Origin of the sequence: Ruminococcus flavefaciens 007c (assembly GCF_000571935.1) — a bacterium.
GTDB classification, from domain to species: Bacteria; Bacillota; Clostridia; order Oscillospirales; family Ruminococcaceae; genus Ruminococcus; species Ruminococcus flavefaciens_F.
In genome coordinates, this window is sequence record NZ_ATAX01000025.1 from 115,344 (window position 1) to 173,014 (window position 57,671).

Here is a 57,671-nt window from a genome sequence, read left to right on the forward strand (position 1 = left end):
AATTGAATGTATCATTCTGACGCCTGAAAAGCCTTGCGGCATATATGAAATTCATCATAACAGCCGCCCTGACGGCCGAAACAGGACAATCCGCCATAACTATTAGAAAAATGATCATTCCTTCCATAGCTATGAACGATATGTACCTGTTTACACGGCACAGCCCTAAAATAAGCATGAGAACAGCGACCGCCGCCGAAACATGAAGTCCCGATACAGCCAGCATATGTCCTATTCCACAGCGATATACTGCGGTCCTGACATTTTTGTCAATTCCTCGCTTTTCACCGAATACCATTCCCGATAAAAGGCTGCCACTGTCACCGCCGAGAACTATTCCGAAATCTCTCATAATACGTTCTCTGTACTCTGTTATCTTTCTTCTGAACCTGTGCTGATCGGAACGCTCAACGGAAATGTCTTTACAGCTTCCAAGTGAAAGAAATATGCCGTCAGATCTGTAATAGCTTTCACTGTCAAAGAGATAATCCTTTGACGGGATACTGAAATTACAGCTTTTTATATCGATAATATCACCGTACTCAGCGTCAAGAGACTTCACGAAAAAGCTTACCTTTGCAGGTATCTCCCCGTTTATCCTTCCCTTTAGGATATAAGTATTATTATCTCCTGTATAACGCGAAACATCTGCGACTTCGCCGCGGAAGCTTCCGCTTTTACCGTCCATATCGGCAGCAGGTCTGTATCTTACAGCTGTAAATATGCTGAAAACGGCCACCGCTGCCATGAAAAAGACAGCAATAACTGCATAATCTGCCGGCTTAAAACCGTATTTCATCGTAACTATCAATGCAGCGGCTATAACTGCGGTAGTAATTATAAGCGGCAGGATGCTTGAAAAAAACGAAGCGAAAAACAATCCCGCCATATACGCTGCCGCAGCTCCAATCATTTTTCGCTTCATAATTCTATTCCTTATTTAAAGAAAAGCGGTAACTTCTCAAGAAAAGCTATATCCTTTCTGTCTGCCGCATCACCTTCGGCAAGAACAGCCGATCTTCCCGAGATCTCACCCTCAGCAGCTGCTGTAAGCTTCTCAAGAGCAGCAAGCGACTCTCCCGTACTTATAACATCGTCCACGAGAAGCACCTTTTTGCCCTTCAGCATTGCTGCCTTTTCCTGTGAAAGGTATAGAGTCTGCTCTGCAGCTGTTGTTATTGATTTTACAGTTACAGAGATCGGATCTGTCATATAGAGCTTTACCGATTTTCTTGCAACCACATAGGGCTTACCACTCTGTCTTGCCATTTCATACGCAAGCGGTATTCCCTTTGATTCAGCTGTAAGTATTACGTCAAAATACGGTGATTTTGCAAGAAGCTGTTCAGCCGCAGCCACAGTCAGCTCCACATCTGAAAACATTACAAATGCAGCTATATCAATCTTATCGTTGAGAGGACAGAGAGGAAGCTCCCTCTCAAGTCCTGCTATCGTCATTTTATATGAACCTGCCATTGTTCCTGCTCCTTATTCAGTCTTGCCGAGAGACTCAGGTCCCCAGCCCATTTTTACACCGCCGAGAAGGTGAAAATGAAGATGCTTTACAGTCTGACCTGCATCGTCACCGCAGTTATTTATGATACGGTAGCTGTCATAGCCTTGCTCCTTGGCAATTTTTCCAGCAGCCTCAAAGATCTTTGCAACTACGGATGAATTCTCACCTGTTATGTCGTTTGCACTTGTGATATGAACCTTAGGAACAATAAGTATATGCATAGGTGCGATAGGAGCAATGTCGTTAAAAGCAAAGACATATTCGTCCTCGTATACCTTTGTGCTTGGTATTTCTCCATCGATTATCTTACAGAATAAACAATCCATAGTGATTCTCCTTTACCTGAAAATAGTTATACAGCTTATATTACTTTACAGCATCAGCAACTACATCTTCAAACTTGGCAAAAGCCGCGTCTATCTTGGCAATATCGCCTGCGCCTGCCATAGCTCCGTCAGGCTTTCCACCGCCCTTGCCGCCTGTTATTGCAGCTATCTCGCGGACTATCTTGCCTGCGTTAGCACCCTTTGCAACCGCTTCCTTGGTACATACACAGTAGAATGTACCTTTCTCGCCGAGAGTACCCGCAAAGAGAGCAATAATAGCTTCTTCCTTATCCTTAACGCTGTCTCCCAGCTTTCTGAGAGCGTCGGGAGCAGTGCCGTCCATTCTTGCAGAAACTATCTTTATACCGCCGATTTCCTTTGCATTGTCAAAGAGGGCAGCTGTCTTGGAGTTAGCGATCTGTTGTGTGAGACTCTCGATCTTCTTGTCCTTCTCCTTGGACTCAGCAGCAACAGCAGCACACTTTTCGGAGAGTTCGGTTATGTTTGCAAGCTTCAGAGCCTTTGCAGACTTGATAATAGTGTTCTTGAAATCATTGAGAAGTCCAATGACATTCAGACCTGTAACTGCTTCTATACGTCTAACACCTGCTGCAACAGAGCTTTCCGAAACTATTTTGAACAGACCTATCTGTGATGTATTTGAAATATGAGTACCGCCGCAGAACTCGATAGAATTATGTGCGGTAACTACACGAACAGTATTGCCGTACTTCTCACCGAAGAGAGCCATAGCACCAAGCTTTCTTGCTTCTTCAATTGGCATTTCCTCCATAGTTACAGGGAAAGCTGCCATTATCTCGGCGTTGACTATCTCCTCCACCTTTGCTATCTCCTCATCAGTCATAGCGCTGAAGTGGTTAAAGTCGAAACGGCAAGCCTTGTCATTTACAAGCTGTCCCGCCTGATGAACGTGGTCGCCCAGAACCTGTCTCAATGCGTGCTGAAGAAGATGAGCGGTAGTATGATTGCGCATAACAGCCATTCTGCGTTCTTTTTCTATCTGAGCGATCACCTTGTCGCCCTTGGAGAGGCTTCCCTGCTCGATCGTAGCGATATGGAGGAAATGTCCCTCGGATTTGATGGTATCGTCAACAGAAGCAATATTAGCACCGTTGAGTATCATACCGGTATCGCCTACCTGTCCGCCGCTCTCGGCATAGAAAGGAGTAACGTCAAGAACAATAACTACATTATCGCCTTCAACAGCTGTTTCCACCTCGCTGCCGTCCTTATATATAGCCTGTATCTCAGCGTCCTCAGCTTCAAAATCGGTATATCCGGTGAAAATTGTTGCCGGAGCATCGACCTTGATACTGTTGTCAGCCCATGATGAGCCTGCCTTAGCTGCATGGTCTGCCTTGGCTCTTGCTCTCTGCTCCTTTGCAAGCTCGGTAAAGCGATCACGGTCTACTGTGTAGCCCTTTTCCTCACATATTTCCTCTGTAAGATCAATCGGGAAACCGTAAGTATCTGAGAGCTTGAATGCATCGTCACCTGAAAGAACCTTACCGCCCTCAGCAGCAAGCTTCTCTGTGAACTGGTTGAGAAGCTCTGTGCCCTTGTCGATAGTCTTTGCAAAAGCTTCCTCCTCAACGCCGATTATCTTCTTGATATAATCACGCTTCTCGGCAAGCTCGGGATAAGCATTAGCATTCTCGTTGATAACTGTATCGCAAACCTCCGTAAGGAATGGTCTCTTTACACCTAAGAGTCTTCCGTGACGCGCAGCTCTTCTGAGCAGACGACGGAGGACATATCCGCGGCCTTCATTTGAAGGAAGTATTCCGTCGCCGACCATGAATGTAGTACTTCTGATATGATCGGTGATAACACGGAGAGAAACGTCCTTCTTGGCATCTTTCTTGTACTCAATACCTGCAATGGAAGAAATATGCTTCATTATGTTCTGAACGGTATCAACCTCAAAGATATTATCAACGCCCTGCATAACACAGGCAAGTCTCTCAAGCCCCATACCTGTATCGATGTTCTTGTTCTTCATCTCGGCGTAGTGACCCTCACCGTCACTGTCGAACTGGCTGAATACGAGATTCCATATCTCAATAACTCTGTCGCAGTCGCTTGCCTGCTCGAAGCTCTCGAAAGGACCGTAAGCCTCGCCTCGGTCAAAGTGAATCTCAGAACAAGGACCGCATGGACCTGAACCATGCTCCCAGAAGTTGTCCTTCTTACCGAGACGGATTATTCTGTCATGAGGGATACCGATATGGTTCTCCCATATCTGTTCAGCCTCATCGTCACTCTCGAAGATAGTTATCCAGAGCTTTTCAGCAGGGATCCCAAGTGTCTTTGTAAGGAACTCCCATGCCCACTCGATAGCCTCTGTCTTGAAGTAATCACCGAAAGAGAAATTACCGAGCATCTCAAAATATGTACCGTGACGTGCTGTCTTACCAACACTTTCGATATCAGGAGTTCTGATACATTTCTGGCAGGTAGTCACTCTCTTGTTGGGAGGAGTAGCCTGTCCGAGGAAAAACTTCTTGAGAGGAGCCATTCCAGAATTGATAAGAAGCAGGCTCTTGTCGCCCTGAGGTACAAGAGAAGCACTTGCCATTCTTGTATGGTTTTTGCTCTCGAAGAACGAAAGATACTTTTCACGAAGATCATTAAGACCTGTCCACTGCATAAATATATCTCCTTTAATAAAAATATAAAACTTAGCAATACAAAAAAAGCCCCGCCGCCAAATGGGACGAAGGCTCTCGTGGTACCACCCAAATTTGAGAAAACAGCTGTTTTCTCCTCATACTCCTTTAACGCAGAAATACGCCTTTGTTTCCAAAGGAAGCTCAAGGTAAGCACCTGTCATACGGATAAAGGCTCACACCATACGCCTTCTCTCTGAACTCCGCTTTAAGACAGTCAATCCCGTCAACGCTATACATTTATTATTATAGCGCCATTTTCATCAAAAGTCAATGTTTTTTTGAATATTTCTGAAAAAACTGAGCTTTTTGCATACATTGGAAAGAATTCCAAACAGCTCCGGGCAGCTCAGTGCTCTTTATCGCCGAGCTCCTTTATTCTGTCTGCTATATTGCGGAACACAGGTGCCGCTGCATCGTTTCCGTAGCCTCCGTTCTCGATAAGAACCGTAACTGCGTACTTCGGCTGTCTTGCTGGAAAAAAGCCTGTTATCCACGCATGGCACAGTTCCTCGCCCTTGGCGTTATAATGACCTGTCTGTGCTGTGGATGTCTTTGCACCTACACTCATCTTTTTTCCCTTTGCCTTGGAGTTTTCGTTCTCACGAACTGCTTTTATCATCATTTTTCTCAGTGACTCAGCGTCATCCTCTGTCATTACAGTATACAGCCGTGATCGTCTTTCTCCGCTTACTGCGCTGCCATCTGCGGTAAGTCCCTTTACAAGACTCAGCTCAGGCATTTTTCCTCTATTGGCTATACCGCAGGTAACCTGAGTTATCTGTAAAGGCGTAGCTGTAAGTCTTCCCTGACCGAAGGCAAAATTAGCCAGCTCCGCAGGTACGGAAAGCTCCTTTTCGGTAGGAAGTACGCCGCCCGAACCTGTTATGCCCGCACATAGGTAATTTTCCTTTCCGAAACCGAGATTCGACGCTTTTCGCCTGAATTTCTCCATATCAAGACTTCTTGCCAGCTCTATAAAAAACGTATTGCACGAATTCGTCATAGCTTCGGAGATCACCTGTATCCCATGTCCGTCAAGCTTATGGCAATTGAAGCTTTTTCCCTCTACCTCTGTTGTGCCTGTACAGATGTATTGAAAGCCTCCCATCCCCTGCTCCAGAGCTGCTGCAGCGGTAACGAGCTTGAAAACGGAACCTACACTGTAAGAATAAAGAGCACGGTCAATAAGGGGACATCTGCTGTCCTCAATAGCATCGGTGAGTTTATCGGGATCATATGAAGGGAAGCTTGCCATACCCAGTATTTCACCGCTTTTTATATCCGCGATAACTATAGCCCCCGTATTTATTCCTTTTCCACAGTCCTCGCATATCTTCTGTATATCCTTGTCAATAGTCAGCACAACACCGCTTTTATATGCGGTACTCCTGAAGACCTTCTTTCCGTCACCTATAAGGATATGTCCGAAGCCATCGGTATTATAGGATACACTGTTCTGCGGAATATCTCCTCTCAGTAGCTGATCGTATGCGTATTCTATACCGTCTGCACCTTTATTGTCGGAAAGATAGCCTATTACATGGCGAGCAGGCTGTCTTTCGGAATAACGTACAGGAGTTTCAAAAATTGTCAGTCCGTCAGATTCAAGCGCTTTATCCGTACATTCAAATACAAAAGGCAGTCCTTTATCGAACTCTGTCAGGAATTTCTCCTTATCAATTGCATATTCCGCTGTACTTTCCCTGTCAAGAGCCAACGGCACCGCAGCAGCAATAAGCTTCGTATCAGAATTTATAAGCGGCCGAATATTTCTGTCATATACAGTACCCTGACATTCGCCGACCTGCAGGGTGAATGTGCCTTCTGTTGCCGCAGCAGCAACATTTTTCTGCTCAACTGCTATCCTGAAGAGGTTTGATGTAAGTATTGTAAATGCAATAAAAAACACTGCTGTAAGAATAATCACACCGTGTTCTCCGCGTTTTCTTGTCATAATATCACCTCATATAAAAGTTTTGCCGCAACGACCTCATTTTATACGGAATATTGACTTTATACAGATGCAATGTTATAATTCTCTTATAGGGGGGGATATTATGAAAAACACAAGACAGCTCATTATGATATCAATAAGCGTGATATGGTTCATAGCTACAGGTTCTGTATTCTCTTATATGGTCTATACAACATCCGAACTTTACATATCCGGGATGATAATAAGCTATGAGACAGTATTTCTGTGCGCAGGAACTGTTTTCTTTATACTTCTGCTTTTTACAGGGAAAAAAGCCGCTTCATCCGTAAGGCATCTTATTGCCGGTATTATTCTTGCCATATGGCTTATTCTTGCTATTTCAAACTTCAGCGGAAGTCTGAAAATGGACATAGAAAACAATTCTCATTCATACACCACGTCCCTTACTCCGTATAAGGAAAAGGAGATCGTATTATCGGAAAGAGATCGAATGTTTGATTTCAGTGAGGTTCGTATCTACAAAAAGAAATATGTTTTTATACATGAACTTGGATCATTCTCTGATACTTACTTCAATGAACATAAACTCATCAGAAACGGTAAATATTCATGCAGCTACGACGATTTCTATCAGGAAATCGTACTCACACTGGACTACGGCGGCTGGAATGAAGACACTCTGCCTGAGCCTGCTGAAAACCCCGAAAAGCTGGAAAAAAGATACAAACTTAAATAAACATAAAAGATCCGGGATTTTTTCCCGGATCTTTTTTATTCAAGTATAACAGTAAACGGACCGTCATTAAGCAATTCAACCTTCATATCAGCACCGAACGAACCTGTTTCAACGTGTTTGCCTTTACTGCGGAGATACTCCACAAAATACTCATAAAGGGCATTGGCCTTGTCAGGCTTGGCCGCCTGTATAAAGTTTGGACGGTTTCCCTTGCGGCAGTCTGCATAAAGAGTAAACTGCGGAACTACAAGGAGCTCTCCTCCTACATTGTCAAGGTCGAGGTTGATCTTGTCGTTTTCATCCGAAAAAATACGAAGTCCCGAGATCTTGTCCGCTAGCCTTCTGCAATCCTCCTCTGTGTCCTCATGTCCGACACCGAAGAGCAGAAGAAATCCCGTTCCGATCTTTCCGATGATCTCTCCGTCTACTCTGACACTCGCAGAAGTCACCCTCTGTAAAACTATTCTCATTTATCTCTACTTCCTTACTATTTCCATACCAAAGGGAGCAAGCCTCAGCATGTTTTTTTCCTTGTCTTCGATTATACTGTACATTGATTTCGGAAGGTTTATATCTGTTTCCCTTTCGGAATTATTGAAAAAGAATATATAATCATCCAGACCGTTTGTACGTGTGGTAACTTCCACGCCCTGAGGCAGATCGTTCAGTCTCGGTATACCTGTCTGCTTCATGATATTGCCTGCGAACTTCTTATAGAAGTCCATGTGGCAAATAGTTCCCACATAATATGCAACACCGCTGCAGTAGCGGTTCATCGTAACAGCAGGCTTTCCGCCGTAGAAACAGTCTTTATACTCCGCATAGGCACGAGCTGTTCCCAGTTCAAGAATATCACACCACTGTCTGCATTTATACTCATTTCCAGCAAAATCAACGATAGTCTGCTCATCTTTGCCAATGGGATCATATTCCGATATTTCAGCACCTATCATCTCTCTGTAAACAGTAGGAAGAGGTTCCATAATACAATTATTGTTGGGATCCTTGACTCCGCTCCTTGCAGTAAGTACAACAGTTCCGCCCTTGATAACATAACGGTATATATTTTCCGCAGAATTCTTGGAGTACACATACATGGAAGGCGCTATAACAGCCTTATACTTCGTAAGATCGGCATCAGGCGAGATTATATCCACATTCACGCCGTATTTTGAGAAGGCTGCATGGAAGCACTTTAGCTGCTCCCAGTAATCAAAGCCTTCAGTCTGAGGCTGTATCCTGAATGCCCTGTCATTATCGGGAGAATAAAGTATAGCGACCTCTGATACGAGTTCGGTAGTCTCTATAACATCAAACTTCGGAGCGATCTTGCACAGCTCGGCAAATTCAGCAAAACGCCTTCCCGGTATATTGCTGTGGTCAATAAGACCGTGCCAGTGCATTTCTGCTCCCTTATTCGCGGTTCTCCAGCGGAAATGGATAACCGTATCGGCACCATGAGCCATTGCCTGCAAAGCGTAGCCTTTTATCTGCCCCGGTCTCGGAGTAGGCCCCATGGGCATCCAGCTTCCAGTTGCACCGCTGAGCTGCTCCATTACCCAGAAGTTTTTCTGATTTGAACCTCTCATCATGTCCAGATTAAATGAATGGGAATAGAACTCCTCTTCATTCTCAGGTATACGCACCGGAGGATAATTATCATATGAAGTAAAGTCCAGCCCGTCGCAAAGTCTGTAAATATCAGGGAGATCCTTGGTTATACAGATATTTGTAGTTATTTTGGCCTTAGGGTTTTCACGTTTTATTATCTGTGACATATCACTTATGAATCTGCAAGCCGTATCAGACGAAAAACGGCTGAATTCCAGGCAAAGGGCAGGATTCTGCCATGCTTTCGGATAAGCATTCGGAGGCTTGATCTGGGACACGTCACTGTATTCTCCGCTCCACACGATATTACCGAAGGCAGCGTTAACGTTTTCGATGGTATCATGTTTGTCGATGAGCCAGTCGCGGAACTGTTCACGGCACACCTCACAGGTACAGGGATAAGCCTCTATCTCATTGTCGATCTGCCATGCAGCGATGGACGGATTATTGGCATATCTCTTTGCAAGCTGCTCTGTGATACGCTTCGCATAGTACAAAAACATAGGTGCATTCAGGCATCGGTGTCCTCTTATGCCTGTCTGGAGCCTGTTCCCGTCCGCACCTACCTGTATAATATCAGGATAGGTCTCATACAGCCACATAGGAGGACAGCTTGTGGGAGTACAAAGCACAATACCCATCGCATAACGCGAAAAAGTCTTTATAGCTTCATCAAGCCATTCAAAATGGAATTCTCCGTCTCTCGGTTCAAGTCTCGACCAGGCAAACTCTCCCATCCTGACCAGTTTTACACCTGTCTGTGCCATTAAAACAGCATCTGCATTCCATAATTCTCTGTTCCATTGCTCGGGATAATAATCAACGCCTATTTTCATAATATTCCTCCGCCATGTCAATGTTGTATTCAATAAGCCCGCAGTTATCCATAAACCAGTTTGCGAAGCTCTCTGTTGTCATATCATTGAAATATGTCTCTATAACTCTGCAAACTCCGCCATGACTCACAATCAGGATCGTTTTATCGTGATACTTTGCAATAATTTCATCGATAGCCGAATATACCCTGTGTGAAAGCTGAAGCAGAGATTCACAGTTTTTACCCATTCTGACGCCGAAATTTATTTTGTTCACGGCAAATCCTTCGGTATAACGATACATTCCCTCATATTCGCCATAATCCCACTCGCGGAGTCTTTCATCAGTTATCACATTTAATCCGCAGCGTTCAGCTACAATATTTGCTGTTTTCTGCGCTCTCTTCATAGGTGACGCAATGATAAGGTCTATAATACTGAGATCAGCAATCCTTGCAGCCAGCGCTTCAGCCTGCCTCAGCCCTGTCTCGTCAAGCTCTATATCAGTAACACCAAGAATAATATCCCTGTTGTTGTATTCAGTCTGTCCATGCCTTGTTGAAAAGATCTTCAAACTACTTCCTCCATTAAAGCTCTGCCGCTCTGTTTATCTCTGCACGGGCATTATCGAGCATAAGCTCCGAAGGATCGTCGCCGCCCATTATACGTGCTATCTCAGCAACTCTGCCTTCCATGCCGAGCTGCATAACATGGGTCTCAGTGCGCTCTCCCACAATCTGCTTTTCGATAAGAAGATGGTTATCTGCCATAACTGCGATCTGAGAGAGATGTGTAACGCATATCACCTGTCTCACCTTGCCTATCTCACGCAGCTTTATACCTATTTTCTGAGCCGCTTTGCCGCTGACTCCGGTATCTATCTCATCAAATATCATAGTCGGGATAGAGTCCTTGTCAGCGATGACACTTTTCAGAGCAAGCATTATTCGTGAGAGCTCACCGCCTGAAGCTATCTTTGATATAGGTCGCGGCTCTTCGCCCTTATTCGCTGATATAAGGAACTCCACCGTATCCATGCCGTTAACTGTAAGCTTTCCTTTTTCATGCTTCACAGCTATTATAACTCCCGCCATATTCAGAAATTCAAGCTCAGCGGTCACACGCTCTGTAAAGCGCTTTGCAACATTTTCACGATAGTCATACAAAGCCTTGGCCTGCTCGGTGACCTTGTGAAGAAGCTCTTCTCGCTTTGCAGCAAGCTCCTTTATCTCGCTGTCTGAGCTTTCAAGCTGTATTATCTCACGGCAGGCATCAGTATAAAGCTTTATCAGACCTTCGCAGTCCGTTGCATACTTACGTTTCAGCTTGTTTATATTGTTGAGTCTAGTACCAAGATATTCAAGGCGCTGCCCGTCAAGTTCGACCTTATCGGCAAGAGCTTCCAGCTCTGATGCTATATCAGCCAGCTCTATCTCGGCTGCCGATAGTCTTTCATAGAGACCGACAAGACGCGGGCTGTTATCGGTATATGAAGCTATTTCCGTCTCAGCTGAAACAAGCATATCATTTACCGCCTCGTCTCCCGTTATAAGTCCCACCGCATTCTTTATGGCGATTATGGTCTTTTCCGAATTTCTGGCAGTCTCGTATTCCTTTTCAAGTTCGTCGTCCTCACCCTCGCGCAGCTCAAGCTCGCCTATATCATCTATGATCTCGTTAAGCGAACGGCTGCGCTCGATGCGCGACTGCTCCTGCTTTTTCAGCTCTCCCAGCCTTCTTGCCGTCTGCTGCAGCTCTCTGAAGGTAACTCTGTATTCATTCAGTAGAGTATCATCTCCGCCGAAGTCATCAAGTATTTTCAGATGTTTGTCACTGTCAAGAAGTATCTGATTATCGTGCTGACCGTGGATATTGATTAGTAAAGCGCCTATCTCTTTAAGGAGAGCTGCCGAAGCCGTTCTCTGATTTATGCGTGAAACGCTTCCGCCGTCTGCACTTATCTCACGAGTCATTGTTATCTCGCCGTCATCATGGGCTATCCCAAGCTCATCAAGCTTTCCGCACACCTCCGCGGAAAGCTCGGTGAAAAGTGCTGTTATAACGGCCTTATCGCAGCCTGTACGAACTATATCCTTTGTACAGCGCTGTCCCAGCACTGCATTGATACCGTTGATGAGAATGGATTTACCTGCACCTGTTTCTCCTGTGAAGATATTCAGCCTTTCCCCAAGCGGTATGACTGCTTCCTTGATCACAGCAAGATTTTTTATGTATATCTCTTTTAACATTCTGAGAATTTACCTCCTCGGGAAAAGCTCGCTGCGGAATTTTTTTGACAGCTTTTTCGCATCGGCTTCGCTCCGCACAAGGATAAATATGGTATCATCACCTGCTATGGTACCTACTATCCCCTGATGCTCCACAGAGTCTATCGCAGCACAGGTTCCCTGAGCCATGCCTGCACGGCATTTCAGAACAATGGTATTCATAGCATAATCAACAGATATAACAGCCTCCTCAAACAGAGACTTTTCCGCTGCAGCCGCAGCAGGCAGCGAATAACGATAGACTCCGTTCTCATCACGCTGCTTTACCAGTGAAAGCTGCTGTATATCACGCGAAAGAGTTGCCTGAGTGGTCTTTATACCACGCTCGCCAAGAAGAGTTATAAGCAGCTCCTGAGTAGCTACGGGCTGTTCCGTTATTATTTCAAGTATTGCTTCATGTCTGCGATTTTTCATAATACTGCCGCGCTCCTTATTTTATGGGCTTGCACATTTTCTTGCAAAGTGATTCATGGAAGGAATTGCCTATAAGATTAATAAAGTTTATGTTATTTTTTCCGCGGCATATCTCAATGGATTCGTTGACGCCGATACTTGCGAAATGCTCACCGTCAACACTGATGACCATGCAATCCTCGCGGGTGGTGGTATCCTTCATTCTCAGTCTTCTTCCCGGAGAAAACATCGTTGCACGCGAAAAAAGGGTATGAGGACATATAAGTGTCATTTCTATACATTCAAGATCAGGCTCGATAACAGGTCCTCCCGCCGAAAGGGCATAGGCTGTTGAGCCTGAAGGCGTACTGAAAAGAACACCGTCCGCACGATACCTTCCAATGAGGTATTCGTCTGCATACACCTCAAAATCACATATATGAAAGCTTCCGGAACGTGCTGAAACTTCATTGAGAACTGTAGCGGTTATATCACCTTTTTCGCTGTGATAGACCACATCAAGGGTCATACGCTGCGAGATCTCATACTCCTCGTTTGTAAGCAGACTGAGCTTATCAAGCTGATTGGCTTCAAGGCCTGCCATAAATCCGAGCGTTCCGGTATTTATTCCAAGTAGCTTCGTATCGCTGCCTATAAGGAGCTTTGCACAGCGCAGTATAGTTCCGTCACCGCCAATGGCCAGAACAAAATCTGCTTCTTTTGCCGATTCATTGATGTCCTCGAACTTTACCTGAGGCTTATCGGAAAAATCTTTCCTGAAAAGCTCACTTACCGATACCTCTATTCCGCATTCTGCCAGAACATCACAAGCCTCACGGGCGCAGCTGAGCGCATTTGGCTTTTGAAAATTAGGATACAATGCTGCCTTCATATACGCACTCCTTATAGTTTAGTAAAAGAGCTGTCCGTCAGCTCTTTGAAATCATGTATAATATGCTCACCTGCGGACTTCCGCAACTTTACAAGATATTCTATATTGCCGCTGCCTCCTCTTACAGGAGAAAACGTGTACCTTTCCGCCGTAAATCCCAGAGAAGACGCAAAACTGTCTATCTCGGACAGAACACGGATATGTACCTTTTTATCCTTTACTATGCCTTTTTTTCCTATATCGCTCCTGCCCGCTTCAAACTGGGGCTTTATAAGAACGGCTGCACAGCCATCCTCCGCAAGGAGCTCCCAGACCTTGGGAAGAACCTTTGTAAGGGAAATAAACGACACATCGACAGAGATAAAATCTGCCTGTCCGCCAATATCCTCGGCGGTGATATCCCTTATATCGGTTCCCTCCATATTTACTACTCTTGTGTTGGATACCAGCACATCAGCAAGCTGTCCGTGTCCCACATCTACGGCATAAACCTTTTTCGCGCCGTGTCTGAGCATAAAATCGGTAAAACCGCCTGTGGAAGCTCCTATATCAAGGCATACCTTCCCTTCAATATCAAGGCCGAATTCCTCATAGGCCTTTTCAAGCTTGAAGGCGCCTCTGCCTACATATAATTCATCCTCGGAAGACTCGATAAAATCCTCCTCTGAAACATCACCAGAAGGCTTGCGTGCAATATTTCCGTTTACGGTGATGCATCCTGAGCGTATCATTTCCTTTGCACGCTCACGGCTGCGGGCTATTCCTCTTGCCACAAGCTCACTGTCAAGCCTTGCCATCGTCTTTACACCTTTCAAGTATATACTCTGTCATTTTTTCCGAGGTAAGACCGAGCTTGTCAAGACATGATCTTACGGTAGCCTGCTTTACAAAGCCGTTTGCTGTAACTCTGCTGTAATCGCCGCAGTATCCCATCTCTGAGAGTATATCTCCCACCTTTTCGGAAATACCGCCTTCGCCCATAGCCTCTTCAAAGAAAACTATATGCCTGTATGTCTTTATTTCTTCACCAAGATCATCGTCCAGAGGATATATCCTTGTGAGTTTAAGTATATCACAGGGAAAGCCCTTTTCCGCAAGAGCCCTCTGTGCGTTATAAGCCTCGTTATAGAGTCGTCCGTATGTTATCATAAGAGTACTGCTGTTGTTTTCACGAATAAAAAGGTGCTCCGTTGTAAGATGGAAGCTGCTGAAATCAACATTTTCCGCTCCTCTTGGATAGCGGACTGCCACAAGTCCCTTTTCATCATATACAGCTTTTTTCATACACATCTTCATCTCGGAATAGCAGGACGGGGAAAATATGACTGTATTCGGTATAGAAGTAAGCATTGGTACGTCAAGGAGTCCCTGATGAGTCTCACCGTCCTCACCTACTATACCCGCACGGTCAACACCGAGCACGACGTGAAGTTTACCGATAGCAACGTCATGAACAAGCTGATCGTAAGCTCTTTGCAGGAATGAAGAGTATACGGCAAAAACAGGTATCATACCCATGGAAGCCAGACCGCCTGCAAATGTAACAGCGTGCTGCTCTGCAATACCGACATCAAAAAATCTCTCGGGATGCTTGAAATGGAAGAACTGAAGACCTGTTCCGTATTTCATAGCCGCAGTTATGGCGCAGATCTTTTCGTCCTTGTCACCGATTCTGACAAGCTCCTTGCCGAATACCGTAGAATAGCTGTCAGCGGCAGCAACCTCCGGATTACCCGTAGCTATATCAAACTTTGAGATTCCGTGATATTCTCCGGGATTCTGCTCGGCAGGCATATAGCCCTTGCCCTTTACAGTCTTTACGTGAATAAATACAGGCTGATGATAGGACTTTGCCATATGGAATACCTCTTCAAGCTCTGAAAGGCTGTGACCGTTTACAGGGCCCAGGTATATAAATCCCATATCTTCAAACATAGTACTCTGCTCAAGGATATTGGATTTGACCGAGTCCTTTACGTTCTTGATACCCTTGGCTACACTGGAGCCTACAAGGGGGATATTTTTCAGACCGCGCTCAACAGCCCTCTTGGTATGAAGATACTTCTCCGTGTTTCTAAGAGAGGTAAGGTATTTGGAAAGAGCGCCCACGCTCTTGGAAATAGACATATTATTGTCATTAAGGATAACAATGAGGTTTCTCTGGCGGTCTCTTCCGCAGTTGTTCATGGCCTCATAGAACATTCCACCCGATATTGCACCGTCACCGATAACTGCTACGGCATAGTTTTCCTTGCCCTGGAGCTTCATAGCCTCTGCTATACCGCAGGCAACAGATACCGAGGTACTGCTGTGTCCGCTGATAAAAGTATCATGCTCCGATTCCTCAGGCTTCGGAAATCCTGATATTCCGCCCTCCTGACGAAGAGTTGAAAAACGTTCAAGTCTGCCTGTCAGTATTTTATGCGTGTAGGACTGATGTCCCACATCCCATACTATCTTATCATCAGGCGAATTGAAATTGCGGTGTATAGCCATAGTAAGCTCCACAGCACCAAGATTCGATGCAAGATGCCCGCCTGTCTTTGAAACGGTAGATATAAGAAGATTTCTTATCTCCTTGCATAGTGAAGCACACTGTGCAAGGGAAAGTTTTTTAAGATCCTGAGGAAGCTCAAGTTCCTCAAGAGTTACTTTTTCATTATTTATATTTTCCTTCATTTTTGCGCAACGCGGAGAAAGCTCCGCAGCTCCTTTGCATTAATTCTTTCTTTTCAGAAGCATTTCCGTCAGTTCTGTGAGGAAAGCATCGTTTCCGAATTTTTCAAGGCAGCCGAGAGCCTCTTCTGTAACTGCATTAGCTATTTCCTGTGCTTTTTCTACGCCGTAAAGAGTAACAAATGTAGTCTTGTTCTCCTCTTCATCGCTTCCCACAGGCTTACCGAGCACCTCAGTTGTACTCGTAACGTCAAGTATATCATCAATGATCTGGAAAGCAAGTCCCAGCTTAAAGCCGTAATCGGCAGCAGCCTGTATACTTGCTTCATCAGCATCTGCACATATACATCCCATCATGCATGAAACAGCAATGAGCTGACCTGTCTTATGATGGTACATATTGCGGAGATTGGCTTCGTCAACATCGGTGCGCTCCTCATTCTCCATGTCAATGACCTGTCCGCCGCCCATTCCTTCTCTGCCTGCGCCCTTTGCAAGGCACGAAACAAGTCTTACCTTCTGCTCGGGAGAAAGCTCATTGTCATTGGCGATGACCTCAAATGGGAGCATACAAAGAGCATCACCTGCGAGAATGGCCATAGCTTCACCGAAAGCCTTATGACATGAGGGCTTTCCGCGGCGGAAATCATCGTTGTCCATAGCAGGAAGATCGTCATGTATAAGCGAAAACGTGTGTATCATCTCTATGGCAGCAGCAGGTGCAGCTGCCTTCTTATAATCACAGCCAAGAGCATTGCAGAAGGCATATACCAGCACGGGACGTATGCGCTTTCCGCCTGCTTCCAGCGAATAATTCATGGCGTCAATAAGATTTTTCTGAGCAGCCATATTTTCCGAATAAGCATTGTATTTTTTCAGATTATCCTCTGTAAAAGCTATATATTCATTTAGTTTTTCTTTAAGACCTGTCATATTCATTCCTCCGACGTAGCGTTTCCGCTGTCCTCTGTTATCTTTAGACTGGCATTGTCGAGCTGTTCTCTGCACGCCGCAGACAGCTTTACACCCTCGCCGTAAAGCTCAACAGCCTTTTCCAGCGCAATATCGCCTTTTTCAAGCTCTGAAACTATCTGTCCCAGTCTTGTTATATTATCCTCAAATGTAGCCTTTCCTTTCATTTTATCACCATTTTTCAGTTATTTCGGCTTCAGCGCCGCCGTTTCCGAAATTAACAGTTATCCTGTCGCCCTTTTTCAGCTTTTCAGAGCTGTTCAGAAGCTTATTATCTTTATATACGAGTGAATATCCTCTCGACAGTACCTTGAGCGGACTCAGGCTGTCCAGTCTTGCCGCCTTCTCGGCAAGCTGCCTTTCCAGTCTGTCCATATAACGCAGAAAAGCCGTTTCACGGCGTCTGTCAAGAGCAGTAAGCCTTTCTCCCGTAAGCTTAAGACGGTTTTCGGGAGACTGTACGGCAAGCTTCGCATTCATAGCTATGAACCTTTCCGTACATCTGTCAAGTATGGCCAGTGCAGCTTTTTCCGCTCTTTTGTCAAGTATAGAGATCTTTTCATAAAGCAAGGTAATATCGGGAGCCGAAAGCTCGGCTGCCGCTGAAGGTGTCGGCGCACGCAGATCTGCTGCAAGGTCTGCAACAGTGAAATCTGTTTCATGTCCTACCGCAGATATAACAGGAACCTTGCAGTTATATATGGCATAAGCCACCTTCTCTGTATTGAAGGCGCTCAGATCTTCACTCGAGCCGCCGCCGCGACCAACAATAATAACATCGCAGCCTGCCGCCTCGGCCTTAAGTATACCCTTGCATACGGACTCTGAAGCACCCTCGCCCTGTACCTGCGCGTTTACAGCATAAAGCTCACCGATAGGATAACGCCTTGAAAGTACATTTATTATGTCTCTGACAGCCGCTCCGCTAAGTGAGGTGACCGCACCTATCTTTTTTGGCATAGGCGGTATCGGACGTTTATGAGCAGTATCGAATATTCCTTCCTTCTGAAGCTTCTTTTTCAGCTGCTCCAGCGCAGCTCCGGCTTTTCCGGCTCCTTCGGGGATAATATCGTTTACATAGAGCTGATATGCTCCATCCCGCTCATATACTCCTATACTTCCCGAAACTATAACTGCCATGCCGTCCTCGGGCTCAAATCTGAGACGTGACGCAGTGCTTGCAAACATTACTGCTTTTACGGCACTTTCGCTATCCTTCAGCGTAAAATACACATGACCGCTTCGGAAATGCCTGACATAGTCAGAGATCTCTCCGCGGACCATTATTCCTTGTATATTTCTGTCATTTTTCAGTATGGAAGCTATATATTTATTAATCTGTGTAACTGTTATTACAGGCATTCATATTTCTCCATTGCTTTTCAGATATCCGTATATCGCCACACCTGCTGCATTATCGCAGGAAAACTGCGGCTGAGCAAAGCTTACCGACGGATAACGGGAAATTATCCTGTCACGGATAATAACATCCGACATGACTCCGCCCGCAAACACAAGAGGAAGCACTCCATACTTATTGACCACATGGTCAGTCATGGCAATTACTGTTCCGGCAATAAAATCAAGGCAAAAAGCCGCGACATTCTCGGGGCTCTCGCCATTTTTAAGCATATTTCCGCATTTGTTCTCAAGCCCCGAAAGACAGCAGCTGCCGTCTTTGAGCACAGGCTTCATCTTGTAATGCTTATCTGCACCAACTGCAAGTTTTTCAAGCTCAGCACCGCATGGGAAATGCAGTCCCAGCATAACGCCTATCCTGTCAACTGCTTGTCCCGCTTTCAGGTCGAGCGAAGTACCTATCTCTGTAATTCGCAGTATCATCTCATTGTCCGGCTCACAAAGCAGGCAGTCTGTGGTTCCTCCGCTGACATGGAAAGCGATAAAGCGTTCTCTGACAAGTGAGAGCTTATCAGCAGAATACAGTGCAGCAAGGATATGTCCGACCTGATGAGACGTCGTAAACAATTCAGCTCCGCTCACTGCGGCATATGAACGTGCAAAGCCCTCCCCGCACAGAAAGCAGGGCATATAGGAGCCCTCCGCATTGCGCGGCCTCGAAGAAGCGCTAACCGCCCTTGGCAATACACGATCTCTTCCGCTGTAAAGCTGTTCAATCATATCGGGGAGCTGCCTTGTATGATGGAATACAGCGTCACTCTGCCTGAGTCCCAACTCTCCGTCCTTTACAGGCAGAAGCTTTTTGGTATGATATATCCTCTTTTCCTCGCTGACATACACAGCTGCCGAGGTAGTATAGTTACTTGTATCTATACCGAGATATTCAGGCATCGTTGCCTGCTTTCTTCTGCTCGTCCCTTGAGAAAGCACCGAGTACGCCGTTAATAAAGGCTGTATCCTCCTGATATGTGTACATCATGGAAAGCTTTATAGCTTCACTGATAGCTGCATTCATAGGAGTCTTTTCATCATAGAGAGACTCATATATGGCAATACGAAGTATAGCCAGGTTAAGCTTTGAAATTCTACTTATACTTCTTGATTTACTGTAATTTGAAATGATACTGTCCAGCTCCTCTGCATGAGCAAGAGTTCCCTCAACGATCTTCTTCACATCGTCATTTACAGTGATCTCGTCGATCTCCTCAGCTATCTCATACAGCTCGTTTATATCATCGTCACGCAGAAGCTGTTCAAAAACCAGCTTGAATGCGCTGTCTCTTATTTCACGTCTTGTCATTTACATTCTCCTTTTATTGAACGATACATAAATATCATATCGTTGTTTCCATCAAATCCGTTCCTGCGATAAAACTTTTCACTGGGATATCCCTTTGTGGTCATAAGGGCCATTGCAACGACGCCTTCACTGCTGAGCTCCGCCCTTGCAAATTCAAGTACAGCTGTACCGATCCCCTGTCTGTGAAACTGAGGATCAACACAGAATTCATCAATAACATACTCGGGGCCATAGAGATAATCAAGCTTTCTGCCACAGAGAATAGCCTGTATTACACCGTTTTCCTCACAAATATACCCAATTGACTGAGGTGCCGACATCAGCTCTTCTATCCTTACGACTGCAAGCTCAAAAGGCCATTCCTCATTCCACGGGTCAGCTGAAAATGATGCTATGAATACGGCGGCAGCTCCATCAAGGTCTGATGTCCTGTATCTGCGGATCATTCAAATACTACTCCGCTGACTGTAACATTGACTCTTGCAACGGGAACTCCTGTCATATTCTGAACATTCTCCTTGACAACGGTCTGTACCTCCTGAGCAATATTGCAGGCTTTTTCGCCGCTCTTTACAACTATTTTCATATCAATAGCAGCAACATCGCCCATCATGCTTATTTTGATAGGACCGTTCTTTCTGAGCTTGCTCATTTTTCCCACTTCACCGCCGAGCTTTGCAACTCCCTTTACATCGAGAGCTGCAAGCTTGGAAATGGCTATAATTACGTCCTCTGATATTTTAAGTCTGCTTGCTGCCTCAGGCTTCATCTCTTCAACTTCCATAGCGGACCTCCGTTGGTACTTATTTGAGTGTAATTTTTAATCAAAACAGCGCTTACACCCTTACTATTATATTATACCAAATATTTTTGCTCAGTTCAACTATTTTACCTCAAAAATTCTGATATTTTCTGCAGGAACTTCAGTTTCACCGAGAATGATGTCTTTAATGGAGGCTGCCTGTGCCTTATCAAGCCCTTCCGTCTTGACTACTATCTTTGCATTTTTGCCGTCAAGATAGGCTACGCAGTCCTGAAAACCCTGTGCTTTTATAAGAGATTCGATAGTTCCTTCGCTTTCGATAAGCTTTGATACTTCCACAGCATCCAGAGCGTTGACTACCATTTCATCTTCGGTAACATCACCTCCGCCTATCATGGTCTGAAGAGTCTGAACTGCCTCATCTCGATCTTTCAGCTTGTCGAGCCTTGCCTGCGCAAAATAATCATCAGCCGCCAGAGGTGCCTCGGCATTTACAAATTCCGTTTCACCGTACTTAATGTCCTCTCTGAACTCGTTACCGCTGCTGTCGGGAACGATCTTAGGTGACGCTGTATAATTTATGTATACCGCCACTGCAAGCATTAATGTAAGGCAAGTCATAATAATCTGTTTTTTTCCTATTATAATAGTTGGTTTTTTCATATTTTTCTCCTTTATCTGAGTTTTGCAACAAAAATATTCGCTGTCGGAAGTCCAAGCATTGCTGAAACAGCCTTATACATCTGTTCTCGGACAACTGCACTTCCGCCGCCCTCACATAGTACAAGCGCTCCTGTAATCTCTGGAGCCTCCACTGCCTCGATCAAAGCGCTTTTATTACTGCCTCCGCCTGTCATAACATATTTTTTCTCCTCCTCCGACTTGTTGCCGGAGCGGCTCATACGCCCCTCCGTGGCATAAATATATCGCTGACTGCTGTTTACGGTAAGACATACACTCACCTCCCCTGCACCGTCTATCCTTCCGAGCTGATCCGCCAATCTTTTTTCGGTATTACGGCAAAATTCCGATGAATCATATTCGATGTGTGTGCTTTCTCTTTCAGGTAAGTCCGACCGTTTTTCAGGTATCAGTGCTGAAAGCATTATCAGCAGCATACCAGCCGCTCCACATATTACCGTAAATAAAACCCACTTTCTGCATCTCAGCAGTTCTTTAAGTTTTTCAGGCATCTTCATCGACGACCTCCGTTTCCTGTCCGAGACTTCCCCGTATAATACCTGCTGCCGAATCGTTATCCGATGTATTGATAAATACTCTATTAATAACTATGCTCCCGTTTTGAAGAATATTAACATCAGCTGCGATTTTTTCCACGTTTATCCCAGCACTTATGACCTGCGCGGTAAGGACATCTGATATATTCTTTTCCGTCTGCCTGATGATCTCTTTATCATATATCTCTTTATCATGCTCATAGGACATACTGCTGCTCCCTCCAATGTCAGGCAGACTGAATTCTCGGCCTCCTTTCATAATAACAGAACCTATTATGACCACAAGAATAAGCTTCATAACCAGTCCTGCCTGTGACTTCAGCCTTGTTCCCTCTGTCATGCTCTGTACAGCACATATACCGATACAAAGTACACATACCGTTCTGACAGCTGTTACCGTTTCTTCCATATTAGCCTCCGGAGATATTCAAAAGTATTCCTGTTGACAGTATAAACATCAATCCGTAGCAGATCAGAACGCTCTGAGCTACTGCAAGCCCGTTATCAAGGGCCTTTGCAAGCTTTGACATACTGTCCTCGGAAAAAAGCTCCGCCGCGGCAGAGACTGTCCACATTACTGCACGAAGTATGATTATATTCAGCAGAGGCGGCAGAATAATGACCGCAACCACAAAACATCCTGCCGTCCCCACTGTACTGCGTATTATCTCAAAACTGCTTCTGACTGTTGCATAAGCATCTGAAACTGCTCCGCCAACTATGGGGACACTTCCCGAAATAAGAAAACGGGCCGTTTTTGTCACTGCACCGTCCGCTTTTCCCGAGATCGTACATTTAAGCGTGAGAAATCCCGTAAAAAGAGTCATCGCAACAGTCATTCCCCATGTTATGACCTTTTTTATAAGCTGGACTATACCGCTGAAATTAATTTCTCCGGAAACACAGCCTGTTACAGAAAGCATAGTCGAAATACTGACAGATGGCATGATAAAGCTTTTTGAAAGCCATACTATCATTTCAGATGCAGCAAGTACGTATATATCATATAGTCCTGCCGAGGTCACACATCCGCAGGCAACTGTTATACCACAGAAAACAGGGATAAATACAGACACAAGCTCTCCGCAGCGTCTCACTGCTTCAAAAACGCTTTCAAAGGCGGCAACAAGAGGCTCAGAAATCAGTGTAACAGCAGAGATAGCGCAAATATAACCATAAATATCACAGTCCTTAGTGATCATCCCTCCGCCAGCATTCTTCAACACACTGGTGATAACTATTATAAGAAGTATCTTTCCAAGAAGCTTCAACGATGAAAAGGGCGTATCACCTAAACTGTCGCTAATCATACCTGCAAATCCTTTAAATGATATTCTGCTCAGTTCATCCGAGCTGTATGCTATATCATTATCAGCAAGTATATCATCAAGCTGAATACTGTATCTATCCGCCGTATCAGACATTTCTTCTGCCGAAGAATCAACAGGTATCATTATCATATAGAGAAGTGCAACAATTAACAGAATAATCAAAGATCTTTTCATAATACACCTTATAAAAGCTTTTCGATCAGTTTCAGAAAGGCATTGAATACAGGGATACTTATAGTTATTAGAGCTCCTCTTCCCCAGAGCTCGGCAGCAGATCCCATAGCACTCTCTCCGCTGTCTCTGCAAAGCTCCGCAGCAATATGCGTTATACAGCATATAGCCAGAGCCTTGAACATTACAGATATATACTCTTCGGATATTTCCGCAGCTTCCAGAATTATCCGCAGCTCTGAAACAGGTGATGCAAGCATAAGTACAAAGGCAGTAAGTACAGCAGTACATACAGCCAGCGAAACTGTCAGGGAGTGTTCCGTACAGTATTGCTTCAGTATCAGGGACAGAAGCGCACCACATACGCAGAATATCCCCACAGTTAAACAATTATCTACCATAGCCCGAAAACTGATTTGACCTTTTCAAAAAGGTCGCCTATCTCATCGATTATAACCACAAGAACAACGATTATCCCTGCAAGAGTAGTCATCATTGCCTGTTCCTCCCTTTCTGCCCTTTTCAATACAAGATTGAGCACAGCAACGATTATACCCGTCCCGGCTATTTTAAATATAAGATCAATATCCATTCCGCACCTCAGATAATAATAATACCTATCATAACACCTGCCATAACGCCCAGACTCCTGTACAGTCTGCCCTTCTGTCTATACTCAGCCATACGCTGCTCACGAAGTCCTTCCATAAGTGTGATCTGTGCCGCTATAGAGCTTATCTGCCCCTCAATGTCGGTAGTACCGAGTATATTCCCGAAGTCAATAAGAAGCTTTTTTTCTTCCGCCGGAATACCGCTTTCCGAGCTGACCGCATCTGCCCAGAGACTGCGGAAATTCACTGTTTCTGTATATATATCGGGCATTTTTCCGATGAAATGCAGCAAACCTACTCCCGTTTTTTTCAGTTCAAGCATAAGCTTGTACACATCTGCACCACTGCTTCGTATCATTATACCGCATGATCTCATTATTCTTACCGAATCATTGCATATATCTGCCCTGCTTTTCAGCCTTCCCGAGCAGCATATACCGCAGAATGAGCCGCCCAGAGCAAAGAATATTGCCGCCAGAAGCTTAAAAATCATGGTCTGCCCTCACGATCTCCCTTATTTCTCCCGGGTAAGACGCTCCGCAAAGAAAAACGATTCTGTCAATAAAACCACTTTCCAGAAGCATTGAAATAGCCTTTCTTCGACGTATTTCCTTCATATTCTCCCCGTGTGCTGTCACAATAAAACGAACTCCGCAGCCAAGTCCGCTGATAACAGCCTCAGAGTCATCGACAGAAGCTATCTCATCACATATAATAACATCAGGAGACAATGTTCGAACAGCTGAAATTATCCCGTCATGGCGACTGCGGTCAGCTATAATATCAGTCATTATACCGACGTTATGCTGCGGTTCCCCTCCGCTGACACAAGCTATCTCGTTTCTTTCATCAATAAGTGCAGTTTTATAAAAGCTCCCCGTAAGACGGCATAGATCCCTGAGAATGGTGGTTTTTCCCGAATTTACACCTCCGCATATGAGGACATTTTTATCTGATACCTGTGAAAAGAGCTTGTCTGCACAACCGAAAACGCTTCTTGATATGCGAAAATTCACGGAACAGAATTCAACCAGCACACTTGGCTCCGAGGATGAATAAACGCCGGAAATGCCAGCCCTTATACCGTTTTCAATAACAAAAAATCCAACTGACAACTGTTTCCTGCAGCTGTGAAGTGAATAATGGCACAGCCTGTCAATACAATCATTCACTTCAGAAGCTACTACTCTATATGAATCACTGTCATATACAGCCGAAAGGCCTCCATTTGCTTTCAGGAACATTATTCTATCCGCAAAAACATAGTAAACAGGTCCTTTTGACCTTAATCTTACTTCCATAAGTTCTTCCTGACATTTCTGAGTGACAGTTCTCATGAGTTGTCTCAGTTTATCGGGAACATATCTTAGTATTACCTCATAGCTTGTACTGCCTTTCATTTCATCAGCTCCTTACACTTCAATCTTATTCGTAAGAAGATGAAAATAGAACAAAAAAAGGCGCCGAAGTGCCTGAAATAAAAAACAGCACACCGAAGTGTGCTGTGATTTGTTTAATTATTCCTTAACGCCGCCGAGAGCAACACCAGCAATGATGAATCTCGAAAGGAGAACGTAAGCAATAATGATTGGAATAATAGAAAGTGCAATTGCAAGATAGATAGCACCATAATCATTGAACTTATCAGATGACTGAAGAGCAGATACCATCATAGGAAGTGTCTTCTTCTTCATATCAACGCTGATGAGGATCATGTTAGGTGTATAGAAGTTGTTCCAGCTTGCGATGAAAGCGAATATAGCCTGAACTGCTATAGCGGGTTTCATCATAGGAATTGCAATAGATAAGAAAGTCCTGAATTCGCCGCAACCATCAATTCGTGCTGCCTCAACGATATCGAGAGGGAATGACGACTTCATGTATGACCTCATGAAGTAAACAACTGCAGGAGCTGCTATTGATGGAAGTATAAGAGGCCAGTAAGTATTTGTCAGCTTAAGGTCTGACATAAAGCTTACGAAACCTGCGGATGTTACCTGCATAGGAACCATCATTACAAGGAGGATGACCGAGTAAGAAATCTCCTTGAGCTTGAAATCGTATACATGGATACCATAAGCAGTAAGTGCTGAGAAGAAAACTGTAAGGAAAGTTGAGCAGCAAGTGATGAACAAGCTGTTCTTATAACCGTGCAGTGCATTATAAGCTATTTTGTACTCAGGACTTGTAAACACCCTTTTGAAGTTCTGACCAAGATTACCGCCGGGAATAAAGCTAAGACCGTTAGCAATCTCAGTATGTGATCTTGTCGCATTTATAATGAGTATGTAAATAGGAAGCAGACATATAATTGTAAGGATCAGGAACCATATAAAGAGTATGGTAGACTTCAATTTGATCTTGAAGCTGTAATTCTCTTTAACATCTCCGTAAACGGATTTCATCTTTTTACTCATAAACTGATCCCTCCAAACTGCTTGCTTTCTCTCTTAGCCTGCTGAGCGATCTTTTTGCGCTGCTTTTTCTTAGCGATCTCATCCTTGTCACGAGTCATATAGAATGCTATAAGACCGAGTGCAAGAGTAATGAAGAAGAGCATTACAGATACAGCACCTGCATAGCCGATCTTATTCTCATTAGCCTGAGCATGGAAGTATTGGAAGATCATGACCGCCATCGTCTTAAGATGATCCTTAACGTTACCTGTCTTTGTGTACAGGAAAGGAATATCGAACATCTGAAGACCACCTATCATAGATGTGATAAGTGTATAAGCCATGATAGGAGTCAGAAGAGGAAGTGTGATCTTTCTGAATACCTGTCCGGAGCTTGCACCGTCAATACTTGCAGCTTCGAAGAGTGATGGGTTGATACCCTGAATACCTGACATGAGCATAATCATGGTATTACCGAACCACATCCATGTCTGAATGAACATAACAACTATACGCGACTGCCATACACCCTCTACAAGAGGAACAGTCGAATAGAGACCTTTACCTATAATACCACGCTTAACGATGCCGAGTTTATAGAGTATAAGGTTTACTGCGCCTGGGTTTGTTTCCGACTGACCACAGAGCTGAAGGAAAAGAACAGCAACTGAAGCAGCGGTAATGATATTAGGAAGGTACATAACAACCTTAAAGAAGCCCTTGCCCGGGATCTTTAACTGTGCTTCTGTAAACCATACAGCAAGTGAGAGTGAAAGAGCAAGCTGAGGAATGAAGTTACCAACCCAAAGAATAACTGTATTCTTCAGACATGTGAAAAAGCTCTCGTGGATAACTCTTACTTTACGTGAACCGCCAAACAGGATGTCCTTATAGTTCTGAAGTCCAACCCAATCTTCAACATTTTTACCGTTGCCGTGGAAGCTAACGATAAATGTGTTGATCAGCGGCCATAACTGGAAAAAGAAATAAACAAGAAAAAACGGCAATATAAAAATATAGCCATACTTAGCGTAGCTGATAGACTTTATACGTCTCTGCGCGCCTGATGCCATAACACACACCCTCTCGGAATAATAGTACAAATAAATATACACCTACGGAATACATAAGTATTCCGTAGGCATATTTATTACATTGTAAAGTTCAGACTTTTTTAATTAGTCATCCCACTCGAGATCGGGTACAGATTCAGCAACCTTATCCTTGAATGCTTCTACAGTCTCATCCCAAGACTTGTTGCCATCGAGGTAGTTCTCCTTAACAGCGTCAGCAAAGTTGCCCTTGATTGTTGAATCATAAGGTGTGATAAGGCCCTTGAAGTCGATGCTCTTAGCATTCTCAGCGAGCTTCTTGAAGTAGTTCTGGCCATCCTTGAAGTTGCCTGAAACAGTAGGATTGAATACTGTATCGCCAGCAATGAGGTCGTCCATAACCTGTGAGTTGTTTACATACTCAGGCTTAGCCTTAGCGTATGCAGACATCTGAGCCTCGTCAGAAGTTGCAGAGATAATGAAATCACGTGCCTCTTCACCGTTATCAGTTTCAGGGTTAACAACGATCCAAGTACCGCCCCAGTAGAAAGGAGTCGGGCCCTGGCATACTGCCCACTTACCGTACTGAGCACCATTCTCACCACCTGCAGCATCGAGGAAGAATCCGCCGAAGCCCCATGTTGATACGAAGTAGCCCATGCAGTTACCGGATACACCAGCAGCTGTCCACTCGTCTGTCCACTGGCTGTTCTTTGTAACACCGCCGCAGTCCCAGAGTTCCTTAGCTGTGTCAGCGAAGTTCTTGCAGAAGTCATCGATAACGAGCTTGTTATCTACAACCCAAGGCTGTGTACGTCCGCAAGCGAATGCCTGCCAGAGACCGCCGAGAGTATCAGCAAGAGCAACACCGCCGCTTGACTTCTCTGAAACTTCCTTAGCAGCTGCTACGAAGTTCTCCCAGTTACCGATCTTAGCGTCCATCTCGTCAGGGCTCTTAACACCAAGGTACTCCTCAGCGAGGTCAGCTCTGTAAGCGAAGCCGCCTGCTGCAGCCTGCCATGAGATACCCTTACGAACGCCGTTCTGATCCTTACCGATTTCATCTGTGTAGTTATAGATGTTAGTAAACTTGCTGTCGCCGAGACCGAGCTTGCTGAGAGCAAGTGTCTTGCTGTCATCGTTGATGTACTTAAGTGCCCAGTCAGCCTCGCAGAAGTAAACGTCGAGGTCTGAACCCTCATTGAAGAGCTGGTCATACTTTTCAGCAGCCTGGCCGCCGCCAACGTTCATGTCGATGAACTTGATGCCGTCAACCTTGTTATCAGCGAGGTCTTCAACTACTGTATCGAAGCTGAGGCCCTTCCACTGAGCGATGAGGTAAGGAACGTCATCGTGGTTCCAAGCTGCGATTGTGAATGTATCGCCGCCTGTCTTTACAGATGCATCGATTTCGTCACCGTTATCGGGCTCTGCTGTTGTTTCTTCGGGAGCAGTTGTATCCTCGGGAGTAGCAGTTGTTGTAGGCTCCTCCTTAGGAGTAGACTCCTTCTTTTCATCTCCACAGCTTGCGAATGCTGTAGCTGTCATTGCGAGTGTAGCTACTAAAGCTAAAGTTCTCTTAAGTGTGTTCATGAGATTTTTCCTCCTTAAATATCTATATTATACATCTTCGTGTATAATACTACTTAGTTTAATAATCTGCGGTAATCATAGCGGCGTATTTTCTGTCCGATGATTGTGCTCACCGCTGACTTCCTGCAGCCGTTTGTCCGCCCTTGCTTCTGTTCTCTGAAGCTATAACCAAGACGTATAGTCATCAGTTTCTTTTATGTGCTCTGCAAATGTATTTTATACTCTGCTTTATTCATCTGCCAAAGCGGCGGTGGCCAACGAATGTACTCCGCTTGTCCCGTCACAAGAGCCTTGGCAGCTCCGTAAAGTTTCATATCACATTTACTGATCTCTCAGGATACATGACCGTATGTCCTTACTCCCGATCATATCAATATTGTGCAACAATTGCTTTTGCATTTACAAATATACCGTATTTTGCGGTTAAAGTCAATATTTTGTATCGTTCCTTAATCTTTTTTGGGCGCAATGTACATTTTCAACACGTTTTTTATGTGAATAATAACATAAATCCACACCGCCGCAACAAAAAGTTACAAATCGGTAAAACAATTTTGACGTTTATTACACAAACAGCAGCATCCTCTTTTATACTATTTGCATAATAGATACAAAAAATTACACTTCTTCTGTGCACTTTTTCGGCAGATAATTCAAACATACATTCTGCTTTCACCATTAACCGGCAGCAACCGATCTTGAAGTATAAACAGCCAGTATCATTGACGCATCCACTGCATCTATCATGCCGTTTTCGTCATAGTCAGCACGCTCTGTCTCATCATTATCATACACAGTGTCTTTATTTGTGGACAGTGCTACATACATCGCGAGTACCAATGAAGCATCAACTGCATCTACCTTGCGGTCCTTGTTCACGTCGCCCTTTTCGTTTTTAAATATATAAATATTTGCTGATGCAAAGCTGCTGCCGGTTGCAGCATATCTTACAGCGTATCCGTATCCGTAGTCGATAGTATCCTTGTTTTTATATTTTGCACCATACAACGATTCGACAGCTGTATCACTGTCACCGTATCTTGATCTGAGTATTTCACGGAAAGTGCCTGGTGTGTAGCCGTAATCTTCAGCTATAGCGTCAAGCATTAAAGGTGAAATATAGTCAAACTCACCTATCTCGCACTGCTCTATCCCTTCAAACCTGTATCCCATTTCAAGATACTCAATATTCTTTATTTCCGGCGCATTTGCAGGAGCATCGGGTATCACATAGACCTCCTCCGCACTACGGAAGTGCTCACTGTCTGCTGCAAGCCTGAACTTGATATTCTCTCCGGGAATTATCGATATATAATACTGAAGGTTGTCAAGCTCCGGCAGATCTTCGCCCGAGATAACTCTTCCCGTTATCGGAGTATATTTGCCTCCGTCAACATCTCCTGTACATATCTCCATATTGGATATGAGCTTCTCCGATACAGGTCCCAGAAGCTCGTTCTTATAGTCTATGGTCATTCGGGGTATCTCAGGTCTTTCATTTATATGCAGCCTGAACTCCTCGTCGTTGGCAACAGCCGTAAGATCCTGTCCTGCATACTCCCCTATTTTTGAGCCGACCTTCAGTTCGCTGCCGTCAGGAGCAATTAGCTTGTCAACATAACTGAAGCTGATGACCTCGTTGACATAATCAAGACCTACAAGAACTCTGTTAAGATGCACGATTATCTCGTTATCTTCAAGACCCGCTCCAGTGAGCGTAAGCTTTATATCACTGTGCCCGTAATTGACATTTACGATCTCTATCGCATCAAATCCGCCGTAATACTCTCCATTGAAGTTTACTCCGTAGGTAGTTCCGGGATACAGAGTTATTTTATCTTCATACGCAGAAAGTTCTATCATATATTCTTTTTCCAATTGTTTTACTGCGTATTTCAGCTCATGCATTGAATTATCTCCGCTCGTTTTGTATCCCAGCCAGTTCAGCTCGGGAATCATCGGTCTGAAGGAACGCTCGGAAACGGCATTTAGGCTCAGATCACTTATCCGTCCTTTATACAGGTCTCCGAAATCGGTATAAGCAGCAATGGTTGTTTCCTTTTTTATCTCAATAGGAGAATCATACTCGGTATTTTCGCCGCCGTCTGCCGAATACATGATCTTTCCGTCCTTCCGGCAGTTGTAAAGCTCTACCTTTTCATCAGGACTTACAACGCCTGCATCATGGGAGAATCTTACCTTGCCTATGGGATCCCCGTACACCTTTAATGTAAGGTTGCCGAAAGTCGATTTAACATCGCCTTTTTCAAAAAGCCTTGTATAATAGCCTTCATCGACAGCCGCACTTTCCCTGAGCTCTTCATCCTCCGGCTCAAGGCCGTCATAGAGCTGGAAGATAAATGAATCCAGCAGAGCCTGCTCATCTTCTTCACTGTAAACCAATTCCTCATCGACAACATCTGTCCAGTTCTCGCCGTCTGAGCTGAAGAAGCTCTGTCCTCTTTCAGTAAGTGTACTGATCTGAGACTCCTTGGCAAGATTGCTGAGATCGGTTATCTTGCCATCGGGGTATTCTACATAGAGACTGCTTTCCAGAGGAATGACAAAAGGCGTAGACTCACAGTAAAGCTTTACCACAACGCCGAATTTGTCAGTATTTTCAATGAGAACGGGCTCATCAAGATCGATATTAACAAACCCCGTATAGTCGCATTTTCCATTTGTCACGGAGGAAGGAGTACCTGATGTGGGATCCGCATCGTCTGTCAGGCTTGTATACACTGTTATCTCATATTCCGTACCCGCATTATATATATATGTACCTATGGAACTTATCTGAGTGGGTCCTACAGATGAAAAAATATCACCCATATATGAAGGGCCGTTTATTTCCGATGAATCATAGGCAGAAAGTGTCTGTACCGGTATCAGGCTGTCATACTGGTAAATAATACTGTGCTCATCACTGTCCTGGAGCTGATATACCGCAAAATCCGAAAGGGTGCCGTCATAGTAGGAGATCCAGAGATAACCGTCATCACCGTCATCTGTTCCCCAGCTGTTTTTGCAGAGCCATGCGCCGTCTCCTTTTGGAGTATTTTTGAAATGAGCAGAAGGAAAACTGTCATCCCATCCCACAATAGTGACAGCGTGATTGGCAAATCTCGGTTTTCTTTTGGTATACGAACTGTTATACAGCCCTGACCAGTTATTAGACTTGTTTGACATATAGGAAACCGCAACAGCCTGTCCGTTATAAACAAAATCCTTTACTTCGGCGTTTATCTCGTCGAAATTGGTTCTGTCATGGTCAAAATCGAAGAGATATGCGTTTTTCAGCTGATAATCCCTCGAATAGCGCATCATATCCGTATCATACTTGCTGTCAAAGAACTTATCGTTCTGATAAGGAAGCTTCTCCTCCTTTACAGGTCCTATCCACTGTGACCAGAGATTGGCGACCATTCTTGCAGTTCCGCCCTCATTCAGGATATTCGCTGTCTTGGAGCTGAAAAGCTTTATCTGATCATCACCGTAGTATGTATAATAAGAAGAATGAAGCTCGGAAATATCGATATCCGGCTCGGAAGTTATAAGGCTCGATTCTGCGCTTTCTACCGCAGAATGTACCCAGCAGGTACCGAACTCACCCTGATCCTTTACAGAGGTTATACCGTATACCTTTCTCATGTCAAAGGAAGTGGGCATTCCGCTTGTATCTCCAACGGCACTACGCATCATGGGCGTGTACGCAGCAACAGGAGTCATACGATCATCATCGCCTCCTGTACTTTTTTTCAGTACAGGCATAGAAACACAGCCCTTCTGACATGAAGAGACTGCCTCTTTATTCTTAACAGTTACTTTTATATCGCTCTGTACCGTGGCTAGAGCAGAAAGCGGCAAGGAAAATACAGTAATAGCAGTGGATGTGATAATTGCAGCAAGCTTTCCGAATAATTTGCTCATGTTTCTCCCTCCTCAGGTGATATTATGATGATTATACCATATTTCCCGTTTTTTGTAAAGAAAAAGTCCGCACCTTAGCAAAGTGCGGACTATAATTTTATGCAGTAACTATACTGTCAGCCTTATGGAGCTTAAGTTTCTCAACCGCCTGCTCTCTCATCTTGTACTTGAGTATCTTTCCTGCTGCATTCATCGGGAAACCGTCAACGAAATCAATGTATCTCGGGCACTTATGCTTTGCCATTCTTGCAAGGCAGAAATCCTTGATCTCCTGTTCAGACGCTGTTTCTCCGTCCTGAAGAACGATACAAGCCATTATCTCCTCACCGTAATCCTCGTCGGGAACGCCAATTACCTGAACGTCCTTTACCTTGGGATATGTATAGAGGAAGTCCTCTATCTCCTTAGGATAGATATTCTCGCCTCCGCGGATTATCATATCCTTGATACGGCCTGTGATTTTGAAGTATCCGTCCTCGGAACGGCGTCTTGCAAGATCTCCGGTATGGAGCCAGCCTTCACTGTCGATAGCAGCAGCTGTTGCCTCGGGCATTTTATAGTAGCCCTTCATTATATTATAGCCTCTTGCCACGAACTCACCGTCAACATCATCAGGCACTTCCTGATTTGTCTCTGGATCGACAATACGGCACTCTACACCGAAAATCGGTCCACCTACTGTGTTTACACGCTGTTCCAGTGTGTCGGTAGTCTTGCTCATAGTTGTTGCGGGAGAAGCCTCGGTCTGACCGTAGGTTATACAGATCTCGCTCATATGCATCTTCTCGACAACTTCTTCCATTGTCTTGATAGGACACGGAGATCCTGCCATGATACCTGTTCTCATGTAGGAGAAATCAGTCTTATCGAAGTCCTCATGTCCCAGCATAGCTATGAACATGGTGGGGACACCGTGGAAGCAGGTTATCTTTTCCTTGTTGATGCAAGCCAGTCCCTTTCTCGGTGAGAAACGGGTTATAGGCGACATTGTCGTACCATGAGTCATGGAAGCGGTCATAGCCAGAACCATGCCGAAGCAGTGGAACATAGGCACCTGTATCATCATACGGTCAGCTGTGGAGAGATCCATACAGTCTCCGATAGCCTTACCGTTGTTTACTACATTATAATGTGTAAGCATTACGCCCTTTGGGAAGCCTGTGGTTCCGGAAGTGTACTGCATATTGCAGACGTCGTGGATATCTATGGTCTTTCTCACACGCTCCACCTCGCTGTAGGGCACGTTCCTGGAGAGCTCCATAGCCTGTTCCCATGTAAAGCAGCCTTTATTCTCGGAGTCAACTGTGATAACGTTCCTGAGGTAAGGAAGCTTTGCAGAATTGAGTTTACCGGGCTCGCAGGTCTCAAGCTCGGGACAGAGCTCCTTGATGATGTCAACGTAGTTGATGTTCTTTATACCGTCTATCATAACGAGAGTATTTGTATCAGACTGTTTCAGCAGATACTCAGCCTCGTGGATACGGTATTCTGTATTCATGGTAACGAGTACAGCGCCTATCTTTGTAGTAGCCCAGAAGGTAATGTACCACTGAGGAACATTTGTTGCCCAGATAGCAACATGGTCGCCCTTCTTTACTCCCATAGCAAGAAGTGAACGTGCGAATGTATCAACATCGTCACGGAACTCGGGATAGGTCCTTGTATAATCAAGCTCAGTGTAGCGGAAAGCGTACTGATTCGGGAACTGCTCACATATACGGTCCAGGATATCGGGGAAGGTATAGTTGAGTATGCGCTCCTTTGGCCATGGATACTGGCCGTCCCCTCTCATATTGGTCTGGAGAGGATGCTTATGAGACTTCTTGTAAGGAGCCATATACTCTGCAAACTGAGGTATAACGATACCTGCATCGCTGAGGTCTCTTGCCCAACGCTTTACCCATTCAAGGGAGATGTAGCCGTTGTAATTGATGGTATCAAGAGCTTCTATCATTCTCTTTACGGGAATATCTCCTGTACCCATGATACGGTACTCAACAGTGCCGTCCTCGCGCATAACACTGTCCTTGACCTGAATGTACTTTATATACTCGCCGAGGTTCGCAACGGTAGTCTCGGGAGCTTCATTATTATAGCGGTAGGGATGATGCATATCCCAGAGAGCTGCTACTTTGCGGCTCTTAACGCCATCCAGTACCTTGGCAAGTCTTGCGGTATCGGAATATACGCCGTTTGTTTCTACGAGAAGAGTTACATTGTACTCCTCTGCCACAGGAACGAGCTTCTTCAGTGCTTCAACGATATAGTCGTCATCGACATCATCTGCGGGATCCGGGTTGAGATCGGCAAGTATACGGATATAGGAAGCGCCAAGCTTCTGAGCAAGCTGAGCATAAGCCTTTATCTCGTCCTCGGCAGCCTGATATTTATCCTTGAACTTAAGGCAGGCACCGGAAGAAAGACAAGGGATCTCAAGTCCTAAAGAACGCAGCTTTTCAATGGTAGCAGGGAGCTGCTTTTCCGTAAACGGCTGAGCCTTTACTGAGAAGATCTCATTTCCGAGACCTCTGATCTCGATTCCGTCAAATTTGAAGTCCTTTGCCATGGAGTAAATGTCAGTCCATGACCATTCGGGACATGCGAGTGTTGAAAAACCAATTTTCACGTTCATCATTCCTTTGCATATTTAAAAAATTATTGTCTTTCCTTCTTATCTGTCTCACCCTGAAGTACGGCGACGATAAATCTCCCCCTGTCAAATCCTGATGATGCTATATACGCATCTGCCTGTTTTTTAGATGCGAAACGTCTTGCAAACTCTACATGATAGACGAAAAAGCGCGATGAAACAACATATGTGCCGTCAGTCAGATGCTTGATTATCCATTTCATGCAATTCCGCTCCTATCCGAAAAGCTTGTAATACGTCACTCCGAACCATTCTCTGACCCAGTAAGTGGGAAGCAGATACCATGAAGCTGTACCTGAGATGTTGCAGGCCTCTATCCCGTATTTCTCAGCTATCATTTCAGCACGTAGCTGATGGAAATTATCTGTGACTATGGTTATCTTTTCGGGAAGTCCGTTATCCTTGATGATCTTTTTGGAAAAGCGCAGGTTTTCCTCGGTATTTACAGACTTATCCTCCATAAAAATGCGTTCGGGAGCTATTCCCTTTTCCACAAGGCAATCCTTCATGCACTTTGCCTCGCTGATGATCTCGTCGCTGCCCTGCCCTCCCGATACCACAGCATATACGCCATCATGAGCGGAAAGGTATTCATAAGCGGCATCGATACGCCGGCTGAGCATAAGGCTCGGAGCTCCGTCCCTGACCTTGCAGCCGAGCACAACTACTGTTGTATTCTCGTCTTCGGGAGGATCATTGGCCTCTTTTATCATAAAAACACTTATGACAACAGCAAGAACTATCCCGAAAACCACCGCAAGCCCGGCAAGTACAAGAAATATCTTTCCCCGGGCCGAGCCCAGACACCTTTCGATAAAGGCTGAAAACCTTCCCCAGAAAAAGAAAATCAGAGAAAGTGCAGCCGATACTGCCATTCCCGCGCCGTTTCCGAGATTAATGATACCAACGAAAACAGGCGCTGCAAACAGCAGAAACAGTCCCATGAACAAAAGGGCTGGGATTATTTTTATGTCCATTTTAACCTCATCACTTCATGCTTGCAGCAAGTTTGAGTATTCTGTCAAGATTTTCCTTTGTTGTGACCTCGCTTCCCAGATGTGTAGGAACTTTATTGTAAAGTCCGTGGAAGTCCGAACCGCCAGTTTCTATGAGGCCGTATTTCTTGGCAATTGCAGAAAGCTCACTGCGGCATTTCTTGTCTGCCGAAAAATGTCCAACCTCGACGCCGTCGATCTTTCCGTTTCTTGCAAGCTCCTCAAGAAGCTCGATATTATCGTACTGTGCGGGATGAGCCATAACAGCAACTCCCTTAGCGGTATGTATCAGGTCAATAACAAAATTCACGTCAGGGTATTCGCGCTCAACATAACACGAACCATTCTTTGGATTGAAGAGCTCACGGTCAAGATCGCCGTAAAATTCAAGAGCATAGCCGTAATCAATAAGAGCACGCATAATATGCTGCTTGAATATACTCTTTGACGCAGTGGTACGCTTCAGTATGCTTTCCTGGGTAATAGGGAAATTCTCCATTACCTTCTCGATCATTTCCTTGGAGCATTCTTTTCTTATCTCGCAGGATTTCAGGCACAGACCTTCGAGCCTGTTGGGCTTTGAGGGAGCATAGCAAAGAATGTGAACCTTGCTGTTTCTTGCCTTGTCCCATGCAGAGAGCTCAACGCCGTGGAGTATCTTTACTCCTGCACGCTCGCCCAGAACATCGGCTCTTGAAAATGAAGCCATGGTATCATGGTCTGTTATCGACAACCAGTCGATGTTCATACGCTTTGCCTGTGCAATGACATCCTCAATACCAAGAGAACCATCGGAAAGCGTTGTGTGACAGTGTAAATCGCAAATCATACATAACCTTCTTTCGCCGCAAAAAAGACGCGGCAGGATTTTTTTTCATTGTATTGAAATGGCACATTTTTAGAACATAGTCGCATAAATTACCGTGATAGTAATAATAACGCTAATAATTATATCACAATTCATTTACAATTTCAAGCTTTTTACACTAATTTTCACATTTCTATCATTTATAATTAAATAAAGGTATATTTAACAGCTATCAAAGAAGAGAATAAAGCTCGCTTTTTCTGAATCCGGTCTCCTTTGCAACTGCCTTGCAGGCCTCCGTAGGTTTCTCGCCCATACTGATAAGCTTGTTGACCTGCTCCATAGCCTGTTCAATGGTAAGCTCGCCGTCGGAGTTCTCCCGGGCACCTTCCAGAACAAGCACAAATTCTCCGCGCGGCTCGTTGAGAACGTAATACTCGACCGCTTCGGAAAGCGTAAGTCTGAGGACTTCCTCGTGTATCTTCGTAAGCTCACGGCACAGTGAGATCCTTCTGTCGCCTCCGAAAAACTCCGCAAGATCGGAAAGGGTATTCTTCAGCTTATGAGGCGCCTCATAAAAAACCATTACCGCAGTCTCATCCCTGAGCTTTTCGAGTCTCTCTCTGCGCTCCTTTTTGGGTACGGGGAGAAAGCCTTCAAATGTGAATCTGCGGGTACTTAGTCCCGACACTGAAACTGCAGAGACCACAGCGCTCGGACCAGGAATCACCTTAATGTCTATCCCGCTCTCGGCGCACATCTTCACCAACACCTCTCCGGGATCGGATATGCAGGGCATACCTGCATCTGTCACGATACCGCAGCTCTCCCCAGCAAGCAGCCTGTCGATTATCTTCTGCGCATCAGCCTTTGAGCTGTGCTCATGAAAGCTCACAAGAGGTTTTTTTATCTCAAAGCGATTCAGCAGCTTCAGTGTAACGCGGGTATCCTCCGCACATATAAAATCCACTGCCGCCAGAGTATCCAGCTGACGCAGAGTAACGTCCTCAAGATTTCCTATCGGCGTGCCGATCACAAAAAATGTTCCGCTCATGGCTGCTCCTTTCCTGTGTCATATATTTTCTGCAATTCCTCTGAAAAACCGTTCTCGCTGCGTATGTAGAGCTGCGGCTCCACCTTCATAAAGGGCTTGGAGCCCTTCTTGCCCTCAATAAGGAAAAGCCACGGTGCTTCATCGGCATTTTTCGATACAAAGCGAAGCCTTTTGGGCTCGATATCATGGCATTTCATGGCGTATATTACATCGCTGAGCCTTTCGGGACGGTTGCAGACGCAGAGCCTTCCGCCGAATTTCAGCAGCTTCTGAGCTGCGGCACATACATCGTCTATAGTGCAGAGTATCTCGTGACGGGCTATTTTCTGCGCTGTTATAACACTCTGGAAGCCTGCGTTGTTCACCTTGTAGGGCGGATTGCAGGTCACAAGATCAAGCTGTCCGAGGGGAGCTCCCTCCCAGAGTTCTTTCAGATCCGCACATATTGGGACAATTCCGGTAGTTTCGCTCTTTTCAAGACCGAGACGAAGCTGCTCTATGGCGCCCTCCTGTATGTCAACTGCATATATTACCTGCGGAGGCATTTTCTTCTGCATTATGAGCGGTATTATACCGCAGCCCGTCCCAAGGTCGCAAACTTTGTACTTTGCGCGGTACTGTGAAAAGTCCGCCAGCAGAAAGGCGTCTGTGCCGAAACGGTGGTCACTGCTGGCACAGACATATATCTTATCAGTTAACTTTTCGTATTTGTATTCCATTTTTCTCCTTTTTATCTTCTCATCATTACAATATATTCTGTAGTTCCTTCTTCAAGCTTTCTTGTATCCGTAAGGTGAAAACCATGCGCTTCATAGAAGTGTACAGCATCAATATTCTTTTCAATTGTCCAGAGAAAACTGACCGGATAGTTTTCTTTGGCATATTTTATCAATTCAGAACCGACTCCTTGACCCTGAAAGAAATGATCAACGTATAATTCAAGGATTTCTTCTTTCTCTATGCGGATAAGCCCTTTTATTATCCCGTCATCGTACAGAAACATATTGTCCAGAAATCCATTTTCAATGTACTTTTTAGCGACAGGTATTACTTGCAATTCTCCAAATGAGTATGCGTCGTCATTAAATATCGAGCGATACTTCATTCGTTTTGCAAATACAAGGATCTCCGCGATTCTCGAAGCGTCTTCTTCTGTAGCCCTTCTGATTTGCGTCTTATTAACTCTTATAAACTTCGGTTTATCTTTTGGATTGCGTATCATATCAAGGGCTTCCGCCATATCAATGCACTTTGCGTACCTGTTCTTCCACATGAATTCGTTGTAATAGCAGTAGGTCTGCTCTGCTGTCATAAAATCATTATCAAAGGTGGAATTGCAGAATTCGGGAACTATCATCTCAAAGCCGTTCTCAAAACCGCATTTTACTGTGGCATCAATGCAGTAATCCGTCTGCAAACCTGTGACTATGAGCCTTTTCACGCCTTTTTTCTGCAGATATTCAAGGAGTCCGCTGTCACGAAATGGACTGTTCACGTACTTGTCGAATATGCGCTCCCCTGCTTCGGGAGCAAATCCGCTGTATACATCAAAGCCCTCATTGCCCATTGAAAGCGGCTTTCCCTCGCCGTCATCGTGGCGGACATATATAACCTCGACGCCGAATTTTCGCGCTTCAGCAATAAGCGTGCGGACGTTTTCCGTGAATCTGTCAAAGGCATAGAGCCTGTCGTTGGTTATAAGCTCCTGCGCATCTATAACAAGCAGTGCGGTCATTTTATTGTACCTCCGCCGACTACAATGTCTCCGTCATATATAACAACAGCCTGACCGCTGGTCACAGCTCTCTGCGGCTCGTCAAACTCCACCATATACTCACCGTTTCCGAGATATGAGACTAACGCAGGCTGCTCCTTCTGACTGTAGCGGGTCTTTGCGGTCACGCGCATGGGAGCTTCCAGCTTTTCAACGGAAATAAGGTTGAAATCGTCAGCAATAAGACTTTTCGTATACAGATCGGACTCCAGTCCGAGAGTCACAGTATTTGCGGCGATGTCCTTTTTCACAACATAGGCAGGGTGTCCGAGAGCTATTCCCAGTCCCTTGCGCTGGCCTATGGTGTAATTTATGATGCCCTTGTGCTCACCGAGAACTTTGCCATCCATGTCCACAAAGCTTCCACAGGGCGTGTCACAGCCTGTAAATCTACGGATAAAGGCAGCATAATCGCCGTCTGGCACAAAGCATATGTCCTGACTGTCTGGCTTTTGTGAATTAACAAGCCCTGCCGACTCCGCCTTCTCTCTTACCTGTTTTTTTTCAAGTCCTCCCAGAGGAAACAGAGTATACGAAAGCTGCTCCTGTGTCAGAGCATAAAGCACATAGGTCTGATCCTTGCTTCGGTCGGCAGGCCTTTTCAGAAGGTAGCGCCCCTTATCCTCATCGTACTCGTTCACAGCATAATGCCCCGTAGCTATGTAGTCGTAGCCCAGCTCCATTGCTCTCCGCAGCATCTTGTCGAACTTCACATGGCGATTGCACTCTATGCACGGATTAGGCGTCCTTCCGCATAAATAGCTGTCTGCAAACTGCTTCATGACGTATTCGCGGAAGTTATCTTTGAAATTGAAAACTATATGTTCAAAGCCCAGACGATATGCCACACTTCTTGCGTCCTCAACATCCGAAAGAGCACAGCAGGTCTTTCCCTCCTTCTGCGCTTCGGAAATATCCTCATCCGAAAAGAGCTTCAGCGTTACGCCCATGACCTCATAGCCCATGTCACGAAGCATCATAGCCGCGACGGAACTGTCAACGCCTCCGCTCATTCCAACCATTACCTTTTTCATTCATATGCTCCTTCTAAAACAGCAGGGGCGAACAATGTTCGCCCTAAAATATGCTTATGATCTCATCAAGGGATCTTATATAGTAATCGGAAAGCTCCTTTATCCTCGGTGCGTCAGCCTCAGCAACCGGGTCATAAACTCCGCACACAGAAAAGCCTGCCCCGAGGGCAGTCTCGATACAGTGCAGTGAATCCTCAACTACGAGAGTCTCTTCAGGTGATGAGCCCAGTCTTTCAGAGCCTCCCAGAAAAATATCAGGAAAATTCTTTCCCGCAGGATATTCCTCATCAGTCAGCAGGAAACGGAACCTATCATACACTCTGCAGCGTTTCAGGGCAGCAACAGCAAGACCCTTGTAAGTGGCGGTAGCAATACCATAAGGAATATTGCAGCTGTCAAGAAAATCAAGCACCTCTCCCGCATAAGGCTTCAGAGGTATCTGCTCCTCATAACGCTGACGTACCATGTCCTCTATCCGCCATATAACGTACTCCTTGGTGCATTTCAGCCCGAACCTGTCTATGAAATACTGGGAGGATTCGTCAACAGTCATCTTCTTGACAACATCGGATACCTCCGGAGGAGGATCGGTTATGCCGTTCTCTATAAGAAATTCACGGTCAATGCTGCTCCATACAGTCATGGAGTCAAGCAATGTGCCATCAAGATCAAAAATAACGCCCTTTATCAAATCATTCCTGTCCTTCCTTGTCAGCTGCATTATCATAACTGTAATCTTCGTTTTTTTCCTCGTGTGTTTCAGGCTCTTCACGGGACACATCCTCGTGAGCATCGTCAGGAGACTCGGGAACTTCTTCCACCGGAGAAGGCTCATTCTGCTCCTCACGCTGCTTATCTTCTTCAGCGCGCCTATTCTCCTCCTCGGCACGGCGTTTTTCCTCCTCCGCAGCCTTTTTCTTTGACTCCTCTTCGGTTTTTTTACGCTCTGCCTCTTCTGCCTTGCGACGTGCCTCTTCCTCCTCAGCCTTTTTTCTTTCAGCCTTGTTCCTGCTTAAAAAAGCCGACTGCGGCTTGTCCTTTATTTCTACGTAATTTCCGCCTGTGTCCGCATTTCCGCATATTACCACAGCCTGTCTGCCCATGAGCTCATAGGAAGAACTGAACGCGGAAATATCGTACTTTCTGTTGCCCTTCAAAGGATCAGCCACATAAACTATATTTTCATCAAGGTCATATCCGCACAAGGTAACACAGTGCTGGAAATCGTTGAACCACATCTCCTCATCGTCCATGATAACCCACCGAAGCATAGGCGGTGTACATATCAGGTCTATAGTCGTCCACACTATAACAGGTCTGTCGTTATTGAGCTGATAATAGAGTTCCTCAAGAGGACTGCCTGATAGATCCACCGCATAGCATGGTGAATCAATGGACTGAAAGTAATCATCGGCAGTCTGAACTATAACAGGCGAATAGCAGCCGAAGCCCTCGTCGGATTTCGGATCGCCTATGTAAGCGTTCTTCATGGTGGTCACGCCTGTATTATCCATAGGCAAGAACTCATCTGCCAGCTTGACCTTGTCAATATCGAAGCCGAGAAAATTAAGAGTCTGGCAAAGCGCCGTTATTTCGCAGCCCGTAGGCAGTTCCGGCGTCTGCATGACTGTTTTGAAGCCTTGTATAACATACTTTTTAGGAAGCTTTTCTCCCTTGGGATAGCTTATATCAAGGGTAAAATGTTCCGTAACAGGTTCAGATACTGCTGCTCCGCCCGTATTACTGTCGGAAGCCGCTTCTGTTTCCGAGCTCATAAGAGTCACTGTATCACCGCATGATGTAAGTGCTATGCAGGCAGCAGCCGCCGCAACCGCCTTCCTGAGAGTATCTCGCTTCATTCGTATTACTCCATATCTATCATAATTTTCGCCTTGTAATCTTTCTGGGCGGAAGTTACTGTCTCCAGCGCAAGACCGTATATATCCGATGCTCTGATCTCAAGCTCGGCAAAGCGCTCGGCTGTATCGCTGATCTGAGAAAGCTTGGCGATGGACGATGCAAAAGGTATTTTTGCTTTTTCCTTGGCACGGGCAAGTATTTCCCTTCCTCTCTCATTGAAGGCCAGTATCCTGCCGTAAGGCGGTAAATGCTCCATATCCTCCTTTGTTATGCCGATAAGGAGTGCAAGCATGATACGCCTTATCCTCGCCATCGTATACCTCTTTGTCTTTACCGTAAAAAGCAGCTCGTCCAGCGAACCCGCCATTCTTGCACCGTAGATCCTGTGTTCAAGCCCCTGTCCTACGTCACATATCCGTGCTATCTCCTCCACAGAGCAGGTGCGGAGCTTATACAGTATAACTCTTTCAAGCCGGCTGAGCGAAGCCGTTTCCCCTTTTGATACTGCCGCGGCCACAGCTGCCGACCATTCGGGAGTTGTAAGCTCGTCAATATCGCTGCCGTTATCTATCATTTCACGTATAAGAGAGGCGCTGGCAAAGCCGCCTTCAGCTGTCATGCTGTCGTGGGATGCCTTTTCACGCTTCAGTGTAAATACGCTCATATCCGAGCCAAGTCTTTTCAGTGCCCTGATATACTCGGTTGCAAGAGTATTGTTAGGCTCTGCGATAATATCAGCAGCTTCGGGATCATATCCCCTGACAACGGAATTCAGGGCTCTCGGATAGGTATAACCCTTCTCCATTATCTGCCTTATCTCATCGGCGTGTGTAACAGCCGCAAGATCCACCGTTTCCATGGCCTTTCTGAGCTTTTCAGCGTCTCCGCATTCACTTCCGAAGGAGATTTCATCGACAGCGCCCAGAGAATCCAGGAGACTTACAGCTCCCAGAGCGAAATTCTCCGCCGAGGAAAGACTGTATTGTACGGGCAGCTCTATGACCAGATCAGCGCCGGAACGCACGGCAAGCCTTGCTCTCTCTAGCTTGTCCATAATGGCAGTATCACCTCTCTGGACAAAGTTGCCGCTCATGACAGCAGCAATGTGTGTTGCGCCGTTTTTACGTGTTTTTCTGATATGATAAAGATGTCCGTTATGGAATGGATTATACTCACAGATTATACCGCTGACTTTCATTGTACTACCTCTTTCCTTTAATTTCAATGTTTTTCTGTAAATTTTTATCTACTCTACATATTATTTAATGATTTCGGCACCGTTTTAGGTGTTTTGCAACAGTAAAACAGGCATTTTCGCATTATTAAAGGCAAAAAATGCCTTCATCAGAGAGTTTTTTTGAAAAAAAGGACTTGCAATTTTTCAAAAATAGTATATAATAATATATGCAAAATATTTTTTGAAAGGAAATTACATATATGATCATCTTAGTTGTAAATGCAGGAAGCTCCTCACTGAAGTATCAGCTTATCGACATGAGCGATGAGAGCGTTATCGCTAAGGGCAACTGCGACCGTATCGGTATCGACGGCCATATCAATCATAAGACAGCCGACGGCAGAGTTCTCGACGAAGACTGCCCATTTCCCACACATACAGAAGCTTTCATGAAGCTGGTTGAGTGCCTTACATCAGGCGATGCAAAGGTTATCGACAGCATGGACGCTATCTCTGCTGTAGGTCACAGAATAGTACAGGGCGCAGACGTATTCGATAAGTCAGTGCTCGTAACAGACGAGGTAATCGACAAGATCGACGAGCTCCGCGAGCTTGCTCCTGTTCACAACCACGCACACGCACTTGCTCTCAGAGCCTGCAAGAGCGTTATCCCCGCAAACGTACCTCAGGTCGTTGTATTCGATACAGCATTCCATCAGACAATGCCCCCCAAGGCTTATATGTTCGGTCTCCCCTATGATGATTATGAGAAGCTCCATGTTAGAAAGTACGGCTTCCACGGCACATCTCACAGATTTGTATCCAAGGCTCTTGCCGAAGCAATGGGCAAGGACGTAAAGGATCTCAAGATCGTTTCATGTCACCTCGGAAACGGTTCTTCCATCACAGCTGTTGACGGCGGCAAGTCAGTTGATACATCAATGGGCTTCACTCCTCTTGACGGCGTAGTTATGGGTACAAGAACAGGTTCCGTAGATCCTTCTGCTGTAACCTTTGTAGCTGACAAGCACGGCTTTACACCTTCACAGATGAGCGAATATATGAACAAAAAGTCCGGTTTCCTCGGTGTTTCAGGCGTTGGTTCCGATAACCGCGATATCCAGGAAGCTGCAAACAACGGCAACGACAAGGCTCAGCTCGTATCAGATATGCTGGCTTACGAGATCCAGAAGTACATCGGCGCATACGCTGCTGCAATGAACGGTCTTGACGCTGTTCTCTTCACAGGCGGCATCGGCGAGAACTCATGGGAAGTAAGAGAGCAGGTATGCCAGAATATGGACTTCTTCGGAATCAAGATCGACGAGGCTCTCAACCGCACTATCAGAGGCAAGCTCACAAAGATCTCAACTCCCGATTCAAAGGTTGAAGTATGGATCGTTCCCACAAATGAAGAGCTCCTCATTGCAAGAGATACTCTTGAGCTTATTTCCAAGTAATTATAGCATAGAACTGCTTGTAAAGCAATGATGATCTGCATACAGATGTAGATTTATAGCCCGAAGGCGATCAGATGACCGTCTTCGGGCTTTATTATTTCCTTTGCAGCTTGAAACGGCTAAAAAACTTACTTCCCGCCGCAGATTATCTTTGTACGCGAGGCATCTACTCTTTCCCCGTCCATAATTATCTCACCGATGGAATCGGCCTTTATAATGCCTCCCGAGGGATTGATGATACTGTCGATACTTCCTAATATATCCGCATTTACCGTTGAATACTCAAACGCAAGCGAAGTATTCGGAAGCTTGCAGTTCTTCAATACCAGATTTTCCGTATAGCACATACCCTGAAGTGTCTCCACAGTACAGTTCACAAGAGTGACATTCCTGGAGTTCCAGCAAAAATACAAACCGGAGATAACAGAATCGTATATGATTATGTTCTCGCTGTTCCAGAAGGCGTCACGTCCGTTGATAACTGAGTTGCGTACCGTAACATTGCGTACTCCGTCAAATGAATTGTTTCCGTCGAGTTCAAGGCCTGTTACCTCCATGCCGTCACAGTCCATGGCAAAATAGTCGCCCTTAGCCCTTACCTTGTCTATCCTGATATTCGCACACTTCCATAATGACTCCTCGCCATTGGTAAATGTTACGTTTTTCAGACTTATGCCCTTTGAGTGACGTATGCACTTCGGAGCTTCTATTACAGTATTTTCAGCCTTTATATCATCAACGTACCATATTCCCGCACGGCCGTTCTCACCGATCGTGCTGTCCTTCATCCTTATGAATTCGCAGTACCATACAGGATAGCTCCAATTGAAAGTACAATCGGATATATCTATATACCTGCAGTGTTTAAGCGGCGATTCGCTGTCGTCAAAGACTGAGCTGCGGATCCTCAGCTCGGTCTCATGGAAAAGAGCTCTTTCCCCCGTAAAGTGCTCGTTAAGTATTTCTTTCATTATCTCACTCCTCTTAGCAGATTATCTGTTATTCCATATAAATATCGTATAACAGATAAAATACAGCTTTAGTTTACGAACATTATACCATATAATAAGAAAAATAGCAACAAGCGAAGAGAAAAAACTGCTCCCGATCATTATCCATAGAGCCAAAAAGCGCAACAGACAGCAGCATATTCCATAATAAAAAAATTCTGTGAATGCTGCAACACTTTACAATAAGTCTGCGTATGTGTATAATGGTATAGAGTATTTAACATTAATAAAGTGAGAAGGAGGTGGGATAATGACTGAGAAAGATATAAAACTCAAACTGAAATGCTCTCCCGAAGAAGGCTTCAGAGCCCTTTTTGATGAATACTGGAGCTATGCTTATACTATAATATACAGCATCCTGCGCGGCACAGGCAGCCGTACAGACGTTGAAGACTGCACCGCAGATGTACTGAGCGACGTAATGATGAACTACGATACAAGCCGCGAAACCTCCCTAAAAGCCTATGTAGGCACTACCGCAAAAAGACGGGCCATAGACATGAAACGCTCCATGAACACGCATACGGCGCGAAATATCCCACTTGATGAAGATACAGAATACTGCATTCCCTCAGACGACAATGTGGAGGCGGAAACGGAAAGCTCCGATATTTCAGCCATTATCCTGAAAAAAATAGAGGAACTCGGAGAGCCGGACGCCTCAATAGTTATACAGAAATACTTCTATGACAGGAGCTCCGCCGAGACTGCAAGACTTCTCGGCATAAATCCCGTAACGGTACGAAGCAAGCTGCACAGAGCTCTGAAAAAGCTGAAAAAAGCTCTTACCGATATGGGCATCACTTTGTAAAGGAGGAAGAGCATGAAAAAAGCAGTCAGAAACATCCTGCATAATGCCGACAAAAAAACCGTCTGCCATATCGCAGAAAAATACAAGGCAGCCGACAGTAATACAGCTGACCGCATTTACAACAAAGCTCTCAGCCGCATGAATCTTCAATCAGACAGCTTAGAAGTATCCGGCACCGATATAGTTCGACGCTCCCCTGCTATCCAGCGTTTCTTCCTCGTAGCTGCCTGCGTGCTTGTCGTATTCGGAGCTGTAATAGGTATAATGAAGCTGAAGGCGCCCAAACGCAGACCTATCATAGATAACCCTGTCATTATCGCCACAGCCACCACTGCCACACAAACTACGGATAAAACGACTACTGTTACCGTTTCGGGTGAGGAAAAAGTCAGCAAAACCACAGTAAACAGAAGCACTTCAACCACTTCTTCGCGCAGTACGGTAACAACATCTCATACATCAGCTGTCCGAAACAGTAATACAACTACAGCAAAGCAGGATAAAAACAAAAACACTACCACAACCGAAAAAAGAATGACAGAACAAGAAATAATTGAATTTGAAAGAAACAATTACGCATCATGTATGTCAAGAGAAAGAGCGATCCTGAAAGGGATAATCCCCGCCGATACACCTCGTGTTACTCTCGATCAGGTTCGCAGGATAATTTCGGAAAGCCTAAGCTGCCGTGAAATAGAAGCAAAAATCAAGGCTATCAATAAATATGAGGATCTGACAGCTTTTTACGGAACAGAATACTGGCTGGACGGCAGCAGAAACAGAATAATCTATATAACAGACAATTACATGGCCGTTGAAAACAATGGAGGAGGCATGATTACATATATTACCAGTACAAACGGTGACCCTTATTCTGATTCTGCCAAAAAGGAAATACTGTTTTCTACTGCGGAAAAACTGAAAAACATACCTGAAAGTCACCAAAGAGAGCGCATGATCGTAGAAGGTTTCGGCAATTATGAAGCTCCCCGCGTGTCAGCAGATGAAGCAAGGGCAATTTGCAGTAAATATACAAGATTTTTCGATGCATCGAACGAGATAAAAAACCGCTATTATTATCCGGACCGCCTATACAAGAATGTACTTGAAGTATGTGAATACTGGCTTGACGATAAAGGGAAGGACATTCTTCTCATCAATTATGATATAGGCTGTATTCAGCTGATATTCAACGCAGATACAGACTCTCTGAGGCGCGAGATCCTGATGCAGAATAACGCTGTATTCGGAGAAACTCCTGAATCTGTAGTATTCACACACCACGAAGCTCTGATACGCGGAAAGACGTCCAATGACATCGAAAGGCTTTACTACAGCGATATAAAGAAGCTGGCAGCAGGCTGTTCCACCACAGATGAGCTTGCGGAAAAAATAAGAAAAGAATACAGATATGCCGATATTACCACCACTTCAGCCGACGGAACACGAAAAGAGTATTTCGCTTTAAGGTCACCTATGGCCTACAACGTCGATTTTTTAATACTCAGTGACAATGAGGAATACGGCATAGAATACCTTGAGATCGGATCCAATATCCGCGAAAGATTCAATCCGGGAACAAGACAGTTCGAGGCTGTTTTCTGACAACAAAAAAGCTGCTGTATATACAGCAGCTTTTTCATCATATCGCTTCTTTTTCCTGATATTCCCTGCGGAATTCAGTGGGAGTCATGCCTATACCGTTCTTGAACTGCCTGTTAAAATAAGAGGCATTCGGATAGCCTACCAGCTCCGCAATCTTGTTTATAGGGTATTCAGGCCTTTTCAGCAGTTCCGTTGCCTTGTCCAGCCTGCTGTTTATAATATCCTTTGATATGCTTATGCCGAAGGTCTCTGTATAAAGATGCTGGAGTCTCGAACGGCTGAGAGATATATCCGCCGCCATTTCGTCAACTGTCCATGACCTGGAGGGCCAGCGGTAGATGCTTTCGCGCAGCCACAGAAGCTTCTCAAGGTACAGTCCTTCGTGAACAGCTCCGAACCTGTCCATATCCACAACGCTTTCATTGAGCTTGCTGAGCAGGAGCTTGAAATAAAGCTCTACAGCCTCTGTACGGTTCTTGTTGACAGAATAGTATTCAAGACACATATTGCGTATTATATCCGATATCTGAGAAAGATCGGCAGCAGGTATTATCTTATTTAAAGGTATTTCCATGGAATGTATATACTCAAGATCATTTTCTTCGGGATAGAAAAAAATACTGTCCTCAGAAAAATTCTCTGCATCACAGCGATAGCTGAATGACTGTTCCGGACTTATGAAAATAAATGAATTTTCAGGTGAGGGAACTTCCCTGCCGTCAATGCAGAAAACCGCCCGTGCCTTCAGCACAAGCAATATCCAAACACCTGAATGAACGTTTTTTTCCAGCACAAAATTTTTATCACGTTTATGATCGAGACTGATACTGTCGATCCTCATATCCAACGCTCCTTTTTGAATCATGTAATACGAATAAAATCAAGTTATTAGTATGTTTAAATTCTATCATAACGCAGAAAAAGAGTCAATTTGCCAATAGTAATATAATGACATTTTATGTAATTTAATGACATAATTGTTCTGCCGTATTTTCAGATACATATCTTAGTTAAGCACAATATTTATATCTGTATTGACAAAGACTGCGTATTGATGTATAATCATTAGTTGATAACGCTAATTGAAAGAATGATGATTATGAAGAAAATCGTTTCAATACAGGATATATCCTGCTTCGGGAAATGCTCCCTGACAGTTGCGCTTCCAGTAATATCGGCAATGGGAATAGAAACAGCCGTTATACCCACCGCTGTGCTTTCGACTCATACAGGCGAAGGTTTCACCGGATATACTTTCCGAGACCTTACGAGCGACATCCCCGCCATAGCTGCTCACTGGAAAAGCATGGAGCTCAGGTTCGATGCGCTTTATACCGGCTATCTCGGCTCACTTGAACAGATAGGCATTGTTTCCGACTTTTTTGACGACTTCGGCGGAAAAGACAATCATATAATAGTAGATCCTGTGCTTGGAGACGCAGGAAAGCTTTATGCAGGCTTCTCAAATGAATTTGTCGAGGGCATGAGAAAGCTCTGTGCAAAGGCAGATTTCATTATCCCGAATATGACAGAAGTGTCTTTTCTGCTTGATATACCGTATACAGAGACATACGACGAGAGCTACGTAAAAGACGTTCTTCGCAGACTTTCGAAGCTCGGCTGCAAAACTCCAGTCATTACGGGCATACACTATGACGACAAGCTCCAGGGGGCAGCCGCATATGACAGCCGAAACGACGAATTCATTTTTTCCTTCGGAAAAAACATCAATTCACGCTTTCACGGTACCGGAGATATTTTTGCAAGCGTTTTCACCGGCGCCTGCGCACTCGGCAAGGATCTGAGACAATGCCTTGATATCTCCGTAAAGTTTACCTTTGACTGTATCGAAGCCACTCTCCCCCATATGGAAGAAACATGGTACGGAAGCTGTTTCGAGCTGTGTCTCGGAAAGCTAATAGAATATGTAAAGGAGCAATAATGCTTGATCTTATAAGGAAGACTGCTGTTTTTATCAGGGCAGACATCCGTTCCGCCAAAAGTATTCGTACTGCTGAGGTACTTGAAAGTCTGATAGACGGAAAGCTCGCTGAAGACACCGCTGTTTCCGAAATATCCGCCTGTCTCAACTTTGAATCCCGCATAAATTACTGTGTCCCCAACAATGCAACAGCTTTTGTGGTCTTTTCGGTAAAAGCACTGAATAAAGCTCTTAGCGGGAACGATTTCGGGCTTGCTTACGATATTGCGGATATTTTACAGGCTCTCCCCGAAAAGGAATACCTGAAGGACAAAAAAGCAGTTTTCTCATTCAATAAGACATATATACGCAAATTCAACAAGAAGCATCTGTCTCATCTGCCTGAGATAGTATGAAAAGAGCAGTTCATACTGCTCTTTTTTAATGCCAGTTTTTCCCTGTGATTACCGATGTGATAATCGGCAATAATATCCTCGTAATCATTTACGGAGGATATGTTATGGCATATAATAAAGTCGTTATCGCAGGTATAAATACTTCCGAGCTCACAGTGCTCAAAGAGGAAGAAAAAATCGCACTGCTGAAGGAAATACGCGCAACAGGCAGCAAGGAAGCCCGCGACAAGCTCATAAACGGCAATCTGCGTCTGGTACTCAGTGTTATTCAGCACTTCACGGGACGCGGCGAGGACGTGGACGACCTCTTCCAGATAGGAGTTATCGGCCTGATCAAGGCTATCAATAATTTTGACCTGAGCAAGGAAGTACGCTTCTCGACCTACTGCGTGCCGATGATAAGCGGCGAGCTGAGGCGCTATCTCCGCGACTGCAGCCACGTAAAGGTCAGCCGATCTCTGCGTGACACTGCATATAAAGCCCTTCAGGCAAAGGAAAAGCTGACAATAAAACTTCAGCGTGATCCCTCAATAGACGAGATCTCAGCCGAAATAGGAGAAAAACGTTCAAATGTAGTCATAGCCCTTGAAAGCATAAGCGATCCCGTTTCGCTTTATGAACCTGTGTACTCGGATACAGAGGATAACCTTTATATAATGGATCAGATAAGCGACATCAACGACGTTGAAAGCCGTATGGACGAGCTTACCATACGTGATGCAATACGCGGTCTCGGTGAACGTGAGAGAAATATTCTGTATCTTCGCTTTTTCCGCGGTAAAACTCAGGTCGAGGTAGCAAGTGAGATAGGTATATCCCAGGCTCAGGTCTCGCGTCTTGAAAAGGGTGCTATAAAAAAGATAAAAACCTGTCTTTAACAGGTACGGCATCAGGATCCCGAAGCTTTTGGCAAACAGCTTCGGGGTCTTTTTTGTCGTTTATTAACATTTTTTTGTTGATTTTTGCCTCAAAACAGTGTATAATCAAATATATCATTATAATTGGGATCTGAGAGTATGAAAAATATTTTTTATAAAGCCGCAACTCTTTGCTGCGTACTTGCACTCTCTTCCTGCACAAGCAGAAAAAACGTGAAGGTCACTCCGCCTGATGGGACACTTGATAAGTGCAGTCTGCGCTTTTCATGGTGGGGCGGTGACGACAGACATGAAGCAACTCTAAAGGCTGTGAAGCTATGGAACAACAGGCATCCCGAGATCAGAATAGTCCCCGAATACGGCGGCTGGGACGGCTGGACCGAAAAAGTGGCAGCACAGGTAAAAAGCGGTACAGAACCCGACGTTATGCAGATAAATTACGACTGGATTATCACCCTGTCACCTGACGGGAGCGGCTTTTACGACCTTGAAAAGCTGAACAGCTTCCTTGATCTTTCGTACTTTGACAAAAACATCGTATCCTTCGGCCGTGTCAAAGGAAAAATGAATGCCGCCGCAGTATCTCTCAGCGGACGCAGTTTTTTCTACAACTCCAGGGTATACGACTCCCTCGGAGCAGATTATCCGCAGACATGGTCTGATCTGACCGCTCTCGGCAGCAGCTTCGGCAGTGCGGATATGTATCCTATCGATCTCGATATACAGTCAGGCGGTACTGCATGGTATCTTGCTGTGGTTTATATGCAGCAGAAAACGGGACGTGAGTTCATCACCGATGACGGACAGCTTGGTTTTACGTATGAAGATATATGCAGCGCGCTTCGGTTCTATAAGGAGCTGGAGGACTCTCACGTCATAAGAACAGTCCGTTCAAGAACTGATGAAGACGGAAATGCCGCACTGTATCAGTCATCGGAATTTATAAGCGGAAGAGTTGCAGGTGTGCTGGAATGGGGCAGTGCTATCGGCAAATATGAATCGGTCCTTCCCGAGGGAGTACTTGAAGCAGGGCCGCTCCTCAGCGATGAAAATGGCAATTGCAGTGGCTGGATGATAAAGCCTTCTCTGATGTATGCCATATCAGGCCATACGGAGCATCCCGATGAAGCAGCAGCCTTCATGGACTTCCTTCTGAACGACGAAGAATGTGCAGAGCTCCTCGGAACTACAAGAGGGATACCGGCCTCTTCGAAGGCGGAAACCGCACTTGAAAAGAAAGGCTGTATTTCGGGACTTGCAAAGAAATCCACCGATATTCTCAATGCTGCGGACACTGTCACCATAAGTCCTTATATGGAGCTGCCGCGTATGAAGTCCTTCTACAATGCGGCAATAGAATCCGTATCCTACGGGACAGCAGACATCGACGAAGCCGCAAAACAGATGTATGACTCCATAAACGAATATCTGGAGAAGATAAGAAAATGAAGACCAGAATATACCGAAATCCTGTCGGCGTAAGCAAATACACAGGGCTTGCACTGATCTCGCCCTTCATTATAGGCGCTGTGCTGTTTATTATATACCCTTTCATCGCTTCCTTCATAACAGGCTTCACCTCAGACGGTATCAGCGTGGAAAACTTCAGGAATATTATTTCCGATGGCAGGATAAAAGCTTCCGCAGCCGTAACGCTCAAATATACGATTATCCTTGTCCCTCTGAAGCTTGCTGTATCGCTTGGGGTGGCTTTTCTCCTGAACATGGAGCTGAAAGGTATAGGAATATACCGCACCGCATTTTACATACCGTCCATTCTCGGAGCAAACCTCGCTGTAATAATAATGTGGCAGTATCTGTTCACATCGGGCGGTCTTGTAAACCAGCTCCTTGAAAAAGCAGGTCTTTTCCCTGTAAGCTGGTACGGAGATCCGGATGCCGCACTTTTTATAATCGTTCTGCTGAGGCTCTGGGAATTCGGTTCGGCTATGGTCATATTCCTTGCTGCTTTACGTGATATACCGCGGGAGCTGTATGACGCCGCTAAGGTCGACGGATGCGGCAGGCTAAGATGTTTCTTTTCGGTTACGATACCGCAGATAAAAAACATTATATTCATCAATCTTATACTCCAGACCATAGCAGCAATGCAGGAATTCAGCGCACCGTACATGATAACCAACGGCGGTCCTCTCGGAAGTACCCGCACCGTAGGTATGCTGATATATGAGGAAATGTTCATCTACGGCGACGAAGGAACTGCAAATGCGGTCTCCTGGCTGCTTTTTGTATTCATCGCCGCCGTTATATTTCTTATGTACAGACTCACAGGCATATCAGGAAGGAAACAAAAATGAAAAAAGCACTCATTTATCTCCTCCTTACAGCTGTTGCCGTGATAATGCTGTATCCCCTGCTCTGGCTCGTGGGTGCTTCATTTAAGACGAACGAGGAGATATTCTCGTCTGTATGGTTCATGCCAAAAAGCCTCGGCACTGAGGTATATAAAAACGCATGGGATACGGTTACGCCATACACTATGGGACATTACTTCATTAATACGTTTATGATAATAATCCCCAAGATCGCTTTTGCAGTTATTTCATCAATACTTGTAGCCTACGGCTTTGCAAGGTTCGACTTTCCAATGAAGCGCTTATTTTACGCGCTTCTCATATGCGGTATGCTAATGCCATCTATCGCCACTGTCATGCCGCTCTACAGAATGTGGAGCCGACTCGGCCTCATTGACACGTATATACCGCTGACTATCCCTGCTCTCTTTGCAGGAGAGGGTATGTTCGTATTCATTCTTATACAGTTTTTCAAGGGCATACCGAAAGAATTCGATGAAGCAGCCCGCATCGACGGCTGCGGCACACTGAAAACGCTGTTTTTCGTGCTCGTTCCCTGTATCAGGCCTGCTGTCGTCTCTATAGTCGTATTTACTTTCTTATGGACAATGAACGATTTTCTTACACCGCTGATTATGATACAGTCAGTTGAGAAATATCCCCTTTCACTGGCACTGCGTCTCTCCGTGGACAGTACGGGACAGGGCTACGAACAGAGCAAGATACTGGCAATGTCGGTAATAGGTATTATACCTTCAATATCTGTATTTGCCATTGCACAGAAAAAATTTATAAGCGGTATCACCGCAGGAGGACTCTCAGGATGACCAAAGCAGAAAGCATTGCTGAAAAATATACAGAAGCCTTCATACTCCCCTCCGATCCTCTCAGACCGATGTGGAACATGGAAAGCATCATCTGCGGAAAAACTCCCAGATGGAACTACGTGGACAACTGTATGATAACTGCCGTACTGATGATGTACGACATAAATGAAAACAGCAGGCTGCTGGACTACGCTATAAAATTCACTGACGCATATGTGGAGGACGACGGAAGCATACCTACCATGAATTATGCAGACTATAACCTTGATAATATCAACGGAGGAAAAAACCTTTTCAGACTGTGGAGCATTACCGGTGAGGAAAAATACAGGCTCGGTTTTGAAAAGCTCTGGAACGAACAGATCATACGCCAACCCCGTCTGCCCAGCGGCAATTTCTGGCATAAAGCCATATATCCGAATCAGGTATGGCCTGACGGTGCATATATGGCACTTCCCTTTATGGCCGAGTACGCAAAGCTCCATGATCTGCGCGGAGTCATCGAGGATGTACAGCGTCAGCTGACGGACATAAGGAAGATAATGCGCGATCCTGTTACAGGGCTATACTACCACGGATATGACGATACGAACACTATGTTCTGGGCCGACAGGATCACAGGCCTTTCAAAAGAAATCTGGCTCCGCTCCAACGGCTGGCTATGTGCTGCACTGGCTGACGTATGCGAAATACTTACCGAAAAGATCCCAATTCGCAACCAGCTGAACGAGCTGCTCACTGCACTTTCAGGATACTGCACTGATGAGGGTATGCTGATGCAGCTTCCTGCATATCCTTCACTGAAGGGCAATTATCCCGAGACAAGCGGTACTCTGCTTTTCGCCTATTCTGCACTGAAGGCGTACAGACTGGGAATATGCGGTGAGAATATCCGCCAGTCGGGACTGAAAGCCTTTGAAGCCGTCACCAACGGCTACATCGACAACAGCGGCGATGTCCCGGTTATGCAGAATATATGTCTTGTAGGCGGGCTTGGCGGTGAAAGCGGCCGCGACGGCTCGGCAGAATACTATCTCAGCGAAAAGGTCATTGAAAACGATGGAAAAGGCGTAGCGCCATACCTTATGACATATACTGAGCTCATGAAAAAAGTATGACGAAAGAAGCAAAAAATCGTCAAAAAATTATCTATCATACTTGAAAAGTTCATACTTTGATGTTATAATATTTTTTGTAGGGATTACTACAAATATTTACGAAAGGGGGAACTCGTCTTGGATGTACTGTTTTGGGCTCTTGCAGTAATCGCTTTCGTGATCGCGGAAGTAGCAACAGTGCAGCTTGTCTCGATATGGTTCGCAGCAGGTGCCATGGTCACTCTTCTGCTCAGCTATTTCTATGACCTATCTGCATTGCAGCAGCTCGGAATATTCATCATAGCTTCAGCAGTATTCCTGCTACTGAGCATACCGCTCCTGAAAAAGCGCAGAAAACAAGCTGCTGTCGCTACAAATGCCGAGCTTGACATTGGCAAACACGCCACGGTCATTGAAGAGATCAACAGCGACAAAGGAACAGGCCGAGTCACTTTAAATGGGGTAAACTGGAGTGCAGTGCCTGAAGACGAGAATGAGATCATTCCCGTCGGGGCGATAGTAATCGTCAGAAAAGTTCTTGGCGCTAAACTAAGCGTCATACCGGAAAAGTAATAAACACATTCTCTATCATATCAAATCGGAGGTAATTAAAAATGGATCCACTTGGAATTATTGTTCTTATTGTCATTGTCATTTTATTCGCTTTATTCGTCAGATGCTTCAGAATCGTTCCTCAGGCTCATGTATTCGTTATCGAGCGTCTCGGTTCCTTCCATGCTGAGTGGGAAACAGGTCTTCATATCCTCGTTCCCTTCATCGACAGGATCGCAGGCAAAGTATCATTAAAGGAAAAGGTCGTAGACTTCAAGCCTCAGCCCGTTATCACAAAAGATAACGTTACAATGCAGATAGATACAGTTGTTTTCTATCAGGTAACAGACGCAAAGCAGTATATCTACGGTGTTGAAAGACCTCTCGCAGCTATCGAGAACCTTTCGGCAACAACTCTCCGTAACATCATCGGTGAAATGGAACTCGACGCTACTCTTACATCAAGAGACGTTATCAATACAAAGATCACTTCTATCCTCGATCAGGCTACTGACCGCTGGGGTATCAAGGTAAACCGCGTTGAGTTGAAGAACATCCTTCCTCCTCGTGAAATTCAGGACGCAATGGAGAAGCAGATGAAGGCTGAGCGTGAGCGCCGTGAAAAGATCCTTCAGGCAGAGGGTGACAAGAAGTCACAGATCCTCGTTGCAGAAGGTGAAAAGGAGTCGCAGATCCTTCGTGCTCAGGCTAAGAAGGAAGCTCAGATCCTCGAGGCTGAGGCTGAGAAGCAGGCAATGATCCTCAGAGC

Annotated in this window: 58 protein-coding genes, 1 pseudogene and 1 other annotated feature (2 of these 60 cut by a window edge); of the genes and pseudogenes, 13 read left to right on the forward strand and 46 right to left on the reverse strand. The window is 45.1% G+C overall.

Translation table 11 applies throughout. The features are described from left to right. The 5 genes from RF007C_RS09420 to RF007C_RS09440 form a co-directional block, all read right to left on the reverse strand. Positions 1 to 925, reverse strand: partial view of a ComEC/Rec2 family competence protein gene (locus RF007C_RS09420; RefSeq protein WP_037299341.1) — the 5' portion only. It extends 1,127 nt beyond the left edge of the window; only the first 925 of its 2,052 coding nucleotides appear in the window; the start codon lies at positions 923 to 925; its stop codon lies beyond the left edge, outside the window. Between the two features lie 11 nt (positions 926 to 936). After that, positions 937 to 1,476 carry a phosphoribosyltransferase family protein gene (locus tag RF007C_RS09425; RefSeq protein ID WP_037299343.1) on the reverse strand — a complete coding sequence of 180 codons (540 nt, stop codon included), beginning with the start codon at positions 1,474 to 1,476 and terminating at the stop codon, positions 937 to 939. Between the two features lie 12 nt (positions 1,477 to 1,488). Beyond that, on the reverse strand, positions 1,489 to 1,842 hold the full coding sequence (locus RF007C_RS09430) for a histidine triad nucleotide-binding protein (protein WP_037299344.1): 354 nt from the start codon (positions 1,840 to 1,842) through the stop codon (positions 1,489 to 1,491). Between the two features lie 40 nt (positions 1,843 to 1,882). Further along, on the reverse strand, positions 1,883 to 4,513 hold the full coding sequence (gene alaS, locus RF007C_RS09435) for an alanine--tRNA ligase (RefSeq protein ID WP_037299345.1): 2,631 nt from the start codon (positions 4,511 to 4,513) through the stop codon (positions 1,883 to 1,885). Between the two features lie 59 nt (positions 4,514 to 4,572). After that, positions 4,573 to 4,771: a binding site (T-box leader), on the reverse strand. A 110-nt stretch (positions 4,772 to 4,881) separates the two neighbouring features. Continuing rightward, a complete protein-coding gene (locus RF007C_RS09440) occupies positions 4,882 to 6,489 on the reverse strand; it encodes a peptidoglycan D,D-transpeptidase FtsI family protein (RefSeq protein ID WP_037299347.1) in 1,608 nt (535 codons plus the stop codon). 103 nt (positions 6,490 to 6,592) lie between these two features. Here RF007C_RS09440 and RF007C_RS09445 point away from each other — a divergent pair, with 103 nt between their 5' ends. Beyond that, complete coding sequence (locus RF007C_RS09445; protein ID WP_037299348.1) at positions 6,593 to 7,207, forward strand: hypothetical protein; 615 nt, start codon at positions 6,593 to 6,595, stop codon at positions 7,205 to 7,207. Positions 7,208 to 7,242: 35 nt separating this feature from the next. Here the strand turns inward: RF007C_RS09445 and dtd are convergent, their stop codons facing one another. The 39 genes and pseudogenes from dtd to RF007C_RS09640 form a co-directional block, all read right to left on the reverse strand. Next, positions 7,243 to 7,677, reverse strand: coding sequence for a D-aminoacyl-tRNA deacylase (gene dtd / locus RF007C_RS09450; RefSeq protein WP_037299350.1), 435 nt, complete (start codon positions 7,675 to 7,677; stop codon positions 7,243 to 7,245). A 6-nt stretch (positions 7,678 to 7,683) separates the two neighbouring features. Then, the gene (locus tag RF007C_RS09455) at positions 7,684 to 9,654 is read right to left on the reverse strand and encodes a beta-galactosidase (protein WP_037299351.1); all 1,971 of its coding nucleotides are present in this window, start codon (positions 9,652 to 9,654) and stop codon (positions 7,684 to 7,686) included. Beyond that, a complete protein-coding gene (locus RF007C_RS09460) occupies positions 9,638 to 10,207 on the reverse strand; it encodes a histidine phosphatase family protein (protein ID WP_037299353.1) in 570 nt (189 codons plus the stop codon). Before RF007C_RS09460 ends, RF007C_RS09455 begins: the two co-directional genes overlap by 17 nt. A 13-nt stretch (positions 10,208 to 10,220) precedes the next feature. Continuing rightward, a complete protein-coding gene (gene recN, locus RF007C_RS09465) occupies positions 10,221 to 11,882 on the reverse strand; it encodes a DNA repair protein RecN (protein WP_037299355.1) in 1,662 nt (553 codons plus the stop codon). 9 nt (positions 11,883 to 11,891) lie between these two features. After that, positions 11,892 to 12,335: an arginine repressor gene (argR, locus tag RF007C_RS09470; RefSeq protein ID WP_019678844.1), complete on the reverse strand. Its 444-nt coding sequence runs from the start codon at positions 12,333 to 12,335 to the stop codon at positions 11,892 to 11,894. Between the two features lie 16 nt (positions 12,336 to 12,351). Then, entirely contained in the window at positions 12,352 to 13,206 is an 855-nt protein-coding gene (locus tag RF007C_RS09475; protein ID WP_019678845.1) for an NAD(+)/NADH kinase, read from the reverse strand. An 11-nt stretch (positions 13,207 to 13,217) separates the two neighbouring features. Next, the gene (locus RF007C_RS09480; RefSeq protein WP_037299357.1) at positions 13,218 to 14,003 is read right to left on the reverse strand and encodes a TlyA family RNA methyltransferase; all 786 of its coding nucleotides are present in this window, start codon (positions 14,001 to 14,003) and stop codon (positions 13,218 to 13,220) included. Then, positions 13,990 to 15,885 (reverse strand): 1-deoxy-D-xylulose-5-phosphate synthase, encoded by a 1,896-nt coding sequence (gene dxs, locus RF007C_RS09485; RefSeq protein ID WP_037299358.1) that lies wholly within the window; start codon positions 15,883 to 15,885, stop codon positions 13,990 to 13,992. The genes RF007C_RS09480 and dxs overlap by 14 nt, the downstream gene beginning before the upstream one ends. 39 nt (positions 15,886 to 15,924) lie before the next feature. Beyond that, positions 15,925 to 16,815: a polyprenyl synthetase family protein gene (locus tag RF007C_RS09490; RefSeq protein ID WP_019678848.1), complete on the reverse strand. Its 891-nt coding sequence runs from the start codon at positions 16,813 to 16,815 to the stop codon at positions 15,925 to 15,927. A 2-nt stretch (positions 16,816 to 16,817) separates the two neighbouring features. Next, complete coding sequence (xseB, locus tag RF007C_RS09495) at positions 16,818 to 17,021, reverse strand: exodeoxyribonuclease VII small subunit (protein WP_037299360.1); 204 nt, start codon at positions 17,019 to 17,021, stop codon at positions 16,818 to 16,820. Between the two features lie 4 nt (positions 17,022 to 17,025). Continuing rightward, positions 17,026 to 18,216: an exodeoxyribonuclease VII large subunit gene (gene xseA, locus RF007C_RS09500; protein WP_037299362.1), complete on the reverse strand. Its 1,191-nt coding sequence runs from the start codon at positions 18,214 to 18,216 to the stop codon at positions 17,026 to 17,028. Continuing rightward, the gene (locus tag RF007C_RS09505; protein ID WP_037299364.1) at positions 18,217 to 19,164 is read right to left on the reverse strand and encodes a peptidase M22; all 948 of its coding nucleotides are present in this window, start codon (positions 19,162 to 19,164) and stop codon (positions 18,217 to 18,219) included. It abuts the gene before it with no gap. Beyond that, complete coding sequence (nusB, locus tag RF007C_RS09510) at positions 19,157 to 19,573, reverse strand: transcription antitermination factor NusB (protein ID WP_019678852.1); 417 nt, start codon at positions 19,571 to 19,573, stop codon at positions 19,157 to 19,159. The genes RF007C_RS09505 and nusB overlap by 8 nt, the downstream gene beginning before the upstream one ends. Then, the gene (locus RF007C_RS09515; protein WP_037299365.1) at positions 19,570 to 20,019 is read right to left on the reverse strand and encodes a GNAT family N-acetyltransferase; all 450 of its coding nucleotides are present in this window, start codon (positions 20,017 to 20,019) and stop codon (positions 19,570 to 19,572) included. Before RF007C_RS09515 ends, nusB begins: the two co-directional genes overlap by 4 nt. Continuing rightward, on the reverse strand, positions 20,016 to 20,357 hold the full coding sequence (locus tag RF007C_RS09520; RefSeq protein WP_019678854.1) for an Asp23/Gls24 family envelope stress response protein: 342 nt from the start codon (positions 20,355 to 20,357) through the stop codon (positions 20,016 to 20,018). Before RF007C_RS09520 ends, RF007C_RS09515 begins: the two co-directional genes overlap by 4 nt. A 99-nt stretch (positions 20,358 to 20,456) precedes the next feature. Then, a complete protein-coding gene (locus RF007C_RS09525; RefSeq protein WP_037299367.1) occupies positions 20,457 to 20,999 on the reverse strand; it encodes a SpoIIIAH-like family protein in 543 nt (180 codons plus the stop codon). A gap of 11 nt (positions 21,000 to 21,010) precedes the next feature. Beyond that, positions 21,011 to 21,535, reverse strand: a complete 525-nt coding sequence (locus tag RF007C_RS09530; protein ID WP_037299370.1) for a hypothetical protein — start codon at positions 21,533 to 21,535, stop codon at positions 21,011 to 21,013. Continuing rightward, positions 21,522 to 21,983, reverse strand: coding sequence for a hypothetical protein (locus RF007C_RS09535; protein WP_037299372.1), 462 nt, complete (start codon positions 21,981 to 21,983; stop codon positions 21,522 to 21,524). Before RF007C_RS09535 ends, RF007C_RS09530 begins: the two co-directional genes overlap by 14 nt. 1 nt (position 21,984) lies before the next feature. Next, entirely contained in the window at positions 21,985 to 23,079 is a 1,095-nt protein-coding gene (locus tag RF007C_RS09540) for a stage III sporulation protein AE (RefSeq protein ID WP_037299374.1), read from the reverse strand. 8 nt (positions 23,080 to 23,087) lie between these two features. Further along, positions 23,088 to 23,477 carry a stage III sporulation AC/AD family protein gene (locus RF007C_RS09545; protein WP_037299376.1) on the reverse strand — a complete coding sequence of 130 codons (390 nt, stop codon included), beginning with the start codon at positions 23,475 to 23,477 and terminating at the stop codon, positions 23,088 to 23,090. Then, positions 23,471 to 23,668 (reverse strand): stage III sporulation protein AC, encoded by a 198-nt coding sequence (gene spoIIIAC / locus RF007C_RS09550; RefSeq protein ID WP_019678860.1) that lies wholly within the window; start codon positions 23,666 to 23,668, stop codon positions 23,471 to 23,473. The genes RF007C_RS09545 and spoIIIAC overlap by 7 nt, the downstream gene beginning before the upstream one ends. Positions 23,669 to 23,676: 8 nt before the next feature. Then, the gene (locus tag RF007C_RS09555; RefSeq protein WP_037299378.1) at positions 23,677 to 24,180 is read right to left on the reverse strand and encodes a stage III sporulation protein AB; all 504 of its coding nucleotides are present in this window, start codon (positions 24,178 to 24,180) and stop codon (positions 23,677 to 23,679) included. Continuing rightward, positions 24,170 to 25,087: a hypothetical protein gene (locus RF007C_RS09560; protein ID WP_037299379.1), complete on the reverse strand. Its 918-nt coding sequence runs from the start codon at positions 25,085 to 25,087 to the stop codon at positions 24,170 to 24,172. Before RF007C_RS09560 ends, RF007C_RS09555 begins: the two co-directional genes overlap by 11 nt. Before the next feature lie 117 nt (positions 25,088 to 25,204). Beyond that, the gene (locus RF007C_RS09565) at positions 25,205 to 26,104 is read right to left on the reverse strand and encodes a carbohydrate ABC transporter permease (protein WP_037299380.1); all 900 of its coding nucleotides are present in this window, start codon (positions 26,102 to 26,104) and stop codon (positions 25,205 to 25,207) included. Beyond that, a complete protein-coding gene (locus RF007C_RS09570) occupies positions 26,101 to 27,156 on the reverse strand; it encodes a carbohydrate ABC transporter permease (protein ID WP_019678865.1) in 1,056 nt (351 codons plus the stop codon). The genes RF007C_RS09565 and RF007C_RS09570 overlap by 4 nt, the downstream gene beginning before the upstream one ends. A 105-nt stretch (positions 27,157 to 27,261) precedes the next feature. Next, entirely contained in the window at positions 27,262 to 28,728 is a 1,467-nt protein-coding gene (locus tag RF007C_RS09575; protein ID WP_037299381.1) for an ABC transporter substrate-binding protein, read from the reverse strand. A gap of 678 nt (positions 28,729 to 29,406) precedes the next feature. Further along, positions 29,407 to 32,658 (reverse strand): C1 family peptidase, encoded by a 3,252-nt coding sequence (locus tag RF007C_RS09580; protein WP_037299382.1) that lies wholly within the window; start codon positions 32,656 to 32,658, stop codon positions 29,407 to 29,409. 97 nt (positions 32,659 to 32,755) lie between these two features. Further along, positions 32,756 to 35,284: an AMP-binding protein gene (locus RF007C_RS09585; protein ID WP_037299451.1), complete on the reverse strand. Its 2,529-nt coding sequence runs from the start codon at positions 35,282 to 35,284 to the stop codon at positions 32,756 to 32,758. Positions 35,285 to 35,313: 29 nt separating this feature from the next. Further along, positions 35,314 to 35,511 (reverse strand): hypothetical protein, encoded by a 198-nt coding sequence (locus RF007C_RS09590; RefSeq protein ID WP_037299383.1) that lies wholly within the window; start codon positions 35,509 to 35,511, stop codon positions 35,314 to 35,316. Positions 35,512 to 35,523: 12 nt separating this feature from the next. Further along, positions 35,524 to 36,285, reverse strand: coding sequence for a YdcF family protein (locus RF007C_RS09595; protein WP_037299384.1), 762 nt, complete (start codon positions 36,283 to 36,285; stop codon positions 35,524 to 35,526). Between the two features lie 10 nt (positions 36,286 to 36,295). Continuing rightward, entirely contained in the window at positions 36,296 to 37,132 is an 837-nt protein-coding gene (locus RF007C_RS09600; protein ID WP_037299385.1) for a PHP domain-containing protein, read from the reverse strand. A 211-nt stretch (positions 37,133 to 37,343) separates the two neighbouring features. Beyond that, entirely contained in the window at positions 37,344 to 38,165 is an 822-nt protein-coding gene (rsmI, locus tag RF007C_RS09605) for a 16S rRNA (cytidine(1402)-2'-O)-methyltransferase (RefSeq protein WP_037299387.1), read from the reverse strand. Beyond that, a complete protein-coding gene (locus RF007C_RS09610) occupies positions 38,162 to 38,884 on the reverse strand; it encodes a tRNA1(Val) (adenine(37)-N6)-methyltransferase (RefSeq protein ID WP_037299389.1) in 723 nt (240 codons plus the stop codon). The genes rsmI and RF007C_RS09610 overlap by 4 nt, the downstream gene beginning before the upstream one ends. Positions 38,885 to 38,895: 11 nt before the next feature. Then, positions 38,896 to 39,405, reverse strand: coding sequence for a GNAT family N-acetyltransferase (locus RF007C_RS18065; protein ID WP_343203237.1), 510 nt, complete (start codon positions 39,403 to 39,405; stop codon positions 38,896 to 38,898). Further along, positions 39,379 to 39,900, reverse strand: a pseudogene (locus RF007C_RS09620) (cysteine hydrolase family protein); the annotation flags it as partial. The pseudogene RF007C_RS09620 and the gene RF007C_RS18065, both read right to left, overlap by 27 nt. Next, positions 39,897 to 40,973, reverse strand: a complete 1,077-nt coding sequence (gene mnmA / locus RF007C_RS09625) for a tRNA 2-thiouridine(34) synthase MnmA (protein WP_037299391.1) — start codon at positions 40,971 to 40,973, stop codon at positions 39,897 to 39,899. The gene mnmA and the pseudogene RF007C_RS09620, both read right to left, overlap by 4 nt. 43 nt (positions 40,974 to 41,016) lie before the next feature. Continuing rightward, a complete protein-coding gene (locus RF007C_RS09630) occupies positions 41,017 to 41,700 on the reverse strand; it encodes an HAD family hydrolase (RefSeq protein WP_242836294.1) in 684 nt (227 codons plus the stop codon). After that, on the reverse strand, positions 41,666 to 42,832 hold the full coding sequence (locus RF007C_RS09635; protein WP_037299393.1) for a C39 family peptidase: 1,167 nt from the start codon (positions 42,830 to 42,832) through the stop codon (positions 41,666 to 41,668). Before RF007C_RS09635 ends, RF007C_RS09630 begins: the two co-directional genes overlap by 35 nt. A 5-nt stretch (positions 42,833 to 42,837) precedes the next feature. After that, a complete protein-coding gene (locus RF007C_RS09640; RefSeq protein ID WP_037299394.1) occupies positions 42,838 to 44,031 on the reverse strand; it encodes a nucleotidyltransferase in 1,194 nt (397 codons plus the stop codon). A 239-nt stretch (positions 44,032 to 44,270) separates the two neighbouring features. Here RF007C_RS09640 and RF007C_RS09645 point away from each other — a divergent pair, with 239 nt between their 5' ends. After that, positions 44,271 to 45,470: an acetate/propionate family kinase gene (locus RF007C_RS09645; protein ID WP_037299395.1), complete on the forward strand. Its 1,200-nt coding sequence runs from the start codon at positions 44,271 to 44,273 to the stop codon at positions 45,468 to 45,470. A 128-nt stretch (positions 45,471 to 45,598) separates the two neighbouring features. Here the strand turns inward: RF007C_RS09645 and RF007C_RS09650 are convergent, their stop codons facing one another. Then, positions 45,599 to 46,441 (reverse strand): DUF3737 family protein, encoded by an 843-nt coding sequence (locus RF007C_RS09650; RefSeq protein ID WP_037299397.1) that lies wholly within the window; start codon positions 46,439 to 46,441, stop codon positions 45,599 to 45,601. Between the two features lie 289 nt (positions 46,442 to 46,730). On the opposite strand from RF007C_RS09650, the gene RF007C_RS09655 reads away from it, so the two are divergent. Together RF007C_RS09655 and RF007C_RS09660 are read left to right on the forward strand one after the other, a co-directional pair. Continuing rightward, positions 46,731 to 47,291 (forward strand): RNA polymerase sigma factor, encoded by a 561-nt coding sequence (locus tag RF007C_RS09655; RefSeq protein WP_037299398.1) that lies wholly within the window; start codon positions 46,731 to 46,733, stop codon positions 47,289 to 47,291. A 12-nt stretch (positions 47,292 to 47,303) separates the two neighbouring features. Next, positions 47,304 to 48,896, forward strand: a complete 1,593-nt coding sequence (locus RF007C_RS09660) for a hypothetical protein (protein ID WP_037299399.1) — start codon at positions 47,304 to 47,306, stop codon at positions 48,894 to 48,896. Positions 48,897 to 48,933: 37 nt separating this feature from the next. On the opposite strand, the gene RF007C_RS16510 is transcribed toward RF007C_RS09660, so the two are convergent. Beyond that, positions 48,934 to 49,737 carry an AraC family transcriptional regulator gene (locus tag RF007C_RS16510; protein ID WP_019678884.1) on the reverse strand — a complete coding sequence of 268 codons (804 nt, stop codon included), beginning with the start codon at positions 49,735 to 49,737 and terminating at the stop codon, positions 48,934 to 48,936. 258 nt (positions 49,738 to 49,995) lie between these two features. Here RF007C_RS16510 and RF007C_RS09670 point away from each other — a divergent pair, with 258 nt between their 5' ends. The 9 genes from RF007C_RS09670 to RF007C_RS09710 form a co-directional block, all read left to right on the forward strand. After that, a complete protein-coding gene (locus RF007C_RS09670; RefSeq protein ID WP_051456608.1) occupies positions 49,996 to 50,838 on the forward strand; it encodes a pyridoxamine kinase in 843 nt (280 codons plus the stop codon). Further along, entirely contained in the window at positions 50,838 to 51,233 is a 396-nt protein-coding gene (locus RF007C_RS09675) for a hypothetical protein (RefSeq protein WP_037299402.1), read from the forward strand. The genes RF007C_RS09670 and RF007C_RS09675 overlap by 1 nt, the downstream gene beginning before the upstream one ends. Before the next feature lie 104 nt (positions 51,234 to 51,337). Then, positions 51,338 to 52,111 carry a SigB/SigF/SigG family RNA polymerase sigma factor gene (locus RF007C_RS09680; RefSeq protein ID WP_037299404.1) on the forward strand — a complete coding sequence of 258 codons (774 nt, stop codon included), beginning with the start codon at positions 51,338 to 51,340 and terminating at the stop codon, positions 52,109 to 52,111. A gap of 138 nt (positions 52,112 to 52,249) precedes the next feature. Then, entirely contained in the window at positions 52,250 to 53,560 is a 1,311-nt protein-coding gene (locus RF007C_RS09685) for an ABC transporter substrate-binding protein (protein ID WP_037299405.1), read from the forward strand. Then, on the forward strand, positions 53,557 to 54,429 hold the full coding sequence (locus RF007C_RS09690) for a carbohydrate ABC transporter permease (protein WP_051456609.1): 873 nt from the start codon (positions 53,557 to 53,559) through the stop codon (positions 54,427 to 54,429). The genes RF007C_RS09685 and RF007C_RS09690 overlap by 4 nt, the downstream gene beginning before the upstream one ends. Further along, a complete protein-coding gene (locus RF007C_RS09695) occupies positions 54,426 to 55,253 on the forward strand; it encodes a carbohydrate ABC transporter permease (protein ID WP_037299407.1) in 828 nt (275 codons plus the stop codon). Before RF007C_RS09690 ends, RF007C_RS09695 begins: the two co-directional genes overlap by 4 nt. Then, positions 55,250 to 56,371: a glycoside hydrolase family 88/105 protein gene (locus RF007C_RS09700; RefSeq protein ID WP_037299409.1), complete on the forward strand. Its 1,122-nt coding sequence runs from the start codon at positions 55,250 to 55,252 to the stop codon at positions 56,369 to 56,371. Before RF007C_RS09695 ends, RF007C_RS09700 begins: the two co-directional genes overlap by 4 nt. A gap of 117 nt (positions 56,372 to 56,488) precedes the next feature. Beyond that, a complete protein-coding gene (locus RF007C_RS09705; RefSeq protein ID WP_037299411.1) occupies positions 56,489 to 56,923 on the forward strand; it encodes an NfeD family protein in 435 nt (144 codons plus the stop codon). A gap of 41 nt (positions 56,924 to 56,964) precedes the next feature. Next, positions 56,965 to 57,671, forward strand: partial view of an SPFH domain-containing protein gene (locus RF007C_RS09710; protein WP_037299413.1) — the 5' portion only. It continues 271 nt past the right edge of the window; only the first 707 of its 978 coding nucleotides appear in the window; it begins with the start codon at positions 56,965 to 56,967; its stop codon lies beyond the right edge, outside the window.

Excerpts from the sequence above, each read along its gene's own strand:
- RF007C_RS09445 (WP_037299348.1), top strand. The coding sequence starts at position 6,593 with ATGAAAAACACAAGACAGCTCATTATGATATCAATAAGCGTGATATGG.
- dtd (WP_037299350.1), bottom strand. The coding sequence starts at position 7,677 with ATGAGAATAGTTTTACAGAGGGTGACTTCTGCGAGTGTCAGAGTAGAC.
- alaS (WP_037299345.1), bottom strand. The coding sequence starts at position 4,513 with ATGCAGTGGACAGGTCTTAATGATCTTCGTGAAAAGTATCTTTCGTTC.
- RF007C_RS09695 (WP_037299407.1), top strand. The coding sequence starts at position 54,426 with ATGAAAAAAGCACTCATTTATCTCCTCCTTACAGCTGTTGCCGTGATA.
- RF007C_RS09650 (WP_037299397.1), bottom strand. The coding sequence starts at position 46,441 with ATGAAAGAAATACTTAACGAGCACTTTACGGGGGAAAGAGCTCTTTTC.
- RF007C_RS09570 (WP_019678865.1), bottom strand. The coding sequence starts at position 27,156 with ATGGCATCAGGCGCGCAGAGACGTATAAAGTCTATCAGCTACGCTAAG.
- RF007C_RS09505 (WP_037299364.1), bottom strand. The coding sequence starts at position 19,164 with ATGCCTGAATATCTCGGTATAGATACAAGTAACTATACTACCTCGGCA.
- RF007C_RS09515 (WP_037299365.1), bottom strand. The coding sequence starts at position 20,019 with ATGATCCGCAGATACAGGACATCAGACCTTGATGGAGCTGCCGCCGTA.
- RF007C_RS09580 (WP_037299382.1), bottom strand. The coding sequence starts at position 32,658 with ATGAGCAAATTATTCGGAAAGCTTGCTGCAATTATCACATCCACTGCT.
- RF007C_RS09610 (WP_037299389.1), bottom strand. The coding sequence starts at position 38,884 with ATGGAATACAAATACGAAAAGTTAACTGATAAGATATATGTCTGTGCC.
- RF007C_RS18065 (WP_343203237.1), bottom strand. The coding sequence starts at position 39,405 with ATGGCGGAAGCCCTTGATATGATACGCAATCCAAAAGATAAACCGAAG.
- xseA (WP_037299362.1), bottom strand. The coding sequence starts at position 18,216 with ATGCCTGTAATAACAGTTACACAGATTAATAAATATATAGCTTCCATA.
- RF007C_RS09600 (WP_037299385.1), bottom strand. The coding sequence starts at position 37,132 with ATGATTTGCGATTTACACTGTCACACAACGCTTTCCGATGGTTCTCTT.
- RF007C_RS09525 (WP_037299367.1), bottom strand. The coding sequence starts at position 20,999 with ATGAAAAAACCAACTATTATAATAGGAAAAAAACAGATTATTATGACT.
- RF007C_RS09555 (WP_037299378.1), bottom strand. The coding sequence starts at position 24,180 with ATGATTTTTAAGCTTCTGGCGGCAATATTCTTTGCTCTGGGCGGCTCA.
- recN (WP_037299355.1), bottom strand. The coding sequence starts at position 11,882 with ATGTTAAAAGAGATATACATAAAAAATCTTGCTGTGATCAAGGAAGCA.
- RF007C_RS09545 (WP_037299376.1), bottom strand. The coding sequence starts at position 23,477 with ATGGTAGATAATTGTTTAACTGTGGGGATATTCTGCGTATGTGGTGCG.
- RF007C_RS09675 (WP_037299402.1), top strand. The coding sequence starts at position 50,838 with ATGCTTGATCTTATAAGGAAGACTGCTGTTTTTATCAGGGCAGACATC.
- RF007C_RS09595 (WP_037299384.1), bottom strand. The coding sequence starts at position 36,285 with ATGGACATAAAAATAATCCCAGCCCTTTTGTTCATGGGACTGTTTCTG.
- RF007C_RS09670 (WP_051456608.1), top strand. The coding sequence starts at position 49,996 with ATGAAGAAAATCGTTTCAATACAGGATATATCCTGCTTCGGGAAATGC.
- RF007C_RS09630 (WP_242836294.1), bottom strand. The coding sequence starts at position 41,700 with ATGATAATGCAGCTGACAAGGAAGGACAGGAATGATTTGATAAAGGGC.
- RF007C_RS09455 (WP_037299351.1), bottom strand. The coding sequence starts at position 9,654 with ATGAAAATAGGCGTTGATTATTATCCCGAGCAATGGAACAGAGAATTA.
- RF007C_RS09480 (WP_037299357.1), bottom strand. The coding sequence starts at position 14,003 with ATGGCAAGGCTTGACAGTGAGCTTGTGGCAAGAGGAATAGCCCGCAGC.
- xseB (WP_037299360.1), bottom strand. The coding sequence starts at position 17,021 with ATGAAAGGAAAGGCTACATTTGAGGATAATATAACAAGACTGGGACAG.
- RF007C_RS09535 (WP_037299372.1), bottom strand. The coding sequence starts at position 21,983 with ATGGAAGAAACGGTAACAGCTGTCAGAACGGTATGTGTACTTTGTATC.
- RF007C_RS09530 (WP_037299370.1), bottom strand. The coding sequence starts at position 21,535 with ATGAAGATGCCTGAAAAACTTAAAGAACTGCTGAGATGCAGAAAGTGG.
- RF007C_RS09635 (WP_037299393.1), bottom strand. The coding sequence starts at position 42,832 with ATGAAGCGAGATACTCTCAGGAAGGCGGTTGCGGCGGCTGCTGCCTGC.
- rsmI (WP_037299387.1), bottom strand. The coding sequence starts at position 38,165 with ATGAGCGGAACATTTTTTGTGATCGGCACGCCGATAGGAAATCTTGAG.
- RF007C_RS09475 (WP_019678845.1), bottom strand. The coding sequence starts at position 13,206 with ATGAAGGCAGCATTGTATCCTAATTTTCAAAAGCCAAATGCGCTCAGC.
- RF007C_RS09440 (WP_037299347.1), bottom strand. The coding sequence starts at position 6,489 with ATGACAAGAAAACGCGGAGAACACGGTGTGATTATTCTTACAGCAGTG.
- RF007C_RS09690 (WP_051456609.1), top strand. The coding sequence starts at position 53,557 with ATGAAGACCAGAATATACCGAAATCCTGTCGGCGTAAGCAAATACACA.
- argR (WP_019678844.1), bottom strand. The coding sequence starts at position 12,335 with ATGAAAAATCGCAGACATGAAGCAATACTTGAAATAATAACGGAACAG.
- RF007C_RS09640 (WP_037299394.1), bottom strand. The coding sequence starts at position 44,031 with ATGAAAGTCAGCGGTATAATCTGTGAGTATAATCCATTCCATAACGGA.
- RF007C_RS09660 (WP_037299399.1), top strand. The coding sequence starts at position 47,304 with ATGAAAAAAGCAGTCAGAAACATCCTGCATAATGCCGACAAAAAAACC.
- RF007C_RS09685 (WP_037299405.1), top strand. The coding sequence starts at position 52,250 with ATGAAAAATATTTTTTATAAAGCCGCAACTCTTTGCTGCGTACTTGCA.
- RF007C_RS09680 (WP_037299404.1), top strand. The coding sequence starts at position 51,338 with ATGGCATATAATAAAGTCGTTATCGCAGGTATAAATACTTCCGAGCTC.
- RF007C_RS09520 (WP_019678854.1), bottom strand. The coding sequence starts at position 20,357 with ATGGAAGTTGAAGAGATGAAGCCTGAGGCAGCAAGCAGACTTAAAATA.
- RF007C_RS09575 (WP_037299381.1), bottom strand. The coding sequence starts at position 28,728 with ATGAACACACTTAAGAGAACTTTAGCTTTAGTAGCTACACTCGCAATG.
- RF007C_RS09645 (WP_037299395.1), top strand. The coding sequence starts at position 44,271 with ATGATCATCTTAGTTGTAAATGCAGGAAGCTCCTCACTGAAGTATCAG.
- RF007C_RS16510 (WP_019678884.1), bottom strand. The coding sequence starts at position 49,737 with ATGAGGATCGACAGTATCAGTCTCGATCATAAACGTGATAAAAATTTT.
- RF007C_RS09540 (WP_037299374.1), bottom strand. The coding sequence starts at position 23,079 with ATGAAAAGATCTTTGATTATTCTGTTAATTGTTGCACTTCTCTATATG.
- spoIIIAC (WP_019678860.1), bottom strand. The coding sequence starts at position 23,668 with ATGGATATTGATCTTATATTTAAAATAGCCGGGACGGGTATAATCGTT.
- RF007C_RS09490 (WP_019678848.1), bottom strand. The coding sequence starts at position 16,815 with ATGACAGGTCTTAAAGAAAAACTAAATGAATATATAGCTTTTACAGAG.
- RF007C_RS09430 (WP_037299344.1), bottom strand. The coding sequence starts at position 1,842 with ATGGATTGTTTATTCTGTAAGATAATCGATGGAGAAATACCAAGCACA.
- RF007C_RS09565 (WP_037299380.1), bottom strand. The coding sequence starts at position 26,104 with ATGAGTAAAAAGATGAAATCCGTTTACGGAGATGTTAAAGAGAATTAC.
- RF007C_RS09560 (WP_037299379.1), bottom strand. The coding sequence starts at position 25,087 with ATGAAAGGCAGTACAAGCTATGAGGTAATACTAAGATATGTTCCCGAT.
- RF007C_RS09700 (WP_037299409.1), top strand. The coding sequence starts at position 55,250 with ATGACCAAAGCAGAAAGCATTGCTGAAAAATATACAGAAGCCTTCATA.
- RF007C_RS09425 (WP_037299343.1), bottom strand. The coding sequence starts at position 1,476 with ATGGCAGGTTCATATAAAATGACGATAGCAGGACTTGAGAGGGAGCTT.
- RF007C_RS09655 (WP_037299398.1), top strand. The coding sequence starts at position 46,731 with ATGACTGAGAAAGATATAAAACTCAAACTGAAATGCTCTCCCGAAGAA.
- dxs (WP_037299358.1), bottom strand. The coding sequence starts at position 15,885 with ATGAAGGAAAATATAAATAATGAAAAAGTAACTCTTGAGGAACTTGAG.
- mnmA (WP_037299391.1), bottom strand. The coding sequence starts at position 40,973 with ATGAAAAAGGTAATGGTTGGAATGAGCGGAGGCGTTGACAGTTCCGTC.
- RF007C_RS09590 (WP_037299383.1), bottom strand. The coding sequence starts at position 35,511 with ATGAAATGGATAATCAAGCATCTGACTGACGGCACATATGTTGTTTCA.
- nusB (WP_019678852.1), bottom strand. The coding sequence starts at position 19,573 with ATGACAAGACGTGAAATAAGAGACAGCGCATTCAAGCTGGTTTTTGAA.